At 72.3% G+C, this 57,671-nt stretch carries 47 protein-coding genes; 11 read left to right on the forward strand and 36 right to left on the reverse strand.

Features of this window, described 5'->3' with window-relative positions; all coding sequences use genetic code 11:
• Window positions 1–555 precede the first annotated feature (555 nt).
• The gene (locus tag ACZ4W5_RS25665; protein WP_465657152.1) at window positions 556–1,725 is read left to right on the forward strand and encodes a UDP-N-acetylglucosamine--N-acetylmuramyl-(pentapeptide) pyrophosphoryl-undecaprenol N-acetylglucosamine transferase; all 1,170 of its coding nucleotides are present in this window, start codon (window positions 556–558) and stop codon (window positions 1,723–1,725) included.
• A 71-nt stretch (window positions 1,726–1,796) separates the two neighbouring features.
• On the opposite strand, the gene ACZ4W5_RS25670 is transcribed toward ACZ4W5_RS25665, so the two are convergent.
• The 3 genes from ACZ4W5_RS25670 to rfbB are packed head-to-tail and all read right to left on the reverse strand — an operon-like array spanning window position 1,797 to window position 5,171.
• Window positions 1,797–2,930, reverse strand: a complete 1,134-nt coding sequence (locus ACZ4W5_RS25670) for a DegT/DnrJ/EryC1/StrS family aminotransferase (RefSeq protein WP_465657154.1) — start codon at window positions 2,928–2,930, stop codon at window positions 1,797–1,799.
• Window positions 2,927–4,156 (reverse strand): ATP-grasp domain-containing protein, encoded by a 1,230-nt coding sequence (locus ACZ4W5_RS25675; RefSeq protein WP_465657156.1) that lies wholly within the window; start codon window positions 4,154–4,156, stop codon window positions 2,927–2,929. The genes ACZ4W5_RS25670 and ACZ4W5_RS25675 overlap by 4 nt, the downstream gene beginning before the upstream one ends.
• Window positions 4,146–5,171 (reverse strand): dTDP-glucose 4,6-dehydratase, encoded by a 1,026-nt coding sequence (rfbB, locus tag ACZ4W5_RS25680; protein WP_402482523.1) that lies wholly within the window; start codon window positions 5,169–5,171, stop codon window positions 4,146–4,148. Before rfbB ends, ACZ4W5_RS25675 begins: the two co-directional genes overlap by 11 nt.
• Window positions 5,172–5,368: 197 nt before the next feature.
• Between rfbB and ACZ4W5_RS25685 the strand changes: the two genes are divergently transcribed.
• The 3 genes from ACZ4W5_RS25685 to ybaK all read left to right on the forward strand — a co-directional run bounded on the left by ACZ4W5_RS25685 (window position 5,369) and on the right by ybaK (window position 8,427).
• Window positions 5,369–6,751 carry a sporulation protein gene (locus tag ACZ4W5_RS25685; RefSeq protein WP_465657159.1) on the forward strand — a complete coding sequence of 461 codons (1,383 nt, stop codon included), beginning with the start codon at window positions 5,369–5,371 and terminating at the stop codon, window positions 6,749–6,751.
• A 411-nt stretch (window positions 6,752–7,162) separates the two neighbouring features.
• Window positions 7,163–7,903, forward strand: a complete 741-nt coding sequence (locus tag ACZ4W5_RS25690) for an LON peptidase substrate-binding domain-containing protein (RefSeq protein WP_402483300.1) — start codon at window positions 7,163–7,165, stop codon at window positions 7,901–7,903.
• A 29-nt stretch (window positions 7,904–7,932) separates the two neighbouring features.
• Window positions 7,933–8,427 (forward strand): Cys-tRNA(Pro) deacylase, encoded by a 495-nt coding sequence (gene ybaK / locus ACZ4W5_RS25695; protein ID WP_360244402.1) that lies wholly within the window; start codon window positions 7,933–7,935, stop codon window positions 8,425–8,427.
• Between the two features lie 113 nt (window positions 8,428–8,540).
• On the opposite strand, the gene ACZ4W5_RS25700 is transcribed toward ybaK, so the two are convergent.
• From ACZ4W5_RS25700 to ACZ4W5_RS25725, 6 genes are all read right to left on the reverse strand, one after another.
• Complete coding sequence (locus ACZ4W5_RS25700) at window positions 8,541–9,320, reverse strand: hypothetical protein (RefSeq protein WP_465657160.1); 780 nt, start codon at window positions 9,318–9,320, stop codon at window positions 8,541–8,543.
• A 107-nt stretch (window positions 9,321–9,427) separates the two neighbouring features.
• Window positions 9,428–10,237, reverse strand: a complete 810-nt coding sequence (locus ACZ4W5_RS25705) for an ABC transporter permease (protein ID WP_402482514.1) — start codon at window positions 10,235–10,237, stop codon at window positions 9,428–9,430.
• Entirely contained in the window at window positions 10,234–11,235 is a 1,002-nt protein-coding gene (locus tag ACZ4W5_RS25710; protein WP_402482512.1) for an ABC transporter ATP-binding protein, read from the reverse strand. The genes ACZ4W5_RS25705 and ACZ4W5_RS25710 overlap by 4 nt, the downstream gene beginning before the upstream one ends.
• A gap of 73 nt (window positions 11,236–11,308) precedes the next feature.
• Window positions 11,309–12,589 (reverse strand): NYN domain-containing protein, encoded by a 1,281-nt coding sequence (locus tag ACZ4W5_RS25715; RefSeq protein ID WP_360244411.1) that lies wholly within the window; start codon window positions 12,587–12,589, stop codon window positions 11,309–11,311.
• Window positions 12,590–12,838: 249 nt separating this feature from the next.
• Window positions 12,839–13,900, reverse strand: a complete 1,062-nt coding sequence (locus tag ACZ4W5_RS25720; RefSeq protein ID WP_360244414.1) for an aspartate-semialdehyde dehydrogenase — start codon at window positions 13,898–13,900, stop codon at window positions 12,839–12,841.
• A 113-nt stretch (window positions 13,901–14,013) separates the two neighbouring features.
• Window positions 14,014–14,901, reverse strand: a complete 888-nt coding sequence (locus ACZ4W5_RS25725; RefSeq protein WP_465657162.1) for a dihydrodipicolinate synthase family protein — start codon at window positions 14,899–14,901, stop codon at window positions 14,014–14,016.
• A 72-nt stretch (window positions 14,902–14,973) separates the two neighbouring features.
• Between ACZ4W5_RS25725 and ACZ4W5_RS25730 the strand changes: the two genes are divergently transcribed.
• The gene (locus ACZ4W5_RS25730; RefSeq protein ID WP_360244420.1) at window positions 14,974–15,861 is read left to right on the forward strand and encodes a LysR family transcriptional regulator; all 888 of its coding nucleotides are present in this window, start codon (window positions 14,974–14,976) and stop codon (window positions 15,859–15,861) included.
• Between the two features lie 27 nt (window positions 15,862–15,888).
• Here ACZ4W5_RS25730 and dnaE read toward each other — a convergent pair whose 3' ends face one another.
• Complete coding sequence (gene dnaE / locus ACZ4W5_RS25735; protein ID WP_360244423.1) at window positions 15,889–19,422, reverse strand: DNA polymerase III subunit alpha; 3,534 nt, start codon at window positions 19,420–19,422, stop codon at window positions 15,889–15,891.
• A 567-nt stretch (window positions 19,423–19,989) separates the two neighbouring features.
• Between dnaE and ACZ4W5_RS25740 the strand changes: the two genes are divergently transcribed.
• Window positions 19,990–22,101 carry a transglycosylase domain-containing protein gene (locus ACZ4W5_RS25740; RefSeq protein ID WP_465657164.1) on the forward strand — a complete coding sequence of 704 codons (2,112 nt, stop codon included), beginning with the start codon at window positions 19,990–19,992 and terminating at the stop codon, window positions 22,099–22,101.
• An 83-nt stretch (window positions 22,102–22,184) separates the two neighbouring features.
• Here ACZ4W5_RS25740 and ACZ4W5_RS25745 read toward each other — a convergent pair whose 3' ends face one another.
• Together ACZ4W5_RS25745 and ACZ4W5_RS25750 are read right to left on the reverse strand one after the other, a co-directional pair.
• Complete coding sequence (locus ACZ4W5_RS25745; protein ID WP_465657165.1) at window positions 22,185–22,622, reverse strand: nucleoside deaminase; 438 nt, start codon at window positions 22,620–22,622, stop codon at window positions 22,185–22,187.
• Entirely contained in the window at window positions 22,619–23,434 is an 816-nt protein-coding gene (locus ACZ4W5_RS25750; RefSeq protein WP_465657167.1) for an LLM class flavin-dependent oxidoreductase, read from the reverse strand. Before ACZ4W5_RS25750 ends, ACZ4W5_RS25745 begins: the two co-directional genes overlap by 4 nt.
• A 93-nt stretch (window positions 23,435–23,527) precedes the next feature.
• On the opposite strand from ACZ4W5_RS25750, the gene ACZ4W5_RS25755 reads away from it, so the two are divergent.
• Window positions 23,528–23,974 carry an Lrp/AsnC family transcriptional regulator gene (locus ACZ4W5_RS25755; RefSeq protein WP_465657169.1) on the forward strand — a complete coding sequence of 149 codons (447 nt, stop codon included), beginning with the start codon at window positions 23,528–23,530 and terminating at the stop codon, window positions 23,972–23,974.
• A gap of 63 nt (window positions 23,975–24,037) precedes the next feature.
• Here the strand turns inward: ACZ4W5_RS25755 and ACZ4W5_RS25760 are convergent, their stop codons facing one another.
• From ACZ4W5_RS25760 to ACZ4W5_RS25770, 3 genes are all read right to left on the reverse strand, one after another.
• Window positions 24,038–24,796 (reverse strand): HAD family hydrolase, encoded by a 759-nt coding sequence (locus ACZ4W5_RS25760; RefSeq protein WP_360244438.1) that lies wholly within the window; start codon window positions 24,794–24,796, stop codon window positions 24,038–24,040.
• Between the two features lie 109 nt (window positions 24,797–24,905).
• Complete coding sequence (locus tag ACZ4W5_RS25765) at window positions 24,906–25,484, reverse strand: dienelactone hydrolase family protein (RefSeq protein ID WP_465657170.1); 579 nt, start codon at window positions 25,482–25,484, stop codon at window positions 24,906–24,908.
• An 83-nt stretch (window positions 25,485–25,567) separates the two neighbouring features.
• On the reverse strand, window positions 25,568–25,945 hold the full coding sequence (locus ACZ4W5_RS25770) for an ArsR/SmtB family transcription factor (protein ID WP_402483297.1): 378 nt from the start codon (window positions 25,943–25,945) through the stop codon (window positions 25,568–25,570).
• A 158-nt stretch (window positions 25,946–26,103) separates the two neighbouring features.
• On the opposite strand from ACZ4W5_RS25770, the gene ACZ4W5_RS25775 reads away from it, so the two are divergent.
• Complete coding sequence (locus tag ACZ4W5_RS25775; protein WP_465657172.1) at window positions 26,104–27,372, forward strand: MFS transporter; 1,269 nt, start codon at window positions 26,104–26,106, stop codon at window positions 27,370–27,372.
• A gap of 107 nt (window positions 27,373–27,479) precedes the next feature.
• Window positions 27,480–28,091, forward strand: a complete 612-nt coding sequence (locus ACZ4W5_RS25780; protein WP_465657174.1) for a TetR family transcriptional regulator — start codon at window positions 27,480–27,482, stop codon at window positions 28,089–28,091.
• Between the two features lie 60 nt (window positions 28,092–28,151).
• Here ACZ4W5_RS25780 and ACZ4W5_RS25785 read toward each other — a convergent pair whose 3' ends face one another.
• Together ACZ4W5_RS25785 and ACZ4W5_RS25790 are read right to left on the reverse strand one after the other, a co-directional pair.
• A complete protein-coding gene (locus ACZ4W5_RS25785; RefSeq protein ID WP_360244450.1) occupies window positions 28,152–29,042 on the reverse strand; it encodes an ABC transporter permease in 891 nt (296 codons plus the stop codon).
• Entirely contained in the window at window positions 29,039–31,924 is a 2,886-nt protein-coding gene (locus ACZ4W5_RS25790) for an alpha/beta fold hydrolase (protein ID WP_465657175.1), read from the reverse strand. Before ACZ4W5_RS25790 ends, ACZ4W5_RS25785 begins: the two co-directional genes overlap by 4 nt.
• A 127-nt stretch (window positions 31,925–32,051) precedes the next feature.
• Between ACZ4W5_RS25790 and ACZ4W5_RS25795 the strand changes: the two genes are divergently transcribed.
• On the forward strand, window positions 32,052–33,071 hold the full coding sequence (locus ACZ4W5_RS25795; RefSeq protein WP_465657177.1) for a mechanosensitive ion channel family protein: 1,020 nt from the start codon (window positions 32,052–32,054) through the stop codon (window positions 33,069–33,071).
• A 68-nt stretch (window positions 33,072–33,139) separates the two neighbouring features.
• On the opposite strand, the gene ACZ4W5_RS25800 is transcribed toward ACZ4W5_RS25795, so the two are convergent.
• The 4 genes from ACZ4W5_RS25800 to ACZ4W5_RS25815 all read right to left on the reverse strand — a co-directional run bounded on the left by ACZ4W5_RS25800 (window position 33,140) and on the right by ACZ4W5_RS25815 (window position 35,900).
• Window positions 33,140–33,607: a GNAT family N-acetyltransferase gene (locus ACZ4W5_RS25800; RefSeq protein ID WP_360244459.1), complete on the reverse strand. Its 468-nt coding sequence runs from the start codon at window positions 33,605–33,607 to the stop codon at window positions 33,140–33,142.
• A gap of 1 nt (window position 33,608) precedes the next feature.
• Complete coding sequence (locus ACZ4W5_RS25805; protein ID WP_360244462.1) at window positions 33,609–34,547, reverse strand: RluA family pseudouridine synthase; 939 nt, start codon at window positions 34,545–34,547, stop codon at window positions 33,609–33,611.
• A 67-nt stretch (window positions 34,548–34,614) separates the two neighbouring features.
• Window positions 34,615–35,286 carry a signal peptidase II gene (lspA, locus tag ACZ4W5_RS25810; RefSeq protein ID WP_465657199.1) on the reverse strand — a complete coding sequence of 224 codons (672 nt, stop codon included), beginning with the start codon at window positions 35,284–35,286 and terminating at the stop codon, window positions 34,615–34,617.
• Between the two features lie 146 nt (window positions 35,287–35,432).
• Window positions 35,433–35,900: a TraR/DksA family transcriptional regulator gene (locus tag ACZ4W5_RS25815; RefSeq protein ID WP_360244465.1), complete on the reverse strand. Its 468-nt coding sequence runs from the start codon at window positions 35,898–35,900 to the stop codon at window positions 35,433–35,435.
• A gap of 636 nt (window positions 35,901–36,536) precedes the next feature.
• Between ACZ4W5_RS25815 and ileS the strand changes: the two genes are divergently transcribed.
• Window positions 36,537–39,683, forward strand: coding sequence for an isoleucine--tRNA ligase (gene ileS / locus ACZ4W5_RS25820; protein WP_465657180.1), 3,147 nt, complete (start codon window positions 36,537–36,539; stop codon window positions 39,681–39,683).
• A 414-nt stretch (window positions 39,684–40,097) separates the two neighbouring features.
• On the opposite strand, the gene ACZ4W5_RS25825 is transcribed toward ileS, so the two are convergent.
• The 15 genes from ACZ4W5_RS25825 to ftsL form a co-directional block, all read right to left on the reverse strand.
• Entirely contained in the window at window positions 40,098–41,429 is a 1,332-nt protein-coding gene (locus ACZ4W5_RS25825; RefSeq protein ID WP_465657182.1) for a DivIVA domain-containing protein, read from the reverse strand.
• A 59-nt stretch (window positions 41,430–41,488) separates the two neighbouring features.
• Window positions 41,489–41,770: a YggT family protein gene (locus ACZ4W5_RS25830; protein ID WP_030282903.1), complete on the reverse strand. Its 282-nt coding sequence runs from the start codon at window positions 41,768–41,770 to the stop codon at window positions 41,489–41,491.
• A 98-nt stretch (window positions 41,771–41,868) separates the two neighbouring features.
• Window positions 41,869–42,477 (reverse strand): cell division protein SepF, encoded by a 609-nt coding sequence (locus ACZ4W5_RS25835; protein ID WP_030282899.1) that lies wholly within the window; start codon window positions 42,475–42,477, stop codon window positions 41,869–41,871.
• 226 nt (window positions 42,478–42,703) lie between these two features.
• Window positions 42,704–43,492 carry a YggS family pyridoxal phosphate-dependent enzyme gene (locus ACZ4W5_RS25840; protein WP_360227751.1) on the reverse strand — a complete coding sequence of 263 codons (789 nt, stop codon included), beginning with the start codon at window positions 43,490–43,492 and terminating at the stop codon, window positions 42,704–42,706.
• Window positions 43,492–44,223 carry a peptidoglycan editing factor PgeF gene (gene pgeF / locus ACZ4W5_RS25845; RefSeq protein WP_465657184.1) on the reverse strand — a complete coding sequence of 244 codons (732 nt, stop codon included), beginning with the start codon at window positions 44,221–44,223 and terminating at the stop codon, window positions 43,492–43,494. The genes ACZ4W5_RS25840 and pgeF overlap by 1 nt, the downstream gene beginning before the upstream one ends.
• Window positions 44,220–45,452 carry a cell division protein FtsZ gene (ftsZ, locus tag ACZ4W5_RS25850; protein ID WP_360227757.1) on the reverse strand — a complete coding sequence of 411 codons (1,233 nt, stop codon included), beginning with the start codon at window positions 45,450–45,452 and terminating at the stop codon, window positions 44,220–44,222. The genes pgeF and ftsZ overlap by 4 nt, the downstream gene beginning before the upstream one ends.
• A 363-nt stretch (window positions 45,453–45,815) precedes the next feature.
• On the reverse strand, window positions 45,816–46,622 hold the full coding sequence (locus ACZ4W5_RS25855; protein WP_465657186.1) for a cell division protein FtsQ/DivIB: 807 nt from the start codon (window positions 46,620–46,622) through the stop codon (window positions 45,816–45,818).
• The gene (gene murG / locus ACZ4W5_RS25860) at window positions 46,615–47,721 is read right to left on the reverse strand and encodes an undecaprenyldiphospho-muramoylpentapeptide beta-N-acetylglucosaminyltransferase (RefSeq protein WP_360227763.1); all 1,107 of its coding nucleotides are present in this window, start codon (window positions 47,719–47,721) and stop codon (window positions 46,615–46,617) included. Before murG ends, ACZ4W5_RS25855 begins: the two co-directional genes overlap by 8 nt.
• Before the next feature lie 6 nt (window positions 47,722–47,727).
• A complete protein-coding gene (gene ftsW / locus ACZ4W5_RS25865) occupies window positions 47,728–49,098 on the reverse strand; it encodes a putative lipid II flippase FtsW (RefSeq protein ID WP_465657188.1) in 1,371 nt (456 codons plus the stop codon).
• Window positions 49,099–49,256: 158 nt separating this feature from the next.
• Window positions 49,257–50,699, reverse strand: a complete 1,443-nt coding sequence (murD, locus tag ACZ4W5_RS25870) for a UDP-N-acetylmuramoyl-L-alanine--D-glutamate ligase (RefSeq protein WP_465657190.1) — start codon at window positions 50,697–50,699, stop codon at window positions 49,257–49,259.
• Window positions 50,696–51,757, reverse strand: coding sequence for a phospho-N-acetylmuramoyl-pentapeptide-transferase (mraY, locus tag ACZ4W5_RS25875; RefSeq protein ID WP_350504707.1), 1,062 nt, complete (start codon window positions 51,755–51,757; stop codon window positions 50,696–50,698). The genes murD and mraY overlap by 4 nt, the downstream gene beginning before the upstream one ends.
• Entirely contained in the window at window positions 51,757–53,160 is a 1,404-nt protein-coding gene (locus ACZ4W5_RS25880) for a UDP-N-acetylmuramoyl-tripeptide--D-alanyl-D-alanine ligase (protein ID WP_360227769.1), read from the reverse strand. Before ACZ4W5_RS25880 ends, mraY begins: the two co-directional genes overlap by 1 nt.
• A complete protein-coding gene (locus ACZ4W5_RS25885; protein ID WP_465657191.1) occupies window positions 53,157–54,809 on the reverse strand; it encodes a UDP-N-acetylmuramoyl-L-alanyl-D-glutamate--2,6-diaminopimelate ligase in 1,653 nt (550 codons plus the stop codon). Before ACZ4W5_RS25885 ends, ACZ4W5_RS25880 begins: the two co-directional genes overlap by 4 nt.
• A 6-nt stretch (window positions 54,810–54,815) precedes the next feature.
• The gene (locus ACZ4W5_RS25890; RefSeq protein WP_465657193.1) at window positions 54,816–57,083 is read right to left on the reverse strand and encodes a peptidoglycan D,D-transpeptidase FtsI family protein; all 2,268 of its coding nucleotides are present in this window, start codon (window positions 57,081–57,083) and stop codon (window positions 54,816–54,818) included.
• The gene (gene ftsL, locus ACZ4W5_RS25895) at window positions 57,080–57,637 is read right to left on the reverse strand and encodes a cell division protein FtsL (RefSeq protein ID WP_360227778.1); all 558 of its coding nucleotides are present in this window, start codon (window positions 57,635–57,637) and stop codon (window positions 57,080–57,082) included. The genes ACZ4W5_RS25890 and ftsL overlap by 4 nt, the downstream gene beginning before the upstream one ends.
• Between the last annotated feature and the right edge of the window lie 34 nt (window positions 57,638–57,671).

The raw sequence follows: 57,671 nt of genomic DNA on the forward strand, positions 1-57,671 counted from the left end.
CGGTCTCACCCACCCACCCACCCACCCACCCACCCAAACAAACAAACAAACAAACAAACAAACAATATTCGGGCGGGCCGGCCGCAGCACGGCCGGCCCGCCCGAAATATAGGAAAGCCCAAGGCTCGCCGAAAATCCCAAATCAAGTTAATTCAGCGACCAGCAAAACTGAGCGAGTCTACACACAAGCAGATAGTCACCCATTTCCCCCTGTCATTTCCGTTGCCGCTTCGACGATGCCGAAGCGGCAACGGAATCTCCGACATTTCTGCTCAGGAAGTCGTCCAGACCGACTTCCTGTGCAGGCGGCGAGAAGGCCTTGAAATCCTGTATCCGGATCAACCATTCACTCCGGGTCGGCAGTCCCGCTCGACGCCTCGATGGCCACCCATGCCGATGGTCGGCTCCGGCCATGCACGACCAAGAAGCGCGGCCCGGACGGCAACCGCGCACGCGCACCGGGACGTCTCCCCCTCAGGTGTGACGGTCCAACTGGGCTCTCCAGGCAGGCGCTAGCGTGGACCGGACAACGTCCGCGAACAGAGGAAGCGCCCCGTGACGCAGCGCAGCAGCGAGCCGTTCCGGCTGATCGTGACCGGAGGCGGCACCGGCGGTCACACGTATCCGGCCCTGACCGCGGTCCGCACCCTCCAGGCTCGGCTCGCTGCGGCCGGCCGCGCGCTGGAGGTGCTGTGGGTCGGCGTCGACGGTGGCCTGGAGAACCGCGTCGCCGCCAGCGAGGGCATCCCCTTCCGCGCGGTCGCGACGGGCAAGGTCCGGCGCTCGTCCAACCCCCTCAAGCTCGTGTCGCCCGCGAACGTGCGCGACATGAGCCGCGTCCCGCTCGGCGTGGCCCAGGCCCGCGCGATCGTCGCCGAATTCAGGCCGGACGTCGTCCTCGCCACCGGCGGGTACGTGGCGGTGCCGGTCGGTCTGGCGGCGAAGATGTGCCGCAGGCCGCTGGTCGTTCACGAGCAGACCGTGCGGCTCGGGCTGGCGAACCGGTCGCTCGCGCGCGCGGCCACCAGGTTCGCGGTCTCCTCGGAGGCCACCCTCGAACTTCTGCCGGAGTCGGTGCGCGGCACCACGGTGGTGACGGGCAACCCGGTTCGGCCCGAGGTGCTGGCCGGCCACGCCCGGAAGGCGGTCGACGCGCTCGGCCTGCACTCCTTCGCCTCCGGGCTGCCGACCGTGTACGTGACCGGCGGCGCCCAGGGCTCGCAGCAGATCAACGAACTGGCGCGGGACACCCTTCCGTGGCTCCTCTCGCGGGCGAACGTGATCCATCAGTGCGGGCCCGCGAACCTCGACGCCCTCAGCGCGACGGTGCACACCCTGCGGCCGGACCTGGCCGCCCGCTACCACCTGACCGGCTACGTCGGCCCCGAGCTCCCCGACGTACTGGCGCTGGCCGACGTCGTCCTGTCCCGCAGCGGCGCCGGAACGATCGCCGAGCTCACCGCCCTGGGCAAGGCCGCCGTGCTCGTGCCGCTCGCGACGTCGGCCGGCAACGAGCAGGCCCAGAACGCGATGCACCTGCAGCGCCAGCGCGCAGCAGTGGCGCTGACCGGAGAGGTCGACGCCACCATGCTGCAAGGCGCGATCGGGCCGCTCCTCGCCGACCCCGGGCTGCGGGGACAGATCGCCGACCAGGCCCGGCAGCTGGGCCGCCCCGATGCTGCCGAGCGCCTGGTCGACGTGCTGCTGTCCGCCGCCTCCGCCTGATCAGCAGGCCTGGGGCGTCAGCGTCCGGTGTGCAGGGCTGTTGCCGAGGCACACGGTCAAGGTCTTGCGCATCACGGTCCTCCCGCCGATGTGAGGGCCTGTTCGAGTGAGTCCACCACCCGGTCGATGTCGGTCTCGGTGAGGTGCTGGTGGAACGGCAGGCTCAGGATCTCCTCGCTGACCTTCTCGGTGACCGGCAGCGGCCGGCGCCAGGGCTTGAAGGCTGTCTGCAGGTGGTTGGGCGGGTAGTGGACGCCCACCGCGATGCCCCGGGACTTCATCATCCGGAACACGTCCTCGCGGTGCGGCACCCGGACCACGCACAGGTGCGGCACCGTGCGGGTCACGTCCACGTCCACCAGCTCCACCCCCGGGATGCCGCGCAGCGCGTCGCCGTAGGCGACCCACAGCTCCCGCCGGGTCTTCTCCGTCTCGGCGAAGCGGCGCAGCTGCGCGAGGCCGATGGCGGCGTTGATGGCGGACATCTGGTACCGCAGGCCGAAACCCTCCACGCTGTAGCCGGTGATGGCCTGGCGTTCGACCTGGGACTGCACCACACCGAGCATCCGCACACCACGTAGGAAGTCGGCCTCGCCGGGGTTGCGCGGGATGACCATGCCGCCCTGACCGCAGGTGAGGTTCTTGATGGGCCCGAACGAGAAGCACGTCAGGGCTCCGGTCGCACCGACGCGCCGGTGGTTCAGGTGCGAGCCGAAGGCGTGCGCCGCGTCCTCGATCACCGCGATGCCGCGTTCGTGGAGGGTGCCGTAGGCCGCGCCCAGATCCACGGCCCGGCCGCCGTACAGCACCGGCAGCACTGCATGAGTGCGGTCGGTCACGGCGGCCATGACCGTGGCGGCCTCCACGCACAGGGTGTCGGGGTTGACCTCAACGAAGCGGGGGACCGCGTCCACGGCGCGGATCGCCTGGACAGTGGCGCAGAACGTCATGGACGGCACGATCACCTCATCCCCCGCGCCGACCCCGGCGGCCATCAGGGCGCAGTGCAGCGCGGCCGTGCCGGAGGCGGTGGCCACGGCGTCCGGGACACCGAGGAACCGGGCGACCTCCTGCTCGAACTGCTCGGTGACGGCGGTGTGCCCGTACTGGCCGTCAGCCAGGACGCGCCCCACGGCCTCCAGTTCCGTCCCGTACAGGTACGGGCTGGCGTTGCGTGCGGCGTCAGGCCGCGACGGGGTGATCACGACAACTCCCGGGTCGGTCGGATGATCGGTCGGAGCAGTGAGCTGGCCTTGTCCAGGGCCACGGACACGTCTGCGGGCGACGGTCCGGCGGCGGTGATCATGCCGATCTTGTGGCCGGACTGGTCATGCGGGTGCACAGGGTCTCCTCGCTTGGCGTACAGCTCGATACCGGTGACACCCGGGACGTTGCGGGCCTCGGCGACCCCCTCCCAAGTGGCGAGTTCGCCTTCCACGTCAAGGGGGGAGCCGAGCAGTTCCACGCCTGCGTGCGCGTTGCGCGTCGGCCTCAGATAGGCGTCGAACGGCTCACCGAGCGCGAGTGCGACGAGCGCGCCCACGACGTTGACGCCGTAGGCCGCCTCGTGCAGGCGCGGGATGCTGTCCCCGCTCAGGCGCGGGTTGGCTTCGACGACGCGGCCCTGGCCGTCCTCGCCAAGGACGAGGTCGAAGTTCGCGGGCCCGTTGACGATGCCCAGCGCACGGCACAGCCGCTCGGCGACTCCTTCAAGGTGGCGGTGTTCCGCCGGGGAGAGTTGCGCCGTGCTGATCCGCCTGACGACGCTTCTCCCGGGCACAAGGTGTTGATCCTTGATGCAGGTCATGAGCGACTTGCCGTCGCGGAGGAAGAGATCGATGGTCAACTGTCGCCCGTGGATGAATTCCTCGGCGATCACGGTCCGAGAAGCGGAGTAGGCGCGCGCACGGGCGATGGCGGCAGGGAGGCCGTCAGGGTGAGTGACACGGGTGACACCCTTGCTGCCCGATCCGTCCACCGGCTTGACCATGAGGGGGAAACGCAACTCTGCCGCCTTCGCGGCGACCTCCCCCGGGTCGTCTGACGCGGCCCACCCGTACCCGGCGACACCGCAGGACGCGACGACCCTGTGAAAGGCGGCCTTGTCGAGGCCCGCCAAGGCCGCCTCCGGGTACACGTAGGTCATGCCGTAGCGCAGGCCCAGGACTCGCCAGGTGAGCAGCGCAGCGTCGCTCGCACCGGCCACGATCCCTACGGGCCGCGTGTCGCCCAGCGCTTCGGTGATGGCACCCGCGTCCCGGGTGGAGACCTTCATGGCCGCATCGGCGAAGGGGAACGCGGGGGCGTCCGAGCGCATATCGACAGCGATGGTCGGGATTCCTCGGCGTCCCGCCTCCTGGTAGAGAGGGATGTGCTCCTCCGATGCGCCGAGCACGAGCAGCGCGTTCTGGGGCAACTGGTCATCGGACACGGTCACGCTCCGGGCTCGGGGCCGTGACGTGGACGGCGGGCACCGGGGGCTGCGGGCTGCGGGCCTGCGGGGCCCAGCGGTCCGGGTGGTGCTGGTACCAGGCGACGGTCTCGGCGAGACCGTCATCGAGAGAGCGGCGCGGCCGGTAGCCGAGCTGTTCGGCCTTGGCGCAGTCCATCGCGTACCGCAGGTCGTTCGCGGTCCGATCCGGGACGTACACCACGCGGCTCCAGTCCGCTTCGCAGGCCCGCAGAAGCCGCGCCGTCAGCTCCCGGTTCGTCAGATCCGTCCCGAGGCCGAGGTTGTAGGCCTCGCCGGGCATGCCGTCGCGCAGCACGAGCTCGACGCCGGCGCAGTTGTCCTCGACGTGCAGCCAGTTCCGCACGTGCTGACCCTGCCCGTGAACAGTGACCTTGTCGCCCCGCATCAGGGCAGAGATGAACCGGGGGATGACCTTCTCCGGGTGCTGGCCGGGCCCGTAGTTGTTCGAGGAGCGGGTGACGCACACCGGCAGCCCGAACGTGACCGCGTACGACAGGGCGACCAGGTCCGACGCGGCCTTGCTTGCGGCGTAGGGGACCGTCGGGCGCAGCGGCGCGTCCTCGGTCGCGGCACCGTCCAGGAGCGGCCCGTAGACCTCGTCGGTGGACACGTGGACGAACTTGGACACCTCGGCCTTGGCCGCGGCCTCCAGGAGCCGCTGGGTGCCCAGCACGTTCGTCGCCGCGAACGCCCCGGCGTCGGCGAAGCTGTGGTCGACGTGGGACTCGGCAGCGAAGTGCACGACCGCAGTGTGCTGGGCCATCAGGTCGGTGACGAGCGTGGTGTCGAGGATGTCACCGTGGACGAACGTGAGCTTCGGCGAGTCGAGCGCCGAACCCAGGTTGTCCAGGTTGCCCGCGTACGTGAGGGCGTCGAGGACGGTGATTCGCTCGACATCGTCGGCGGCAAGCATCCGCTTGACGAAGTGGGATCCGATGAAACCGGCGCCGCCGGTGACAAGCAGCTGGCGCATGCGCTCCTCCATTCCGGGGGGGGGACGGCCGCCCTGCCCTGTCGCGAGGAGCGGTCCGACCGGCTTCCAGAACACTCCCGGAAGGGTGGTGCCCGGCAGGCACACAGAGGGGGCCCACAAAGCGCAGAAGCGGTAACGATGTTGCTGCCTGCGGGCCTACCCTCGAAGCCCGGCCACCGGCAGGCAGGAGACCCCTCATGGCGCCGGCACCACGCAGGACCCGCGAACCGAACCACCGTCTCGGCGCGCTCCTGGCCGCGAGCGGCCGCAGCCGCAAGGGCCTCGCGCAGCGGGTGAACGAGCTCTCCGCGCAGCGCGGTCAGCCGCGCGCATACACCCACACGAGTGTCGGCAACTGGGTGGACAAGGGCATGATCCCCGACGCCCCGGCGCCCGAACTCATCGCCGTTGCGCTGGGAGAACGCCTCGGACGGCCTGTCACCCTTACGGAGATGGGTATGGCTGGCCTCCCTGCTAACCCGGCCGCGATGGGGTTGGATTTCCCCAGAGACGCCGGCGACGCCGTGCGCAACGCCGCGAACTTCTGGAGCACCGTGCACCGACGCGACTTCATCGGCGGTGCGTTCGCCGTCGCTGCCTACACCACCCCGGTCACCCGCTGGCTGGTCCGGCCTTCCGCGCCGCTCCCTGGGCACCGTGGCAGCCTCCAGGTCGGCCGCGCGGACCTGGAGGAACTGTGGCAGGCCGCGAGCGAGGCCCGCTCCTGGGACTCGAAGTACGGCGGCGGCAGCTGGCGCTCCAGCAGCGTCGCGGACTGCCTCCGGCACCGCGCGAGCCCGCTGCTGGTCGGCACCTACCCGGAGAAGATCGGCGCCGAGCTGTACTGCGTGACCGCCGAGCTCGCCCGGGTCGTCGGCTGGGCCGCGCTGGACATGGGCCAGCACGACGCCGCGCAGCGGCACTTCATCCAGGCCCTCGCGCTCGCCCGCGCGGCCGGCGACACCGAGGTCGGCAGCCACGTGATGTCCACGATGGCGCTGCAGGCCGTCCTGCGCGGCTACCCGAGCGAGGCCATCGACATGGTCCAGGGTGGCTACGAGCGCGCAACGGGGTCGGCGAGCCCGCGGGTGCTGGCGTTCGCAAAGATGGTCGAGGCCCGGGCGCACGGCCGGTCACGGGACCCGCGGGCGGCGTCGCGCGCCCTGTCGGAGGCGGAGACGCTCCTCGGCCGTGCCCGGCCCGACGACGATCCGGAGTGGATCAGCTACATGACCCACACCCGGCTCGCATCGGATGCGGTCGAGGTGTGGCGGGACCTCGGCAACCCGAAGGCGGCGTTCACGTGGAACCGGCACGCCGACGCGATGCCCGAGGGCTCTTTCGCCCGCTCGGTCGGGCTACGCCTCACGGTGCTCGGAACGGTGCACCTGCAGGGCGGCAGCCTCGAGGAAGGCGTAGCGATGGGGCACCGGGCGGTCGACATCCTCGCGCGGGTGCAGTCGACGCGGGCGCGGGACTACGTGCGGGACTACACGACGGAGTTGCGGCGCTGGCCGAAGGAGCCGGCGGTTCGGGACCTGCTGCAGCGGGCACGCACGGAGCTGGCCATGGCCAGCTGAGCGGCCATGCACGCCGGCCTGGGGTCAGCCGGTCCAGATGGTGTCGCCAGCCGGACTCCACCAGCTGTCGCGAACGATGTGCACCAAGTGCCACGATCCGGTGCCCCCCGGCATCTGCCGCCGCTGCGCAGGCCTCGGCGGCGCCAGGACCCCGCGCTCGGCAGTGGCGTCAGTGCCACGCCCGGCGGCGCCGCCCGTGCCCGCGCCGCCCGTGCCCGCGCAGCCCTGCGCGGGCACAGCCTTCGCTGTCGCTTGGATACGACTCGCAGCCAAGGAGCCGACTCCTCGGCGGTCGGGTGTGCATGATCGCTCTCCGGCGCGGCTGAACCCGTCGGCCGGGGCCTCCGCGGTGCCCGGCGATCGGGGCCGAGGGGTTGACCGCGCGACACGGTGGGGGCCCGGGGAACTACGCTGTCCGCCGTGACAGAACGGCTGCCGCTCTTCCCGCTGAACACCGTGCTCTACCCGGGCCTCGTGCTGCCCCTGAACGTCTTCGAGGAGCGCTACCGCCGTCTCGTCGCCGACCTGCTCGAACAGCCCGAGGACGAGCCGCGCCGCTTCGGCGTGCTCGCCATCAAGGACGGCCGCGAGGTCGCCCCGGTCCGCCCCGCCGAGGACGGCCCGGCCGGGCCGCTCGACGGCCTGGGCACCGTCACCGGGGACCCGCTGGAGGCGGTCTACCACATCGGCTGCGTCGCCGACGTCTCCTCCGTCCAGCCCCAGCCCGACGGCCGCTACGAGCTGCTGGTCACCGGCACCACCCGGTTCCGGCTCAGCTCGGTCGACGTCGGCGGCCCGTACCTGACGGGTGAGATCGAGCCGGTCGAGGAGCGCCCCGGCGAGGGCTCCGGCGCCCTCGCCGCCGAGGTCGAGCGGGCCTTCCGGGTCTACCAGAAGCGCCTGGCGGGCGCCCGCGAGGCCAGCACCCACGGCCGCCAGCAGCTGCCCGACGACCCCCAGGTGCTCTCCTACCTGGTCGCCGCCGCCTCGGTCTTCGAGACCCCGGTCAAGCAGCGGCTGCTCGCCTGCCCCGACACCGCCCAGCGGCTGCGCATCGAACTCGACCTGCTGCGCCGCGAGAGCGCGGTGCTCAGCTGGCTGCCCTCGCTGCCCGCGGTCGACCTCACCCGCCAGTCGTTCAGCCCCAACTGACCGCCCCCACCGACCCGAGGCACCCGCGCATGGCCAAGAAGCCGAAGAAGGGCGGCCAGGGCACGCCCGCCACCGTCGCCCTGGAGACCGCCGCCGTCCCGTACACCGTCCACGCCTACGAGCACGACCCGGCCGCGGCCTCCTACGGCGGCGAGGCCGCCGAGGCCCTGGGCGTGGCCGCCGAGCGGGTCTTCAAGACCCTGGTCGCCGACGTGGACGGCACCCTCACCGTCGGCGTCGTCCCGGTCGCCGGCCAGCTCGACCTCAAGGCCCTGGCCACGGCCGTCGGCGGCAAGCGCGCCGCGATGGCCGACCCGGCCGCCGCCGAGCGCAGCAGCGGCTACGTCCTCGGCGGCATCTCCCCGCTCGGCCAGCGCCGCCCGCTGCGCACCGTGGTCGACGCCAGCGCCCTGACCCACCCCACCGTCTACGTGTCGGCGGGCCGCCGCGGCCTCGAAGTGGAACTGGCCCCCGCCGACCTCATCGCCCTCACCAACGCCCGCACCGCCCCGATCGCCCGCTGAGAAGCAGAGACCCCTGGAAACCCGCCAAGGGGCGCGGGGAACGGCGCGGGGCGGGGAGGCCGCGACCGGTACCCGGCCCGTCGCCCCTGCGCCCCTCCGCCCCGCTCAAGGGCTCAGCCCTGCCGCCGGTCCTCCGGCGCCGGAGCGGCGTCCACCGGGGCGACCGGCCCGGCGTCCACCGGAGCGACCTCCGCAGGAGGCCCCGCCGGGTCCCCGTACGACCCGGCCGGCACCCCCCAGTACGGCGGCGGGTCCTCCTCCCGCTTCCCGAACGCCGCCGACAGCGCCAGCAGCACCACCATCGCCACCATCGGCCACACCAGCAGCGCCCCCATCGCCCCCAGGTCGATGCTCGCGTCGAAGTGCCCGCCGTTGCCGACCCGCCGGGCCTCGCCGATCAGGTTGTCGCTCGGCCCGAGCCAGCGGCCGAGCTTCCAGGCCCCGTACGAGCCGAGCAGTCCGCCGATCGCCAGCCCCAGCGCGACCGAGATCCCGCCGCCGCGCTTGCGGGTCACCAGGAAGGCCCCGAGCGCGGTGAGGATGCCGGCGCCCAGCCCGATCAGCACGAACACCGCGTCGGCGCCGGCCCGCTGCTCGCCCTCGGGGTCGACGTAAAGGATCCGGTCGCCGTCGACGACCAGCGGCACCTTGGGCGCCAGCCAGGCCCACAGCCCGGCCATCACCAGTCCGGCCAGCAGGCACACCAGCACCACCCCGGCGCCGATCCGCAGCTCGTCCGGCACCCGGCGCCCGCCCGCGGGCGGCGCCGCGGGCAGGCCGGCGGGCGGCTCCTGGTCGGAGGCCGGCGGCGGTGCGAACGGGTCGGGTACGGCTCCCGGCTCGGCCGGCACATCGGCGCGGGCGGGTTCCGGAGGTGTGTTCGGTACGGTCACGGGTCCCATCGTTTCACGACGCCCGTCCGAACGGCCGCACCGCCCACCGCACCGCAGACCGCACCGCAGCCCCGGCAAGATCCGCCGAACCCACCCGCGGCAACGCCCTACCGCGCGACAGCCCGCCGGTACGCCCAGGTGGCCAGGGCCAGCGACACCACGCCCACCCCCGCGCACACCCCGAGGTCGGCCAGCACCATGCCCCAGTCCGGATCCGGCGCGAAGGTCCGCGCGAACGCCTCCACCCCGTACGTCGACGGCAGCAGGTCGCGCAGCCACAGCACCGGCTGCGGCAGGTGGTCGACCGGCAGCACGCCGAGCAGCAGCGCCGCCGACATGCCGAGCTGCCCCAGCATCGTCGCGATCTCCTGCCGCGGCGCCAGCAGCCCGCAGGCCGCGCCCAGCCCGGACAGCGCCGCCCCGGCGAGCGGCACCACGGCGAGCAGCACCCACAGCTGCCCGAGCGGCAGCCCGAACATCACCGCGCCGATGCCGGCCGTGACGAGCGTGCCGGGCAGCGTGAACGAGGCGTACGCGGCGGCCGCGCCGAGCACCACCGAGGCGGCCGGGACGGGCAGCGTCGCGTAGTGGTCGAGGCCGCCGGTGGCACGGAGCTTCCCGAAGTACTGGGCCAGCAGGTTGAGCGCGACGAACGCCACCACCAGCACGCTCGACCCGGCGACCACCGACCGCGCCGCCGAGGTCTGCCCGCCGTCCACGACGCCCCGCATCATCACCAGGATGCCGACGGACTGGAAGGTGGCCACGAACAGCAGCGGAATCCGCGCGACCTTCGCCCGGGTGAGCTGCGCCCGGTACACCGCGGCCAGGGCGGGCAGCAGCCGGGCGGCGGGGGCGAGCGGGGCGGCGCCGGCCGTGGCCCGGCCGGTCCGCGGGGGCACCGAGAGCAGCGTCACTTGGCCAGTCCTCCGTGGCGGCCGCCCAGCTTGAGGTAGGCGTCCTCAAGGCTCGGGGTGGCGAGGGTGAAGTCGTCGAGGGCGGCGAAGGCCGGGCCGGTGGTGACGGCGGCGACCAGTTCGCGGGCCTGCTCGGGGGTGGTGCGGACGGTCCAGCGGCGCCCGGTGCGTTCGGCGCGCGCGGCCAGTTCGGCGACGGCGGGGACGCCGATCGGCGCCTCGTCCCGCCAGACCAGGTCGAGCCGGACGTCGCCGTCCACCAGGGCCTTGAGCCCGCCGGGCGTGTCGCAGGCGATCACCCGGCCCTCGTCGATCACGGCGACCCGGTCGAGCACGGTCTCCGCCTCGATCACGTTGTGGGTGACCAGCAGCACCGTCGTCCCGTGCTCGGCCCGCCGCCGGTCGACGGCCGACCAGACGGCCCGCCGGGCGACCGGGTCCATGCCGGTGGTGGGTTCGTCCAGGACGAGCAGCGGCCGCTCCCCCACCAGGGTGGCCGCGAAGCAGGCGAGCCGCCGCTGCCCGCCGGACAGCTTGGCCAGCGGCCGGCCGGCGATCGGCTCCAGCCCGAGTTCGGTGAGGACCTCCGCGGCCGCGCCGCGGGCGGCCGTGCGCGAGAGCCCGCGCAACCGTCCGGTGGTCTCGGCGGCCAGTGCGACGGTCAGCTCGTCCAGCGCGGTGGATTCCTGCCCGAGGTAGCCGAGCAGCCGGGCGGCCCGCTCCGGGTGCCGCACGATGTCGTGCCCGAGCAGTTCGACGGTGCCGGAGTCCGGCCGCAGCAGGCCGGTGAGCTGGCGGACGAGCGTGGACTTCCCGGCGCCGTTGGGCCCGAGCAGCCCGAAGACCTCGCCCTCGCGGACGGTCAGGCTGATCCCGTCGTTGGCCCGGATCTCGGTGGCGGCGGCGCCGCGCCCGGTGCGGTAGGTCCGGACCAGATCGCGTACGGCCACGCACGGCGCGGGGGTGTCCTGGGGTGCTCGCCCGGCCGTCTCTTCCACGACCGGAGACTTTACGCGCTCACACGGGCGAACCGGACAACGGGGGCCGGTCGCCGGAGGCCGCCGGGACGCGTCAGTCGTCCACCACCATCGACCCGCCCGGGACCCGGGCCGCCAGTTCCTTCCAGAACCCCGCCCGGATGGCGTAGCGGTCGTGCTCGTCGATCTGGTCGTCCTTGTGGGCGAGCAGTCCGAAGCGGGCCGCGTAGCGCAGCAGCTCGCCGTCGACCCGGTGCGGGATGCGCGGGTAGTCGGGCCAGAGCAGGGTGAGCCGTTCGAGGTCGCCGAGGCGGTCGCTCCAGCGGCGGGCGAAGACCTGCCCGACCTCGTGGGCGTCGCCGCCGATGGTGGTGATGTCCTCCTCGCGGTCGGCCCAGCGCTGTTCGGCGGTGGTGAGCTGGGCCAGCGTGGGCAGGCCGTCCCCGGCGGTGACGGACGGCTCGGGGGCGGGCCGGTCGACCCAGCCCCGGTCGGAGGACCAGCGCAGCACCGGTCCGCCGGTCGGCTGCCCGTTGGCGGCCTGTCCGGCCGCGGCGTGTCCGTTGGCGTGCCCGTTCGCCGCCGCGGTGATCGGGGTGACGGCCGAGACCCGCCCGGCGAGGTCCTTCGGGGTGGGCACCACCCGCAGGGCGGCGGCCGGCTGGGGCCGCCCGTTCGCGGCGGGCGCCTCGGGCACCGCCTCGGCGGCGGCCGGCCGGACGCCGGGGGGCACCACGCTGGGCAGCGGGGCCGGCGGGGCGGCGAGGATCTTGGCGATCTCCTGCCGGGCGCCGCCCGTCCCGGGCGCCGGGAAGACGGTGGAGTGGTCGCGCAGCGAGAAGGACCCCTCGATCCACTCGCGGTCCAGGACCCGCCGCTCGTCGGCCTCGCCGACCAGGTCCTCGGACTGGTTGAAGTCCCCGTCGGCGGCCTGCAACGCCCACAGGTGCACGGCCACGCCGTGCTCCTTGGCGGTCATCATGCCGGGCAGCAGGTCCCCGTCGCCGGTGATCAGGACGACGTCCGCGCAGGCCCGGTTACGGGCGAGTTCGGAGAGTTCGGCGTGCATCGCGGCGTCGACGCCCTTCTGCACCCAGCGCCCCTCGGCCCGGGTGAGGGCGCCCAGCCGCACGGTCACGCGGGGCAGCACCCGCAGCCGCCGGTGCTCGGGCATCGGGCGGCGGTCGGGGGCCGCGTCGAACCAGTAGATCCGCAGCAGCGGCAGCCCGGTCTCGGCCTCGGCGCGTTCGCGCAGGGCGCTGATCAGCGCGGTGTGGTCGACGGTGACCTTGGAGCGGGAGGGGTCTCCGGCGAGCAGGCTGGCGGCGGCACCCAACAGGTATCCGGCATCCACCAGGACGACACAGCGGTCCATCCGCGCACCTCTTTCCGCTCGCCCTCGAAGGTCGGTCTGGGTGGGCGGTCCGCCCGTCGACCCGGCGTGCGGGGTGAGGGGGCCCCTGACCGCCCGATCGTTGGGTCACCTTTTCCCCCAGGTTCGCGGCCCGAACCTCGGCGGATGTCCCGGTCACGCAACAGCCGCCCCAATGAGTCGCAAAGAAACACGAAGGCGGGCCCCGTTCAACGACGGGGCCCGCCAAACGTCACGCGGGGTTGACCCGGATCAGCCCTTGAGCTCGGCGGCGAGCAGCTCGGCGGCGACCAGCTCGGCGAGCTGGACGGCGTTGAGCGCGGCGCCCTTGCGCAGGTTGTCGTTGGAGACGAACAGCGACAGGCCGTGCTCCACCGTCTCGTCGACCCGGATGCGGCCGACGTAGCTCGGGTCCTGACCGGCGGCCTGGAGCGGGGTGGGGATCTCGGACAGCTCGACGCCGGGGGCGGCGGCGAGCAGCTCGGCGGCCCGCTCGGGGCTGATCGGGCGCTCGAAGCGGGCGTTGATCTGGAGCGAGTGGCCGGAGAAGACCGGGACGCGCACGCAGGTGCCGGCGACCTTGAGCTCGGGGATGCCGAGGATCTTGCGGCTCTCGTGGCGGAGCTTCTGCTCCTCGTCGGTCTCGTTGGAGCCGTCCTCGACGATGGAGCCGGCCAGCGGCACCACGTTGAAGGCGATCGGCCGCCGGTAGACCTTGGGCTCGGGGAACTCGACGGCGGAGCCGTCGTGGGCGAGCGCGGAGGCGCCGTCCACGACCTTGGCGGCCTGGTCCTGCAGCTCGGCGACACCGGCGACGCCGCTGCCGGAGACGGCCTGGTAGGTGGAGACGACCAGGGCGGCGAGCCCCGCCTCCTCGTGCAGCGGGCGCAGCACGGGCATGGCGGCCATGGTGGTGCAGTTGGGGTTGGCGATGATGCCCTTGGGCCGGTCGGCGATGGCCTCCGGGTTGACCTCGGAGACGACCAGCGGGACCTCGGGGTCACGGCGCCAGGCGGAGGAGTTGTCGATGACGACGGCGCCGGAGGCGGCGACCTTGGGGGCCAGGGCCTTGGAGGTGGAGCCTCCGGCCGAGAAGATCACGATGTCCAGGCCGGTGTAGTCGGCCGTGGCCGCGTCCTCGACGGTGACCTCGGTGCCCTGCCAGGGCAGCGTGCGCCCGGCCGAACGGGCCGAGGCGAACAACCGCAGCTGCTCCACCGGGCCCAGTCCACCTTCACGACCAGCCCGCTCCGCCAGGATCTCGCGGACCACGCCGCCGACCTGGCCGGTGGCACCGACAATGCCGATCTTCATTCCGACTACTCCTCTGAATGGTGCTGTCTACAGCCGCACTCTGCCCATCATGCCTTGTCACGCGGGTGGGGCGACCTGGTATTCCACGGTGTGAGAGCGGGCCCGGACGGCCCTCAGTGGTCCAGACCATTGGCGAGGGCCAGCGCGGCCGCGACCTCCGCCTCCCCGGCCGGCAGCAGCGGCAGCCGTACGTCCGGGGTCGGGATCCGGCCCTGGGCGTGCAGCACGCCCTTGGTCACCGTCGGGTTCGGGGCCGTGAAGGCGGACAGCGCCAGCCCGGTCAGCCGGTGCCCCAGCTCCCGGGCCCGCTCGACGTCCCCGGCCCGCCAGGCCTCGTACAGCTCGACGAAGCGGGCGGTCGCCAGGTGCGCGGAGGCGAGGATGCCGCCCGCCGCGCCCAGCGCCAGCATCGGCGACAGGAAGGCGTCCTCCCCGGTGAGGAAGGCGAACCCGGCCGGGGCGTCGGCAAGCAGCTCGGCCGCCGTCTGATCCAGCCCGCCGGTCGCGTACTTGACGCCCACCACCCCGTCGATCGCGGCCAGTTCGCGCAGCGCGGCGGTGGAGAGCTGCTGCCCGGTGCGGTACGGGATGTGGTAGACGACCAGCGGCAGCGGGCTGCCCGCGGCCAGCGCCCGGAAGTGCGCGACCGTCCCGGCCTCGCCGGCCCGGACGAAGGCGGGCGTGGTGACCAGCGCCGCCGCCCCCGGCACCCGCGCGCCGAGCACGGCCAGCGCCTCGCCGACGGCCCGGGTGTCGCCGCCGGAGGCGCCGACGGTCAGCTGCGCCCCGCGCTCCGCGCAGGCGGCCGCGGCGACGCCGACCACCGCGTCCCGCTCCTCGGCGGTGAGCGCGGCGGGCTCGCCGGTGGTGCCGAGCGCGACCAGGCCGGCCGCCCCGGCGTCCAGCACCTCGTACGCGAGCTTCTCCAGCGCGTCGAGGGCGACGGAGCCGTCGGCGGCGAAGGGGGTGACCAGGGGGACGTGGATGCCCTTGAGTTCCATACCGACGATCCTGCGGCCCGTCGATCGCCCGGGTCCAGTTCACATGTGTGACGCTTCTCGTAAGCTGAGCCGATGCTCGACGTCCGACGACTGCGCCTGCTGCGCGAACTCGCCCACCTCGGCACCATCGCGGCCGTCGCCGAGGCCCTGTCGTTCAGCGCCTCCGCGGTGTCCCAGCAGCTGTCCGTCCTGGAGAAGGAGGCCGGCGTCCCGCTGCTGGAGCGCACCGGGCGGCGGGTCACCCTCACCCCGGCCGGCCGGGGCCTGGTCCGCCACGCCGAGTCCGTACTGGCCCTGCTGGAACAGGCGGACGCCGAACTCGCCCACGCCAAGCGGGGGTTGGCCGGTCCGCTGCGGATCGGCACCTACCCCTCGGCGGCCCGCGCGATCATCCCGGCGGTGCTCGCCGGGCTGGCCTCCTGGCACCCGGACCTGGAGCCGATGGTCACCGAGGTGGACCCTGCGGCCGTCGGCGCGGCGCTGCGCGCGGGCGAGCTGGACGTGGCGCTGGTGCACGAGTACGACCTCGTCCCGGCCGACCCGGAACCGGGCCTGGCCGTGACCCGCCCGGTCTTCACCGAGCCGATGTACCTGGCCGCCCGCACCCCGGCGGTGCTCGCCGAGCAGCGCGGTGCGCCGTGGATCACCTCCCCGCCGGGCACGCTCTGCCACACCATGGCCGTCCGCGCCTGCGAGGCGGCGGGCTTCGCACCCCGGATCCGGCACCAGATCGACGACTTCACCACGGTGCTCTCGCTGGTCGCCGCGGGCCAGGGGGTGGCCCTGGTCCCCCACCTGGGCACCGCCGGGGCCCCGCCCGGCGTGGTCCTCACCAGGCTGGCGATGTACCGCCGCACCCGCGCCGCCTTCCGGGCCGGCGCGGGCTCCCACCCGGCCATCTCGGCCTTCGTCTCGGCCCTCCACACGGCCGTCCCGCCGGGGCTGGGCAGCGGGGGCTGACGAACACCCCGCCGCCCAGCCTCCCCGCTAGACCGCCAGGCAGCTCGGCCCGAGCAGCTGCTTCAAGTCCCCGTACAGCGCCGGGTCGGACTTCACCCGGTGCCGGTCCAGCCGCAGCACCGTGGTCTTGGTGGGCCCCTCCAGCCGCACCCGCACCTCGGTCGTGCCCTTGTGGTGGGTCAGCACCTCGCTGAGCCGGGCGACCAGCGGCGGGGTGACCTTCCCGGTCGGGATGTTGATGGTGATCGGCGCCTCGGCGTGGGCGTTCGACAGGTCCGGGACGGACAGCTCCATGCCCATCAGTCGCGGCACGTCCTCCCGCTTGTCCAGCTTGCCGCGCACGAACACCACGGCGTCCTCGACGAGTTGGGAGGAGACCAGTTGGTAGCTGGCCGGGAAGAACATGCAGTCGATCGAGCCCGCCAGGTCCTCGACGGTGGCGATCGCCCAGGCGTTGCCCTGCTTGGTCATCTTCCGCTGGAGGCCCGAGATGATGCCGCCGATGGTGACGATCGTCCCGTCCGGCCGCTCCGCGAGGTCCGCGATCGCGCAGTCCGCCTTGTCGGCGAGCACGTGCTCGATGCCGTGCAGCGGGTGCGAGGAGACGTACAGGCCGAGCATCTCCCGCTCCTGGGTGAGCAGGAAGGACTTCTCCCACTCCTCCTCGGAGAACACCACGTCCAGCCCGAAGCTCGGCTCGTCCGAGGCGGTGTCGCCGCCGAAGAGGTCGAACTGGCCCTCGGCCTCCTTGCGCTTCACCCCGACGACGTTGTCGATCATCGGCTCGAACTGCGCGCTCAGGCCCTTGCGGGTGTGCCCGAGGGAGTCGAACGCCCCGGCCTTGATGAGGGATTCGACGGTCCGCTTGTTGCAGACCACCGACTCCACCTTCTCCAGGAAGTCCGGGAAGGAGCTGAACTTCCCCTTCGCCTTCCGGGTGCGGATCATCGACTCGACCACCGGCCCGCCGACGTTGCGGATGGCGGTCAGGCCGAACCGGACGGTGTCGCTGCCGTGCGGCGTGAAGTCCGAGTCCGACTCGTTGACGTCCGGCGGCAGCACCTGGATGCCCATCTTGCGGCACTCGTTGAGGTAGACCGCCGACTTGTCCTTGTCGTCCTTGACGGAGGTGAGCAGCCCGGACATGTACTCGGCCGGGTAGTTGGCCTTGAGGTACGCCGTCCAGTACGAGACCAGCCCGTACCCGGCGGTGTGCGCTTTGTTGAACGCGTAGCCGGAGAAGGGGACGAGGACGTCCCACACCGCCTGGATGGCCGCGTCGGAGTAGCCGCGCTCGCGGCAGCCCTTCTGGAAGGGGACGAACTCCGCCTCCAGGATCTCCTTCTTCTTCTTGCCCATCGCGCGGCGCAGCAGGTCGGCCTGGCCGAGTGAGTAGCCGGCCAGGATCTGCGCGGCCTTCTGCACCTGCTCCTGGTACACGATCAGGCCGTAGGTGGGCCGGAGCACCTCCTCCAGGGGCTTCTCCAGCTCCGGGTGGATCGGGGTGATCTCCTGCTGCCCGTTCTTGCGCAGCGCGTAGTTGGTGTGGGAGTTGACGCCCATCGGGCCCGGTCGGTACAGCGCGAGGACGGCGGAGATGTCCTCGAAGTTGTCGGGCTTCATCAGGCGCAGCAGCGAGCGCATCGGCCCGCCGTCGAGCTGGAAGACGCCGAGCGTGTCGCCGCGGGCGAGGAGTTCGTAGGTCGGCTTGTCGTCGAGGGGCAGCTCAAGAAGGTTGATCTTGATGCCCTTGTTCTTCTCGATCGCCTTGACGGCGTCGTCCATGATCGTCAGGTTGCGCAGGCCGAGGAAGTCCATCTTGAGGAGGCCGAGGCCCTCGCAAGTGGGGTAGTCGAACTGCGTGATGGTGACGCCGTCGGTGTGCCGGGTCCAGACCGGGATGTGGTCGGTCAGCGGCTCGGCGGACATGATGACGCCGGCCGCGTGCACGCCGGGCTGGCGGATCAGGCCCTCGATGCCGCGCGCGGTGTCGATGACCTTCCGGACGTCCGGGTCGTTCTCGTACAGCGCGCGGATCTCGCCCGCCTCGCTGTAGCGGGGGTGGCTGCTGTCCGTGATGCCGGAGAGCGGGATGCCCTTGCCCATGACGTCCGGCGGCATCGCCTTGGTGATCCGGTCGCCCATCGCGTACGGGTAGCCGAGGACCCGGGAGGAGTCCTTGATGGCGGCCTTCGCCTTGATGGTGCCGTAGGTGACGATCATGGCGACCTTGTCGGACCCCCATTTCTCCGTCACGTACCGGATCACGTCACCGCGCCGGCGCTCGTCGAAGTCGATGTCGACATCGGGCATGGAGATGCGCTCGGGGTTGAGGAAGCGCTCGAAGATCAGGCCGTGCGGGATCGGGTCGAGGTCGGTGATGCCCATCGCGTAGGCGACCAGCGAACCGGCCGCCGAACCGCGGCCCGGGCCCACCGCGATGCCCTGGCTCTTCGCCCACATGATGAAGTCGGCGACCACGAGGAAGTACGCCGGGAACCCCATCTGGATGATGGTGTCCATCTCGTACTCGGCGAGCTTCTTGTGCTCCTCGTCGTACCCGTTCGGGAAGCGCCAGTCCATGCCCTCCCAGACCTTGGACTTGAAGAAGTCCGCCTCGGACTCGAAGCCCTCCGGGATCGGGAACCGGGGCATCAGGTTCTTGAACTTGAACATGCCCTCGGTGTCGACCCGGGAGGCGACCAGCAGCTGGCTGTTGCGGCAGCCCTCCTGCCAGGCGTCCGAGGAGTCCAGCGCGTACATCTCGGCGGCGGACTTGATGTAGTAGCCGGTGCCGTCGAAGCGGAAGCGGTCCGGGTCCGAGAGGTTCTTGCCGGTCTGCACGCAGAGCAGCAGGTCGTGGGCGCCGGCGTCGGCCTCGGTGGTGTAGTGCGAGTCGTTGGTGACCACCGGCGGGATGTCCAGCTTCCGGCTGATCTCCAGCAGCCCGTCGCGGACCCGCTTCTCGATCTCCAGGCCGTGGTCCATCAGCTCCAGGAAGTAGTTCTCCTTGCCGAAGATGTCCTGGTAGTCGGCCGCGGACTTGAGTGCCTCCTCGAACTGCCCCAGCCGCAGCCGGGTCTGCACCTCGCCGGACGGGCAGCCGGTGGTGGCCATCAGGCCGCCGGACAGCTCGGAGATCAGCTCCTTGTCCATCCGGGGCCACTTCACCAGCCAGCCCTCGGAGTAGGAGCGCGAGGTCAGCTTGAAGAGGTTGTGCAGGCCCTCCTTGTTCCGGGCCCAGATGGTCTTGTGGGTGTACGCGCCGGACGCGGAGACGTCGTCCCGCTTCTGGTGCGGCTGGCCCCACAGGATGCGCTTGGTGTTGGAGCGGGACTCGGGGGCGACGTACGCCTCGATCCCGATCACCGGGGTGATCCCGGCCTCGGTCGCCTGCTTGTGGAACTCGGCGGCGCCGTACATGTTCCCGTGGTCGGTCATCGCGACGTGGGTCTGCCCCAGCCGCTCGACCTCCTTGAACATCTGCTTCAGCCGGGCGGCACCGTCCAGCATCGAGTACTCGGTGTGAACGTGCAGATGCGCGAACGGCTGATCGCTCAAGGCGGGGCCTCCGGAGGCTCTGGTGCTGATCTGGCGGGCCGGCGAACGCGCAGGTCACAGGGGGAGAAAGCCCTGGAAATGGAGGTGGCCCGGAACGCCTCTCGGGGTCCGGACCGTCACTCACGCGTTCACCCGTCCACTCTAGCCCGCCCGCCCCTGGAGAGGGCCACCCCGGCGCCTGCGCGGAGCGCCGTTTCCTCCCCCGGATCGTCCTGCGGCGCAACGTTTCGCCGCTGCCACCGCATCAGGGTGGTGGGAGGGGTCACGGGGAGGGGAGGGCCGCACCGCCGGGTGCGTCGATTCGAGTACGTAGCGAATAATTCCCCCGAATTCATTGAGTTCGTATGCGATTCTCCTTCTCGAAGGCCCGGCGACCATCTGTTGCAAGGCCGTGACAGTCCCGGCCGAAAAGTCGTTCGCCCAGCGAGGACCGACGGTTAGCATTCCGGAATGGAATCGAAACTCCCGCCGATACGAAATTCCTCCGACCGTGCCGATACCGCCGATACCCGGCCGGCCCGCAGGTCGCCGCTCCGGCTGGCCCGTCTCGGTGCGACCTTCGTGGGTGTGAGCGTCGTGTCCGGCGTGCTGCTGGCGGGCCTGGTGCTGCCGGTCGCCGGAGGCGTCGGGCTGACCGCCAAGAGCACCGCGGAAGGCTTCGACGACATTCCCGACGACTTCAAGACCCCGCCGCTCACCCAGGCCACCCAGATCTTCGACGCCAAGGGCGGCCTGATCGCCAAGGTCTACGAGCGCGACCGCACCGTCCTCACCGCCGACCAGATGTCGCCGTACATGCGGCACGCCCAGGTGGACATCGAGGACGCCCGCTTCTACGAGCACGGCGCCGTCGACCTCAAGGGCGTCCTGCGCGCGCTCGGCAAGAACGCGGAGAAGGGCACCGCCGCCGAGGGCGCCTCCACCCTCACCCAGCAGTACGTCAAGAACGTCAACGTGGAGAACGCCGGCGAGAACAAGGACGCCGTCAAGGAGGCGCAGCGCAAGACCCTGGGCCGCAAGATCCAGGAACTCAAGATCGCGATCAAGCTGGACGAGGAACTGCCGAAGGAGCAGATCCTCACCAACTACCTCAACATCACCTTCTACGGGAACGGCGCCTACGGCGTGGAGGCCGCCTCCCAGCGCTACTTCTCCAAGAGCAACAAGGACCTGACCGTCGCCGAGGCCGCCACCCTCGCCGGCCTGGTGCAGAACCCCTCCCAGTACGACCCGAAGCTGCACCCGGTGGCCGCGCAGAAGCGCCGGGACACCGTCATCGACAAGATGCTGGAGAACAAGCACATCACCGCCGACCAGGCGGCCGAGGCGAAGGCCGCCCCGCTGGGCCTCAAGTACAAGGACCCGCAGAACGGCTGCATCACCGCCAAGGCCGGCATGGGCTTCTTCTGCGACTACGTGCGCCATGTGGTCAAGCAGGACCCGGTGTTCGGCAAGACCGCCGAGGACCGGAAGAAGTTCTGGGACAAGGGCGGCCTGAACATCTACACCACGATGGACCCGGACAAGCAGGCCGCGGCCCAGAACGCGGTGAGCGGCAACGTGAAGGTCACCGACACCGTCTCCGCCGCCGCCACCATGGTCGAGCCCGGGACGGGCAAGATCGTCGCCATGGCCCAGACCCGCCCGTACGGCCTGGACACGACCAAGAACCAGACCGTCGTCAACCTCAACGTCGACCAGGCGATGGGCGGCGGCGCCGGCTTCCAGCCCGGCTCCACGTTCAAGCCGATCGTCGCGGCCGCGGCCCTGGAGGCCGGCCTGCCGCCGACCCAGGAGTACTCGGCGCCGAACAAGCTCGAGTACCCGACGATGAAGACCTGCGAGGGGACCTGGCGCAACGACGGCCACCCCAGGACGGTGGTGCCCAACGAGTCCGTGAACGAGAAGGGCCCGTACCAGCTCAAGATGGCGATGGCCCTCTCGGTCAACACCTACTTCGTGCAGATGGAGCAGGACATCGGCCTCTGCGCGGTCAAGCAGATGGCCAACAAGTTCGGCATTACCACCAAGGCCAGCGGCAAGCCGCTGGAGGAGGTCCCGGCGATGGCGCTGGGCGTCGAGGAGATGAGCCCGCTCACCATGGCGAACGTCTACGCGACCTTCGCCGCCGAGGGCACCCACTGCGACCCGGTCGCCATCACCAGGATCACCACGGTGGAGGGCAAGGACGTCCCCGCCCCGCCCGGCCACTGCGAGAAGGTGTTCTCCGACTCGACGGCCCGGGCGATGAACACCGTCCTGAACGGGGTGACCGAGAACAAGGGCACCGGTGCCGCGCTCAACCTGAAGGACGGTCGGCAGATCGCGGGCAAGACCGGCACCTCGGACCACAAGAAGGCCGCCTGGTTCAACGGTTACACCCCGCAGCTGGCCACCGCGGTCTGGCTGGGCGGCCCGGCCGGCGGTGTCGAGATGCGCAACATCACCATCAACGGCGACTTCCACACCGAGGTGTTCGGCGCCGACGGCCCGGGTCCGATCTGGCGGGACGCCATGAACGACGCCCTGCGCGGCACGCCCAAGCAGTCCCTCCCGATGGCCGACATCCCCGACCCGGCCCCGCCGAAGCCCGACCCGAGCAGCACCGGGACGGGCACGACCCCGCCGTCCGGCCCCCCGTCCGGCTCCCGGACCGGCGCCCCGTCCGACGACAACTGACCGCTGCCGGCCGACCGCACCCCCACCCCGGCGGCCCCTCACTCCCCGAGGGGCCGCCGGCTCGACCGGCCGGCGGCCCGCCCTCAGTCCCCCCGGTAGTACAGCTCGATCGGCACCCGCGCCTCCTCGAACAGCGCCGGCCCCTCCTGCGCCACCACCGGCCAGGCCCCGGACGCCGGATTGAGCTCCACCAACTGCTCGGTCGCGAGCGCGTACACGACCCGCCCGATCCCCGACCGGACCAGCGCCCCCGTGCACATCCCGCAGGGCTGGCAGCTGGTGTACATGGTGGTACGGGCGGCCGCCTCCTCGTCCAGCTCCCGGGCCGCCCACCGGGCGAGCTTCAACTCCGGGTGCGCCGTGATGTCGTCGTCCCGCCGGACGGTGTTGTGCGCCTCGGCGAGCACCGTCCCGTCCGCCCCGGCGAGCAGCGAGCCGTACGGTGCGTCGCCCGACTCCACGGCCCGGGCCGCGATTCCGATCGCGCGCCGCAGCAGCGCCTCGTCGGCAGTCGTGATCACGCCGTCCTCCTCCATTCCTCGGCCACGGCCGTCAGGGCGCGCCACGCCGTCTCGGGGTGGCGGGTCTCCTCCGGGTCCGCATGGTACGGGTCCAACACCACGGCCTCCGCGCCGAGTCGGCGCAGTTCCCGCAGGTCGTCGACGACCTGGGCCAGGCTGCCGACCCCGGCGGGCCGGTCCGGGTCGTCGTGCGGCCCGTCGGTCAGCCGCAGCGCGATCCGCGGGGCGAAGCCCGGCAGTTCGTGGCGGGTCACCACCGACCGCATCCGGGCCAGCGGCAGCCGCAGCGGGTGCCAGGCGTCGCCGAGCTCGGTCACCCGTCGGATCGCCGCCTCGCTGTGGCCGCCGACCCAGACCGGGGCGGCGGCGCCCTCCCCCTGCTTCGCCCACGCGTCCCGCACCGCCCGCAGGTACTCGTCCGTGAGCCGCCCCCGCGCCCCGAACGGCACCCCGAGGGCCTCGAACTCCTGCCGCGCCCAGCCGACTCCGACGCCGAGCACGAAGCGCCCGCCGCTGAGCCGGTGCAGGCTGGTGGCCATCCGGGCCACCAGCAGCGGGTGCCGGTACGGCATCACCAGGACGGTGGTGCCCAGCCGCATCCGCCCGTCGCTCACCCCCGCCAGCCAGGACAGCGTGGCGAAGGGGTCGTAGAAGGGCTCCGGGTAGCGTTCGGCCACGTCCGCCGTCACGGCGACGTGGTCCGACACCATCAGCAGGTCGAACCCGAGGCTCTCCACCACCCGCGCCCAGTCGCGCAGCATGCCGGGGTCGGTCCCCGGCCCGAAGTTCGGTACGTTGACGCCTAGTTGCATGCCATGAGGCTATTCCCGGCCGCATCCGGCAGGGAACCCGATGATCACGGCAGAACCAGCCCCCGGCCGTGAATCCCCCGGTAAAATCGCGGAATGGCCGTGAACCTCGACGACACCGACTGGGCGATCATCGACCAGCTCCAGCAGGAGGCCCGGATCTCGCTCAGCGAGCTGGGCCGCCGGGTCAACCTCAGCCCGTCCGCCACCACCGAGCGGGTGCGGAACCTGGAGTCGCTGGGCGTGATCACCGGCTACCACGCCAGCGTCGACCTCTCCAAGGTCGGCTACCCGGTGCTCGCCGTGGTCCGCCTCAAGTACCCGGGCAACCGCCACCAGCCGCTGCACCACCTGCTCTCGGAGCGCCGCGAGATCCTGGAGTGCCTGCGCACCACCGGCGACGACTGCTACACCCTCAAGGTGGCCGCGACCTCCATGGAACACCTGGAGACCCTGATCGACTCGCTGGCCGGCTTCGGCTCCACCACCACCAGCGTCGTCTACAGCCAGACCCTCCCCCGCCGCGGCCCGGCCCGCCCCTGACCGCACCCGCCCGCCACGGCACCCGCCCGTAACAGCAACCGCAACAGAAACCGTGGCGAACGGTCAGCCGACCGCCACCCGGCCGATCTCCGCCGCCACCGCCGCCGGCTCGGCGGGGACCGTCACCTGCGCGACCCCGTCCAGCCCGGCGTGCGCACCGACCCGTACGGACCGCTCCGCGTTCCGCAGCAGGTCGAGGTCGTTGATGTCGTTGCCGAAGGCGACGTACTCCGCGATCCCCAGCGACCGCAGCGCCTCCCACTTGTTCGTCGCCCCCGGCGCGAAGTCGATGATCGCCTCGTCCAGGTGGTGGTTGACGGTCAGTCCGAGCCCCCGGCCGACCTCGGCCAGCCCGGCCGGGTCGGCGCCGCCGACGACCAGGAACTTGACCACCTCGGGCAGTTCGGCCAGCTCGACCCGCCGGGCCAGCCCGCCCTGGTCCACCCGGCCGCGGATCGGGTGGTCCGCCGGCCCGGTGTACGCGTAGTCCCAGGGCCCGTCCGCGAGATACGTCGCCCCGTGCCGCCCGACCGCCTCCATCAGCGCCCCGAACCCGGCGGCCCGGAACGCGGCCCGGGCCTCCACCCGCCCGTCGACGGACACCAGGCTGCCGTTCCCGCCGATCAGCACCGCACCGGGGAACGCCCCGCCGAGCACCGGCAGCAGGTCCCGCACCGGTCGCGCGGAGGCGAACACCAGCCGGAACCCGGCCCGCTCGCACTCCCCGATCGCGTCCAGGATGCGCCGGTCGATCGTCCGCCCGTCGAAGCAGAGCGTGCCGTCTATGTCGAAAACCACCGTGCGGGAGCGAAGTTCAGCCATTACCGGATGATATCCACCGGACGGATCGTGGCCGCACCGCCACCGGAGCCCGGGCGCCCCCGGCCGTCCGCGACCGTCCGTCCGCGACCGGCCGTCTCCGTCCCCGGCGCTACGCCTCCAGGTCCGCCAGGAAGTCCAGCGCCGCCACCCAGGCCCGCTCGGCGGCCTCCGCGTCGTAGTCGTCCAGGTCCGGGTCGGTGAACTGGTGCCCGGCGCCCTGGTAGCGGTGCACCTCGACCTCCGCGCCCGCCCGCAGCATCCGCAGGTACCAGGCGTTCAGCCAGTCCTCCGGCTCGAACGGGTCCGGCTCCGCCATGTGCAGCTGGACGGGGACGGAGGTCACCGCGTCCTCGCGCAGGTCCGAGGTGCCGTGCAGGAGTAGCAGCCCGCGCGCCTTCTCGTCGGCCAGCGCCAGGTTCTGCGCGATCGCGCCGCCGAGCGAGAACCCGGCGTACACCAGCCCGCCCTCGGAGAGCGGGGCGGAGGCCGCGACCGCGCGCCGGAGCAGTTCGTCGCCGCCGCCGATCTCCTCCTGGTACGCCTGGGAGGCCTCGTTGTCGTCGAAGGTGCGCCCTTCGAACAGGTCCGGCGTGTGCACGGTGTGCCCGGCGGCGCGCAGCCGGTCGGCGGCGGCCCGTACGGCCGGGCTCAGGCCGTGGGCGGAGTGGAAGAGGACGATCTGGGCCACGGTTCGGGTCCTTCGACGAACGAGTTCAGGGATACCCACCCATGATCCCGCACCCGGCGGCGAACCCCTCACCACGAGGCCCGTCAGCCCTGCGGGCTCCAGGCCGCCACCAGCGCGAGTAGCCCCGGGAAGCGGGCGTCGAGGTCCTCGACCCGCACATGGCTGCGGCGCTCCAGCCCGTACTGCCGTTGGCGCGTGACCCCCGCCTCGCGCAGCGCCTTGAAGTGGTGGGTGAGCGAGGACTTGGGCCGGTCGAGGCCGAACCAGCCGCAGGAGTGGTCGTAGTCCTCGGACTCCAGCAGGAGCTTGCGCACGATCGTCAGCCGCAGCGGGTCGCTGAGCGCGCCCAGCACGGTCTCCAGCCGCAGCTCGTCGCGGCCCGGCTCGGGCAGCGGTTCGGGCAGGCCGGACGGCTCGGGGAGCACCTTGACGGCGGGTGCGGCAGCGGCGCTCGTCGGCATCGGCACGGTCCTCAACTCCTCAACTCCTCGACTCCACCGGCCCGACGGCCCGCGAGGCGATCCCGGATTTCAGTACGACTCCAATCGTACTGGATGCTAAGTTCGACTCAACTCGTACAGCTGCGGAGCCCCGCAGCCCGCCTCGGGAGGGACCCGTCATGCCCGCAACCAGGACCACCCCGGCCGCCACCACCCCGACCCCGGAGGCCATCGCCCCCAACCCACCCGCCGCCACCCCGACCCCACCCGCCCCCCGATGGTGGATCTGGCTCGCCGCCTGGCCGGTCACCGCCGTCTTCGTCCTGTCCAACGCCGCCACCCCGCTGTACGGGCTGTGGCAGCACGACATCGGCTTCTCCAAGGGCACCCTCACCGTGGTGTTCGCGTGCTACATCGCCGGCCTGATCGGCTCGCTGCTGGTCTCCGGCGTGCTCTCCGACCGGATCGGCCGCAAGCCCGTCCTGCTGCCCGCCCTGGCGCTCGCCCTCGCCGCCTGCCTGGTCTTCGGTACCGCCACCAGCGTCGCCGCACTGATCGTGGCGCGGCTGTTCACCGGCATCGCGGTCGGCGCCGTCGTCTCGGCCGGAATGGCCGCGGTGACCGACGTCGCCGGGCCGGAGCGCAGGCGGACCGCCGCCCTGCTCGCCTCCTGCGCGATGGTCTTCGGCGCCGGACTCGGCCCGCTGCTCGCCGGCCTGCTCTCCGAGCTGGCCCCCGCGCCGACCGGTACCGTCTTCGCGGTCGAGGCCGTGCTGCTGGCCGCCGCGGTGCTGGTCGTACTGCGGATGCCGGTGCCCCGCCCGGAGTCCCGCGGCCGCGGCCCCTGGATCCGGGTGCCCGGGGTCCCGCGCGGCAACGGCCGCCGACTCGCCCTCGGCATCGCGGTGTTCGCGCCGGGCATCACCGCGACCTCGTTCGTGCTCTCGCTGGGCCCCTCCCTGCTGTCCGGCCTGCTCGGCAGCACCAACCGGATCGTCGCCGGGGCGATGGCCTTCGTGATGTTCCTCGTCGCGACCGGGGTGCAGTTCGCCGTCCAGCGGCTGCGCCGTCGCGGCATCCTGACGGCCGGTGCGGCGGCGACCGCACTGAGCATGGCCGCCCTGGTCACCGCCGTGCACACCGGGAGCCCGGCGGCGCTGGTCCTCGCCGCCCTGCTGGCCGGCGCCGGCCAGGGCGCGGGCCAGCTCGGCGGCCTGTCACTGCTGAACAGCGGGGTTGCGCCGCAGCGCCTCGCCGAGGCCAACGCCGCGCTCAACGTGGGCGGTTACCTCCCGGCCGGCCTGCTGCCCGTCTCGGCCGGCTTCCTCAGCGACGCGGTGGGCCTGACCACCGGCGCCACGGTCTTCGGCGCCGTCCTGCTGGGCCTGGCCGTCCTCGGCGGCCTGCTGGTCCTCACCACCGGGCGCGGGGTGACCGACCCGGCCTGACGGTCCGGGAGGCACTCCCGGAGCACCCCCTCCCATGGAGGAAGCTTTGCAACAACATTCCATCCCGATGGTATGTATGGGCTGTCGCGACGAGGGAGGGCAGTGGCATGGCACAGCAGGAACGGGCGCGCCGCACAAGGGAGAAGGTCCTGACGGCGGCGGCCGAGATCTTCGCCGCCCAGGGCTACGAGAGCACCACGCTGAACACCGTGGCCGACCGCATCGGCATGACCAAGGGCGCGCTCTACGGCCACTTCCCCTCGAAGGCCTCGCTGGCCCGGGCCCTGATCCAGGAGTCCCGGAGCACCTGGGCGAGCCTGCGGACCGAGTACGACACCCCGGGCGCCGACCCCGCCGGGGCCCTCGAAGGCATCATGGTCGCCCTCGCCGACCGGCTGCGCTCCGACCTCCGGCTGCGCGCCGCGCTCCGGCTCGCCGCGGACTGCCCCGACCTGGCGAACTCCCCCGACGACGTCCTCGCCGAGATGCACGTCTCGCTGACCGACCTGGTCCGCCGGGCCCAGCGCGACAGCGGCTTCCCCGCCCACAGTGCTTCCCTGGTGGCCGAGTTGCTGCTGACCGTGATCCGCGGACTGCTGAACACCCGTACGGAGGGCGCCGAAGGGGACGTGACCGGCACCCGCACCCCCGGCGGGGAGCCGCTGTGGCGCCTCCTCTTCGACGCCCTGTCCGGCACCCCGGCCCCCGCGCTCCCCTGACCCTGACGCCCCTGACCCCGACACCCGGCTGAACCGAACGCCCCACCGGCCGAGCCCCCGCTACGACACCACGTCCTTGCGGGCGAACCCCCGGAACGCCAGCGCCAACAGCACCACCGCGTACGACAGCGACAACGACACCCCCTGCACCATGCCGCCCCACTCCAACTGCGGCTGCAGGGCGTCCGCCCAGGCGTACTGCCAGTGCGCCGGCAGCCACTCCCGCAGGTCGCCCAGGGCCGTGACGGCGTCCAGCACCCCGGTGATGATCGACAGGAACACCGCCCCGCCGACCGCCCCCAGCGGCGCGTCCGTCGCCGTCGACAGCCAGAACGCCAGCGCCGCGATCACCAGCTCGCTCAGGAACACGAACGCCACCGCGATCGCGATCCGGGGCAGTGCCTCCCCGGCCGGCAGGCTGGCCCCGGCGGGCAGCTTGAGGTCCCCCCACCCGTACGCCACCGTGCCCACGACCAGTCCGATCGCGGGCAGCATGACGATCGCGACCGCCGAGAACGCCAGCCCGACCGCGAACTTGCGCACCAGCAGCCGCGCCCGCGGCACCGGCGCGGCCAGCAGGTAGCGCAGCGAGGACCAGCTGGCCTCGGAGGCCACGGTGTCCCCGCAGAACAGCGCGACGGGGATCACCAGCATGAAGCCGGTGCCGACGAACAGCATGGTGACGGCGAAGTTGGCGCCCGAGGCGGTGGCCAGGTCGATGAAGGTGGTCCGGTCGGGGCGCCCGGGGGTGCCGCCGATCTGGAACGCCGCCAGGATGACGAACGGCATCGCGGCCAGCACCCCGCCGATCACCATCGTGCGGCGACGGCGCAGCTGCCGCATCGCCTCGACCCGCAGCGGCAGGGTCCGGCTCGCCCGGTACCCCTGCGCATGGTCCGTCGGGACGGGCCCGGCCCCGGCCGGGACCCGATCCGTAGTACCGGCGCTCACGCCGCACCTCCGATCAACGACAGGAACGCGTCCTCCAGGCGCCGCTGCGGTCCGGCACTCTCCACCGGCACCCCCAGCCGCACCAGCTCCGCCAGCAGCTCGCTCGCGGCGAGCCCGTCCAGCCGGACCAGCAGCCCGCCCGCGACGGCCTCCGCCGAGCCGACCCCGGCCAGGGCTCCCACCTTCTCGACCACCGACTCCGGGTCGCAGCCCGCGGCCACGCCGATCATCAGCAGCTCACCCGCGCCGATGATCTCGCCGACCGGCCCGGCCGTGACCAGCCGCCCGCGGTCCATCACCACCAGGTCGGTGCAGCTCTGCTCGACCTCGGCCAGCAGGTGGCTGGACACGATGACGGTCCGGCCGGCGGCCGCGTACCGGATCATCACCTCGCGCATCTCGCGGATCTGCGGCGGGTCCAGCCCGTTGGTCGGCTCGTCCAGGATCAGCAGGTCCGGCATCCCGAGCATCGCCTGCGCGATGGCGAGCCGCTGGCGCATGCCCTGGGAGTACGTCCGCACCGCGCGGTCCAGCGCCTCGCCGAGCCCGGCGATCGCCAGCGCCTCGTCGAAGCGGGCGTCGGCCTCCGGGCGCCCGGTGGCCTGCCAGTACAGCCGCAGGTTGGCCCGCCCGGTGAGGTGCGGCAGGAAGCCCGCGCCCTCCACGAAGGCGCCGACCCGCGAGAGCACCGGCGCCCCGGGGCGGATCAGGTGCCCGAAGACCCGGACCTCCCCGGCGTCGGGCCGGATCAGTCCCATCAGCATGCGCAGCGTGGTGGTCTTGCCCGCCCCGTTCGGACCGAGCAGGCCGAGCACCTGGCCCTGCTCCACCCGGAAGCCCAACTCCCGTACCGCGTAACGGTCCTGGGAGCCCTTGTAGCGCTTGCTCAGGCCGCTGATGCGCAGCGGCACCCCGGCCAGCTCCGGATCGAACTCCGGCCCCGACGGCCCCGACGGCCGCGACGACCCCGACGGCCCAGACGACCCCGACAGCCGACCGGCCGCCAGGCGCCGCCGCAGCAACGGCACCAGCACCAGCCCGGCGGCCACCACCACGGCGACCACCGGCAGCAGCCAGGTCCGCGCGGGCAGCGGCGCCGCCTCGGTGACCAGCTCCTCGACGGTCGGCGCGGCGAGCGCCCCGGCCACCGCCACCCGGTAGGTCGCCGGTTCGACCGGCGAGGCGTACGCCAGGTCGGTGGCCGCCAGCACCAGCCGCAGCCGGTGCCCGGCCGGGAAGTCGTGGTCCACCGCGGGCAGTTGGACGGTCACCGTCCTCCCGCCGTCCGCGTCCGCGCCGGTCACCCGCAGCGGGGCCGCCAACTGCTGCGGCAGCACCGCCTTGCCGTCCGGCCCGACGTCGTACAGCTTGGCGAACAGCACCGCGTCCGGCCGGTCGGCCTTCACCCGCACCGCTACGGTCGGCTGCCCGGTCAGGTGCAGCGACTTCTCCAGCGGCGCGGATTCGAAGGTGGCGTTCTGCCCGGGGAAGTCCAGTGAGAGCCCGGCCCCGAGCGAGGCCGCCTGGCTCAGCGCGCCGATCCCCGGCAGCGTCGAGATTCCCGGCGGCGCCCCGCCGGGCGGGTTGGCGACGGGCTTCTCCCCGCCGGTCAGCTCGACGGAGCGGGTGCCCGTCCCGCCGAGCCCCGGGTACCGGTCGGCGTCGGCGCCGCGCAGCACGGCCTGGAAGCCGGTCGAGTCGACCCCGCCGGTCCGGGTCACCCGGAACTGCGGCCCGGTGTCGTTGCCGCGCCCCTTGAGGTAGTGGTCGAACCAGGCGGTGACCCGGTCGTCCACCCGGGCGCTGGTGTCCGTCCCGCCGTCGTGCCCGCCCGCGAACCAGTCCACCGAGACGGGCGCGCCGTTGGCGGCGACGGCCCGGGCGATCCGGTCGCCCTGGTCGAGCGGGAACAGCGAGTCCTGCTGCCCCTGCACCACCAGGGTGGGGGCCTTGAGCTGCGCCGCCACCGAGGACGGGCTGGACCTGTCCAGCAGCGCGACGGCCTCCGGATCGGCGTGCCCGGCGGTCGCCACCCGGTCGTACATCTGGCAGAGCGAGTCCAGGAACCGCCCGCAGCCCACCTGCCCGTCGGCCGGGGCCGCACCCGGGGCGGCACCCGGCCCGGCCCCGTCCCCGCTCCCACTCCCACTCCCGGTGGTGGCCCCACTGCGCGGCGCACCGCCCGAGGGCCCGAGGTCCCCGGCCGAGCCGGTGGTGAAGAAGATCCCGGCCCACAGCTTCTTGAACACGCCGTCCGCCGCGCCCGAGCCCTGCACCCCCTGGGGGAACAGCGCGTCTGCCAGGTTCCACCAGGTGATCTGGGTGGCCACCGCGTCGATCCGGTGGTCGTAGGCCGAGGCCAGCAGCGAGATCGCCCCGCCGTACGAGGCCCCGGTGATCCCGACCCTGGGGTCGCCGGGCCCGTCCAGCTTCACCTCGGGCCGCTGGGCGAGCCAGTCCACCAGGTGCTTGACGTCCTCGACCTCCCGGTCGGGCGCGTTCAGCCCGATCTTCCCGCCGGAGTGCCCGAAACCGCGCGCGGACCAGGTCAGCACCGCGTAGCCCTGCCGGGCCAACTGCTGGGCGCGGTCCCGTTCGCCCTCCTTGGAGCCGCCGAAGCCGTGCGCGAGCAGGACGGCGGGTCGCGGGGCGCTGCCGGTGGTGAAGAAGGAGGTGTCCAACTGGACCTGCTGGGTGCTGCCGGGCGTCTCCGGCATGCTGAGGAAACGATCCTCCTCACGGACCGACTGCTCGCCGTCGGACGCCACCGCCACCGTGCCCACCCCGGCGACCGCCACCAGGGCCACCGCCCCGGCGAGCAGCCTGCGCCGCACCGACGTTCCCCGTCCGCGCCATCGACGCCATGCCCCACCGAGCTCCATGGGGGCTGATCGTATCCGCCGCCGGGGTAGGCGCCCGATAAAGCCACCACCCCTTTTCGTCCGGTTCCACCCGCTAAACGCCGGTATCGTACGGCTCACCCGCCTCTCCCCCATCGAGAAGGTCCCCGTGCTCTGGCCGCTGATCACCCTGCTCGCCACCGTCGCCGCCACCCTCGCGGTCGGCTGGACCGTCGACCAGGCCCTCCAGCGGATCAGCGCCGGCCACCCGGAGGCCCCGGTCTGGGCACTGCTCCGCCGCTGCCGGATCCCGCTCCAACTCGCCGTCGTCTCAGCCCTGTTGCTCGCCGCCAACCCACTGAGACGGATCTTCCACCGGACCGCGGACGAGGGCTCCCGCCACCTGCTCCTGCTGCTCCTGATCGCCTCCCTCGGCTGGCTCACCGTCCGGGTGGCGGCCGCCGCCCTGGAGGCGCTGCTCCGCCGGTACGAGACGGTCTCCGACGACCCGGCCCGGGTGCAGCGGGTGCGCACCCAGATCGGCATGCTGCGCCGGGTGATCAGCGCGGTGATCGTCGTGGTCACCCTCGCCGTGATGCTGCTGACCTTCTCCGCGATGCGCACCGTCGGCGCCAGCCTGCTCGCCTCGGCCGGCCTGATCGGCATCGTGGCCGGCATCGCCGCCCAGAGCACCCTGGGCAACTTCTTCGCCGGCCTGCAGATCGCCTTCGGCGACACCGTCCGGATCGGCGACACCGTGGTGGTGGACGGCCAGCAGGGCACCGTCGAGGAGATCACCCTCTCCTACCTGGTGGTCCGGCTCTGGGACTACCGCCGGCTGGTCGTCCCGGTCTCCTACTTCGTCAACAAGCCCTTCGAGAACTGGACCCGCCGCGACCCCGGCCTGCTCGCCGCCGTCCTGCTCCACCTCGACCACACCACCCGGGTCGACGAGCTCCGCGCCACCCTGCACACCCTGCTGGAGCGGCACCCCCGCTGGGACGGCGAGGAGTGGGCCCTCGTCGTCACCGACACCACCCCCAGCACCATCCTCGTCCGCGCCACCATGACCGCCCGCACCCCCGACGACGCCGCCCAACTCCGCTTCGACATCCGCGAACAGCTCATCGCCCACCTGCGAGACGGGCACCCCCACGCCCTCCCCCGCCTCCGCACCACCCCCGACTGACCCCGCGCGCCCTCCAAACACGAATCCCCGCGCCCCTCTCGGGACACGGGGATTCGCACGATCCGCCCTCAGATCGCCTTCGTCATCGTCCGGTGCGGAATCCCGGCGTCCTCGTACACCGGCCCCTCCGCCGCGTACCCCAGCCGCTCGTAGAACCCGAGCGCCTGCACCTGCGCGTGCAGCTCGACCTCGACGGCCCCGCGCTCACGCCCGGCCGCCTCGATCGCCCGGACGAGGTCCGCCCCGAGCCCCGTCCCCCGCGCCGCCGCCACCACCGCGAGCCGCCCGAGCAGCACCCGGCCCTCGACACCCCCGGTCAGCTCCAGCGCCTCGGCGCCGAAGATCAGCCGCCCGGTCCCGAGCCCGGCCCCGTCCGCGCCCACGGCCAGCACGTGCACCGAGGTCGCGTCGTACGCGTCGTACTCCAGCTCCTCCGGCACGTTCTGCTCGACCACGAACACCTCGCGCCGGATCGCCCGGACCAGCTCCAGGTCCGCCTCGCCCTCGGCGACCCGGACCCGTACCGAGACGGTCATCTCAGCTCTCCGCCGCGATGATGTCCAGCGCCTTCTGCAGGTCGGCCGGGTACTCGCTGCTGAACTCGACCCACTGCCCGTCCGACGGGTGCTCGAAGCCGAGCGAGACGGCGTGCAGCCACTGCCGGGTCAGCCCCAGCCGCTTGGCCAGCGTCGGGTCGGCGCCGTACGTCAGGTCGCCGACGCAGGGGTGGCGCAGCGCCGACATGTGGACGCGGATCTGGTGGGTGCGGCCGGTCTCCAGCTTGATCGCCATCAGGGAGGCCGCCCGGTACGCCTCGATCAGGTCGTAGTGGGTGACGGACGGCTTGCCGTCGCGGGTCACCGCCCACTTCCAGTCCGAGCTGGGGTGGCGCCCGATCGGCGCGTCGACGGTGCCGCTCAGCGGGTCCGGGTGGCCCTGGACCAGCGTGTGGTAGCGCTTGTCGGTGATCCGGTCGTGGAACTGCCGCTTGAGGTCGGTGTAGGCCCGCTCGGACTTGGCGACGACCATCAGGCCCGAGGTGCCGACGTCCAGCCGGTGCACGATGCCCTGGCGCTCGGCGGCGCCGGAGGTGGAGATCCGGTAGCCGGCCGCGGCGAGTCCGCCAATGACGGTGGGGCCGGTCCAGCCGGGGCTCGGGTGCGCGGCGACGCCGACCGGCTTGTCGATCAGCACGATGTCGTCGTCGTCGTGGACGATCCGCATGCCCTCGACCGGCTCGGCCACGATCTGCACCGGGGCGGCGGGGGCGGGGATCTCGACCTCCAGCCAGGAACCGGCGGTCACCCGGTCCGACTTGCCGGCCACGGCGCCGTCGAGCGTCACCTTGCCGTCGGCGGCCAGCTCCGCGGCCTTGGTCCGGGAGAAGCCGAACATCCGGGCGAGGGCGGCGTCGAGACGCTCGCCCTCCAGGCCGTCGGGAACGGGGAGGCTGCGGATCTGCGCTGCGGTACTCACCCGTACGAGTATGCCGGAAACCCGCCGCGCCCCTTCCCGCTCGCTGCTCCGGGCAGCGGCCGGAGGGCTACTTCCCGTTCTTCTCCGCCTGCTGGTGGACGGTCCCGTCCGGGTTGCTGCCGCGGAAGGAGAGCAGCACCACGAGGATGCCGCCGCAGACGATCGCCGAGTCGGCGAGGTTGAAGACCGCGAAGTGCTGGACCGAGATGAAGTCCACGACGTGGCCGCGGAAGACGCCCGGCGCGCGGAACAGCCGGTCGGTGAGGTTGCCGAGGGCGCCGCCGAGCAGCAGCCCGAGCGCGATCGCCCACGGGAGGCTGTACAGCCGGCGGGCGATCCGCCAGATCACCACGATGACGGCGGAGGCGATCATGGTGAAGACCACGGTCAGCGCCTGGCCCATGCCGAAGGCGGCGCCGGAGTTGCGGATCACCTGGAGGGTGACGACGTCACCGACCACCTTGATCGCCGCGTGGTTCTCCAGCTTGGCGACGACCAGCAGCTTGCTGGCCAGGTCGATCAGGAACGCGAGGACGGCGACGACCAGCAGCACCCCGATCCGGCGCGGGCCCTTGGGCTTCTCCACCGCCGTGGCACCACCGGCGACCGTAGTGTCACCGGCGGGAGCCGACTCGCCGCCCGCGGGCCCGCTGGACTCGGCCACGGCCACCTCCACGCCATCGGCGGGGTTCGGGACGGCCTCGTCCCGGGTCTGGGGGGAACCTTGCGTACTGATGATCCGCTCCGCTGCCGATGTGAGCCGATGAGGGCCTGAACGCGTCCGTACCGACGGGTCAGGCGAGGTTACGGGGTCGAGCGTACGGCAAGCCCGACCCCCCGCGTCGCCCCGGTCGCCCGGCCCGCCGGTCCGGTCGGCGGACTTCCTCAGCGGCGTTCCTGCTTGGCCTTGCACTGCACGCAGAGCGTGGCCCGGGGGAAGGCCTGCATCCGGGCCTTGCCGATGGCCTGCCCGCAGGACTCGCAGGTGCCGAAGCCGACGCCCTCCAGCCGCTCCAGCGCGCGCTCGGTCTGGGCGAGGCTGTCCCGCGCGTTGTTGGCGAGCGCCAGCTCGCTCTCCCGCGAGATGTTCTTCGTACCGGCGTCCACCTGGTCGTCGCCCGCTCCGTCGTTGGAGTCGCGCATCAGGCCGGCGATGGCGGCGTCGGCGGCGTCGATCTCGCCGCGCAGCCGCTCCAGGTCGTTGATCAGCTCGTCGTGCAGTTCGTGGACCTCCTCCGAGGTCCAGGGGTCCTCGCCGGGCCGGACGGGCAGCGTGGCCGGGTCGACCGCCTCCGCGCCGCGCGGCACGGTGACGGTGTCGGTGCTGGTGTTCTGAGGTGCGGTAGTGGTCACGGTCCCCTCCCCTGGATCGGCCGCCACGGCCTTGCGTGCCCGCTTGGTGGCGGTACCCGCGCCGGTTGCTTTCTCAGCCATGGCTTCGACCCCATCTACGAACGAATCGAGCCGCCGGTTCCCGGCGGCTTCCAGTGCCGGAACGATAATCCCGATCAAAACCGGTCACAACATGACATACCGGCGCCTCAGGATGATCCCACCCAGGCAGCCGCCCCAGCCGCCACGCCCCGCGCGCTGACAGACTTGTGCCCACCTCACCCCCGCCTAACCGCCCCCGCCGACCAGCCCGGATGGGGCCCTCGGTACCCGCTCCCCCGAATTCCTTTGGACAAACCGTCTCGCCCGGCCGATACACTGGCCCTGCAAGGCGCAGATGGGACGAGTACCGACGTACGCAGCCACCAGCGACCCGGGGACGGTGCGAGCCCGGGGGTGTGCACGGCGGGAAGATCACCCCGGAGCCGCCGGAAGAACGGCCGCCACCCAGCGGCCCACTAGACCCGGCAGCAACCCCAAACAAGAGGGCCGCACCGCACCACCGCGGCCAAGGAGGGTGGTACCGCGGGTCGGCGAAGGCCGTCTCGTCCCTCCGGAGGATTCAGTCCCAGCATCCGCCGGAGGTAGACACCCGCGATGAGCTCCTACAACCCCGTCCCCGCACAGGTCGATCTCCCCGCCCTCGAACACCAGATCCTCTCGTTCTGGCAGGACAACAAGGTCTTCCAGCGCAGCCTGGAGCAGTCCGAGGGGCGCCCCGAGTGGGTGTTCTACGAGGGTCCGCCGACCGCCAACGGCATGCCCGGGGCCCACCACATCGAGGCCCGCGTCTTCAAGGACGTCTTCCCCCGGTACCGGACCATGAAGGGCTACCACGTCGCCCGCAAGGCCGGCTGGGACTGCCACGGCCTCCCGGTCGAGCTGGCCGTCGAGAAGGAGCTCGGCTTCTCCGGCAAGCAGGACATCGAGGCCTACGGCATCGCCGAGTTCAACGCCAAGTGCCGCGACTCGGTGACCCGCCACACCGACGCCTTCGCCGAGCTGACCACCCGCATGGGGTACTGGGTCGACCTCGACGAGGCCTACCGGACGATGGACCCCTCCTACGTCCAGTCCGTCTGGTGGTCGCTCAAGCAGATCTTCGACAAGGGCCTGCTCGTCCAGGACCACCGCGTCGCCCCCTGGTGCCCCCGCTGCGGCACCGGCCTGTCCGACCACGAACTGGCCCAGGGCTACGAGACCGTCGTCGACCCCTCGGTGTTCGTCCGCTTCCCGCTGACCAGCGGCCCGCTGGCCGGCCGGGCCGCCCTGCTGGTCTGGACCACCACCCCGTGGACCCTGGTCTCCAACACCGCCGCCGCCGTGCACCCGGAGGTCACCTACGTGGTGGCCACCGACGGCACCGAGCAGCTGGTCGTCGCCGAGCCGCTGCTCGCCAAGGCCCTCGGCGAGGGCTGGGAGACCACCGGCGAGTCCTTCACCGGTGCCGAGATGGAGCGCTGGGCCTACCGCCGCCCCTTCGACCTGGTCGAGATCGAGGACGCCCACTACGTCCTCAACGCCGACTACGTCACCACCGAGGACGGCACCGGCATCGTCCACCAGTCCCCCGCCTTCGGCGCGGACGACCTCGCGACCTGCCGCAAGTACGGCCTCCCGGTGGTCAACCCGGTGCTGGCCGACGGCACCTTCGCCCCCGAGGTCCCGCTGGTCGGCGGCCAGTTCTTCAAGAAGGCCGACGAGGCCCTGGTCGCGGACCTCAAGGAGCGCGGCCTGCTCTTCCGCCACCTGCCGTACGAGCACAGCTACCCGCACTGCTGGCGCTGCCACACCGCGCTGCTCTACTACGCGCAGCCGTCCTGGTACATCCGGACCACCGCGGTCAAGGACGCGCTGATCCGCGAGAACGAGGCCACCAACTGGTTCCCGGAGACGGTCAAGCACGGCCGTTTCGGCGACTGGCTGAACAACAACATCGACTGGGCGCTCAGCCGCAACCGCTACTGGGGCACCCCGCTGCCGATCTGGCGCTGCGAGGAGGGTCACCTCACCTGCGTCGGCTCGCTGGCCGAACTGTCCGAGCTCACCGGCACCGACCAGAGCGGCCTCGACCCGCACCGCCCGTACATCGACGCGGTCACCTTCGCCTGCCGCGACTGCGGCGGCACCGCGACCCGCGTGCCCGAGGTCATCGACGCCTGGTACGACTCGGGCTCGATGCCCTTCGCCCAGTACGGCTACCCGTACCAGAACAAGGAGCTGTTCGAGAAGCGCTACCCGGCGCAGTTCATCTCCGAGGCGATCGACCAGACCCGTGGCTGGTTCTACACGCTGATGGCGGTCGGCACCCTGGTGTTCGACAAGAACAGCTACGAGAACGTCGTCTGCCTGGGCCACATCCTGGCCGAGGACGGCCGCAAGATGTCCAAGCACCTGGGCAACATCCTGCAGCCGATCCCGCTGATGGACCAGCACGGCGCCGACGCCGTCCGCTGGTTCATGGCGGCCGGCGGCTCGCCCTGGTCGGCCCGCCGGGTCGGCCACGGCACCATCCAGGAGGTGGTCCGCAAGACCCTCCTCACCTACTGGAACACCGTCGCCTTCCAGGCCCTGTACGCCCGCACCTCCAACTGGGCGCCCTCCGCGGCCGACCCGGCCCCGGCCGACCGCCCGCAGCTGGACCGCTGGGTGCTCTCCGAGCTGAACACCCTGGTCCGCGAGGTCGACGCGGCCTTCGAGGCCTACGACACCCAGCGCGCCGGCAAGCTGCTCTCCGGCTTCGTCGACGACCTCTCCAACTGGTACGTCCGCCGCGGCCGCCGCCGCTTCTGGCAGGGCGACGCCGCCGCGCTCGCCACCCTGCACGAGGCGCTGGAGACCGTCACCCGCCTGATGGCCCCGCTCACCCCGTTCATCACCGAACGGGTCTGGCAGGACCTCGTCGTCCCCACCGACCCCCAGGCCCCGTCCTCCGTCCACCTGGCCACCTGGCCCGAGGCCGACGAGACCCTGATCGACGCCGACCTCTCCCGCCACATGGCCCTGGTCCGCCGCCTGGTCGAGCTCGGCCGGGCCACCCGCGCCGAGTCCGGCGTGAAGACCCGTCAGCCGCTCTCCCGCGCGCTGGTCGCCGCCCAGGGCTGGGAGGAGCTGCCCGCCGACCTGCGCGCGCAGATCGCCGAGGAGCTCAACGTCGCCACCCTCGAATCCCTCACTGGGTTGTCCCCGTCCGGGGCGGGCGGCGTCTCACTCGTCGACACCACCGCCAAGGCCAACTTCCGCGCCCTGGGCAAGCGTTTCGGCAAGGGCGTGCAGGACGTCGCCAAGGCGGTCGCCGCCACCGACGCCGCCCGCCTCGCCGCCGAACTGCGCGCCACCGGCGAGACCAGCGTCGACCTCAACGGTGAGCCGATCACCCTCTCCCCCGACGAGGTCATCATCACCGAGACCCCCCGCGAGGGCTGGGCCGTAGCCAACGAGTCCGGCGCCACCGTCGCCCTCGACCTGGCCATCACCCCCGAACTCAAGCGCCTCGGCATCGCCCGCGACGCCATCCGCCAGATCCAGGAGGCCCGCAAGAACTCCGGCCTGGACGTCGCCGACCGCATCATCCTCCGCTGGCGCGCCACCTCCGAAGAAACCGCCGAAGCCATCGCCGAACACGGCCCCCTCGTCGCCGACGAGGTCCTCGCCACCGACTTCGCCGCCGGCGCAGCCGACTGGACCTCCGACACCTTCACCGACGACTCCCTCGGCCTCGCCTTCCAACTCCGCAAGGCCTGACCCCCACCCCTACGGCCCCCGGCGCCCCGCCGGGGGCCGTAGGCATCCCCCCACCCACCCCCAACCCGCACCAACCCACCCACAGCACCCACCCACCTCCCCCTCACCCGACCCAGGCGAGAGGGACGCGCTGCGGGAGGGGGCGGTGGAGGGGGTGGGTGCGGAGAGGGGCGTGACGGGTGATTTTCAGACCGCCAACGGCGAGCACCCCCCACCATGAGGGTCGGCGGTCCGAAAATCATCCAGCCCCCGGAGCGCCCACCCCCGGAACCGCCCCCGGACCAACCCACCCTCCCGAAAGCCCACCCCCCACCCCAGCCCCGCGCAGCGGCCCCCGCCCCCGAACACAAAAAAGACGCCCCCTCCCCAGCCCAAAGGCCAGAAAGGGGACGCCCCAAAACCCCAGCTACAACCTCAGTTGTCGCCGTCCTCGTCAATCAGAAAGCCCCGCATCGGCGCCGGAGCCTGCTGCATCGGCTGCGGCGGCTGCGGCCGCACGGCCGCCATCGGCTGGGTCATCCCGGCCGGCTGCATCTGCGGCGCACCGTTCCCACCCTGCTGCCCACCGAAGCTCGGCGCCGGCGGATTCCCACCGAAGGAACTCTGCCCCCCGAACGACGGCGAGTTGCCACCGAACGAAGGCTGGTTCCCACCGAACGACGGCGCAGAGCCCATCGACCCCCCACCGGCCGGAGCCATCGACGACGCCGCCGGCGGCAGCGACGCGGTGGCGGGGATCCGCGGCGGCGCGAGCGAGTCGTCGGCCTGCGACTCCAGCTGACGCAGCTGGGTCTCCAGGTACGACTTCAGGCGCGTGCGGTACTCACGCTCGAACGCCCGCAGGTCCTCGACCTTGCGCTCCAGCGTGGCCCGCGCGGACTCCAGCGACCCCATCGCAACGCGGTGCTTCTCCTGCGCGTCCCGCTCCAGGGCGTCGGCCTTGGCCCGGGCGTCCCGCTCCAGACCCTCGGCCCGGCTGCGCGCCTCGCCGACGATCTTGTTGGCCTCGGAACGGGCCTCGGAGATCGCCTGGTCGGCGGTCTGCTGGGCGAGCGCCAGCACGCGGGCGGCACTGTCGCCGCCGGGGCCCTGCTGCTGCATCGGGCCGCCGAGCGGGCCGCCCATCTGCTGCGGGCCGCCCATGGGGCCACCCATCGGCTGCATCTGCTGCTGCTGGCCCATGCCCTGGCCCATCGGGTTGCCCATCTGCTGCGGGCCACCGGGACCGCCCATGGGCTGGAGCATCTGACCGCCCATCGGCTGGACCAGCTGCTGCTGGCCGCCCATGGTCTGGCCCATCTGCTGGGGACCGCCGGGGCCCATCGGACCACCCGGGCCGGCCGGGAGCTGCGGCGCACCGGACGGCAGGCCGAGGGGCTGGTTGCCCATCTGCTGCTGCTGCGGACCACCCGGACCCATCTGCTGCGGGCCGCCGGGGCCCATCTGCTGCGGGCCACCCGGACCCTGCTGGCCGGGGACCGGCGGGCCGGATATGGCGGCCGGGACGGGAGCGGCCGGACGCTGGGCGTCCTGCGGCGGCTCCTTCCGCATGTTGGCCTGGTTCTGCGCGGCGGCGCGAGTCGCGGCGGCCAGCTTGGCCCGCAGGTCCTCGTTCTCCCGGAGGAGGCGGGTCAGCTCCGCCTCGACCTCGTCGAGGAAGGCATCGACCTCGTCCTCGTCATAGCCTTCACGCAGGCGGACGGTCGTGAACTGCTTGTTCCGAACGTCCTCGGGGGTCAATGGCATCTCTTCACCTCAACGTGATCGTCGGCACACCGGCATCCTGTCGCATCGCTCACCTACGACTAGGGGTGCACAAGCGAGATCAGGACATACACAATGATCATCAGTACGAAGAAGGACAGGTCGAGCGCCACGCCCCCGAAACGCAACGGCGGGATGAACCGCCGAAGAAGCTTGAGCGGCGGATCCGTGACAGTGTACGTGGCCTCCAGGACCAGGACCATGGCCTTGCCCGGCCGCCACGAACGCGCGAACTGGAAGACCCAGTCCATGACCAGTCGCACGAGCAGGAACACCAGGAAGACGGTCAGGGCGTAGTAGAGCACCGCCCACACGATGTCCATCGCGTTTCCCTCTCCCCGGTCCCGGGCCCTGGGGCCCGCCGCTCGTCACCTGTCGCCAACCACTGTTGATCAGATCCACACGTAAAGTCGTGGCCGGGTCAGCTCTGGTTGAAGAACCCACCCTCGGCGATCCGAGCCTTGTCCTCCGCCGTGACATCGACGTTAGCAGGCGACAGCAGGAACACCTTCTGTGTCACGCGCTCGATACTGCCGTGCAGACCGAAGACGAGTCCAGCGGCGAAGTCTACGAGCCGCTTGGCGTCCGTGTCGTCCATCTCGGTCAGATTCATGATCACGGGGGTCCCGCCGCGGAACTGTTCCCCGATGGTACGGGCCTCGTTGTAGGTCCGGGGGTGCAGCGTGGTGATGCGGTAGGGCTCTCGTTCGTTCACGACCTTGGGCATGATCACCGGGGCGCTCTTCTCCAGGTTGTGGCGGCGTTCGGGTGTGATGGACGACACGGGGGCCATCCTCGGGGTCTCCTGCCGGATCGGCACCGCGGCCGGCACCGGCTGCGGGGTGATCGAGGAGACCGGGGCGGGCGCGGGGGCGGCTGCCGGCCGGGGAATGTCCTCGGTCCGCTGCCCCGTGCGGATCGGCTCGGGGTCCGCGTCGTAGTCGTCGTCGGGGTCGTACCCCTGGCCGTCGTACGTCTCGTCCTCCACGAGGCCGAGGTAGACCGCCATCTTGCGCATCGCGCCGGCCATGCTCCTGTCTCCTCCGCTTGTGGTGGACCGGCTCCGTCCCAGCGGGCGGGCCGCGGCCCTGCCTGCGGATTCCGCGGTCCGCCCACGACGGCCCGTCAAGGCGACGCGCCGTCAGAGTTCGTGGGATTGGGGCCGCGGAGCTGCGATCCACGGTTGGCTAGCACTTCGGAAAGCTGCTAGCTTCTGTCCTATTTTGTCCTGCAGTCTGATCTACTACCCGGTGACGTTACCCGAGGGGTGACCTCACTCCGAGTACCGCCGTTCCGACGCGTACATGTGTCGCTCCGGCGGCAATCGCCTGCTCAAGGTCGCCGCTCATGCCTGCGGAGACCATGGTGGCAGCCGGATGGGCCGCCCGTACGGCGGTTGCGATTTCCGCCAGCCGCTCGAAGGCCCGGACCGGGTCTCCGGCCAGCGGGCCGGCCAGCGGAGCGACCGTCATCACACCGTCCAGGCGCAGCCCGGGCGCGTCGGCGATCGCGTCGGTGAGTTCGGCGACGTCCTCGGGGGCGACCCCGGCCCGGTGCGCGCCCTCCCCGTGCTCCTTGTCCAGTGCCACCTGCACCAGGCAGCCCAGTTCCGGGCGCTCGGACTTGAGCACGGCCGCCGAGAGCGACTCGACGAGCCGCAGCCGGTCCACCGAGTGCACGTGGTTCGCGTAGCGGACCACCGAGCGGACCTTGTTGGTCTGGAGCTGGCCGACGAAGTGCCAACTAAGAGGAAGGTTTCTGCACTGTTCCGCCTTGGGAGCGGCGTCCTGGTCGCGGTTCTCCGCGACGTCCGTCACACCCAGCCCGGCCAGCAGCGCGGTGTCCTCGGCCGGGTAGGTCTTGGTGACGACGATCAGGCTGACGTCCTCGCGCGGGCGTCCGGCCGCCGCACAGGCGTCCGCGATCCGGCGCTCGACCACTTCGAGGTTGGTCCCGAGCTGCTCGTACCGGGCCCGCTGGCCGTTCGTCAGGGCCTCCGAGAACTGCCTGCTCCCCGGGAACGGCCCGTAGATGTCGTTCGTCATCAGTGATCAGAGTCCAACCAGACGTAGCTCGCGAGCCGACCCGTGCGCTGCTCGCGACGATAGGAGAAGTGATCGGCGGATTCGAGGGTGCAGACCGGTGAGCGCACCAGTTCGGTGACCCCCGCCGCGGCCAGTTGGGCGGCGACCCCCGCCGGCACGTCCAGCGCCGGGGTTCCCCACGAGGTCTCGGCGAAGGCCGACGGGACGACCTCGGCCACCTCGGCGCGCAGCCCGGCCGGCACCTCGTAGCAGCGGCCGCAGACCGCGGGGCCGGTGGCGGCGGTGATCCGCGCCGGCTCGGCCCCCAGTTCGACCATCGCCCGCACCACCGCGGGCACCACTCCGGCCGCCAGCCCGGGCCGGCCCGCGTGGGCCGCGCCCACCACGCCCGCCACCGGGTCGGCCAGCAGCACCGGGGTGCAGTCCGCGGTCAGCACTGCGAGCGCGAGCGGGCGGTCGGTGACCACCGCGTCCACCGTCGGGGCCTGCCCGAGCGGCTGGCGCTGCGTCACCACGGCGACCTCGGCGCCGTGCACCTGGTTCATCCAGACCACGTCGGCCGGGTCGATCCCCAGCTCCCGGGCCGCGACGGCCCGGTTCTCCCGGACCGCCTCCGGGTCGTCGCCCACCGCACCGCCGAGGTTGAGCTCCCCGTACGGCGAAGTGCTCACCCCGCCCCACCGATCGGTGAAGGCGAAGTGAGCACCGGCGCGAACCGCGTGATCGATCACTTAAGGAAGTCCGGCACGTCGAGCTCCTCGGCCGGGCTCTCCACGAACGGCTGCCGGGCCGGCTGCACCTGCGGCGGCACCGGGGCGGCGGCGGTCGTGGTGGCCGAGGTCTCGGCCGAACGTGCCGGGGCGGCCGGGGCCTCCCCCTCCGAACGGGACGTCACCGAGCCGATGCTCCCGTAGGACGGCCGGCCGGCCGGGCGCTCCGGGGCGGCCGGCGGGGTCGCCGGGGCGGCGGGGGTGGTGGACTTCACCACCGGGTCGCGGACGATCGCCGGCGGCTGGCCGCCGTCGAAGCCGGCGGCGATGACGGTGACCCGCACCTCGTCGCCGAGCGCGTCGTCGATGACCGCACCGAAGATGATGTTGGCCTCGGGGTGGGCGGCCTCGCTGACCAGCTGGGCCGACTCGTTGATCTCGAACAGGCCGAGGTCGGAGCCGCCCGAGATGGACAGCAGCACGCCGCGGGCGCCGTCGATCGAGGCCTCCAGCAGCGGCGAGGAGATCGCCATCACGGCGGCGGCCTTGGCGCGGTCCTCACCGCGGGCCGAGCCGATGCCCATGAGCGCCGAACCGGCGTCCGACATGACGGACTTGACGTCGGCGAAGTCGAGGTTGATCAGGCCCGGGGTGGTGATCAGGTCGGTGATGCCCTGGACACCGGAGAGCAGGACCTGGTCGGCCGAGCGGAACGCGTCGAGCACGCTGACCTGGCGGTCCGAGATGGACAGCAGCCGGTCGTTGGGGATCACGATGAGGGTGTCGACCTCTTCGCGCAGGGCGGCGATGCCGTCCTCGGCCTGGTTGGCCCGGCGGCGGCCCTCGAAGGTGAAGGGGCGGGTGACCACGCCGATGGTCAGGGCGCCCAGCGAGCGGGCGATGTTGGCGACGACGGGCGCGCCGCCCGTGCCCGTGCCACCGCCCTCGCCGGCGGTCACGAAGACCATGTCGGCCCCCTTGAGGACCTCCTCGATCTCCTCGCGGTGGTCCTCGGCGGCCTTGCGGCCGACCTCGGGGTTGGCGCCGGCGCCGAGGCCCCGGGTGAGTTCACGGCCCACATCGAGCTTGACGTCGGCGTCGCTCATGAGGAGGGCCTGCGCATCGGTGTTGATCGCGATGAACTCGACGCCCTTGAGACCGACCTCGATCATCCGGTTGATGGCGTTGACACCACCGCCGCCGATTCCGACGACCTTGATGACTGCGAGGTAGTTCTGCGGTGCTGCCACGTCGAAGGCCTCTCGCCTCGAATTTCCGGGTCGACCCGCCCCAGCGGGGGGCCGTGTCGACGGATGTCGATGGGTAGGGAGCCTGGTTTCTGACTGAATGTCCGAAATGCCGACCGCCGACCCCAACCCTAAACTTGACCTTTAGGGTTAGTCCTGTGTCTCCGTCACATCACCAATGGACACAGTCTGGTGACACAGGACACTAGGTGGCTCCGGGCACGCGTTTCAACGAACACGCCGAGCTTCCCTTTTTCTTTTGAGCCTATGTGATCATCGGCCGGCAATGGAAACCGGGGTGACCACCAAGGGTCGGGCCGACACTCCGAAGCGTCAACCCCTCCCTCGGGCAGAGAATCTAGCGGATCAGCCGGACACCGCCGGCGCCTCCGGCGCCGTCACGTCGAAGTTGGTGCCCTTCTGCTTCATCAGTGCGAGCAGCACCCGGGCCTTTCGGTCGGTCTGGTCCGGACTCCCCCAGCGCACCGTCGCACCCCCGCTGAGCTGCAGTTCGATGTCGTCGTAGGAGTGCACCAGGACCGATCCGGCCCGCTTGGCGATCTCCGGCGGGAGGCCGGCGGCCACCGTCACCGCGCCCTGCACCAACTGTCCCCGGGAGATCACCCCGTCCACGTCCTTCGCGGACTGACTGAGCCGCAGCTCCACCACCGGCACGCCGGCCGGCGGGGCCGCCTCGGTGGCGAAGCTCACGCCTGCGGCGTCCACCTGGGTGAACTGACCGTCATCCCCCTTGACGGCGGCGGCCGCCGTCCGCTGCACCACCTTGACCTGCAGGGTGTGCGGCCAGCCCCGCCAGACCTCGGCCTTCGCCACCCGGGGGATCGCCTCGACCCGCTGGCGGACGCCGTCCAGGTCGACCCGGGCCAGCGGGCCGTCGGCGAGCCCGCCGACGGCCGCGCGCACCTGGTCCGAGGTCAGCTTCTCGTCCGCGGCGCCCTGGACGGCGACGTCGCGCACGTCCAGCAGCGAGGAGAAGAACACCACCCAGGCCAGCGCGCCCAGCACCGCGGCGCCGAGCGCGCTCAGCACCACGATGCCTCGCCGGGAGAGCCGGAGGCGGGGAGCGGACTCCTCGTCCCCGAACTCGTCCTCCTCGTGGGAGTACCCCCGGCCGGCGGCCGGGGGTGAGCCGGCGGGCCGGCCGTCAGCCACGACGGCGACCGCCCCGGTGTGCCTGGATCGCCTCGTACACCATGCCGACCAGCAGGTCGTCCGCGTCCCGGCGGCCGAACTCGGCGGCGGCCCGGCTCATGTCCCACAGCCGCTGCGGGTCGGTGAGCACCGGCAGCACGTTCTGCAGCACCCAGTCCGAGGTCAGCTCGGCGTCGTCCACCAGCAGGCCGCCGCCGGCCTTCACCATCGGCTGGGCGTTCAGCCGCTGCTCGCCGTTGCCGATCGGCAGCGGCACGAAGGCGGCGGGCAGGCCGACCGCGGCCAGCTCGGCGACGGTCATCGCGCCGGCCCGGCAGAGCATCAGGTCGGCGGCCGCGTAGGCGAGGTCCATCCGGTCGATGTACGGCACCGGGCGGTACGGCGGCATCCCGGGGACGTCGGCGGTCTGCGGCAGCTCGTTCTTCGGGCCGACCGCGTGCAGGATCTGCACGCCGTACTGCTGCAGCCGCGGGGCGATCGCGGTGATCGTCTCGTTGAGCCGGCGCGCGCCCTGGGAGCCGCCGGAGACCAGCAGGGTGGGCAGCCGCTGGTCGAGGCCGAAGTACTGGCGGGCCTCCGGCCGGGTGGCGTTGCGGTCCAGGGTGGCGATGGTCCGGCGCAGCGGGATGCCGATGTACCGGGAGTCGCGCAGCTTGCTGTCCGGGGTGGAGACCGCGACGAAGTCGGAGTAACGGGCGCCGATCTTGTTGGCCAGGCCGGGGCGGGCGTTGGCCTCGTGCACCACGATCGGCACGCCGGCTCGCTTGGCGGCCAGGTAGGCGGGCATCGCGACGTAGCCGCCGAAGCCGACCACGCAGTCGGCGTTGACCCGCTCGATGATCTCCTGGGCGGCCCGGACGGTGCCGCGCAGCCGGCCGGGGACGGTGATCAGTTCGGGGGTGGGCTTGCGGGGCAGCGGCACGGCCGGGATGAGCTCCAGCTGGTAGCCGCGCTCGGGTACCAGTCGGGTCTCCAGCCCCTTCTCGGTGCCCAGGGCGGTGATCCCGATGGACGGGTCGTGCCTGCGGAGTGCGTCCGCGAGGGCCATGGCCGGCTCGATGTGACCGGCGGTCCCCCCGCCGGCGAGTACGACATGCACCGAAATTCACCGCTCCCTGCGTGCCGGTCCGGGGACCGCGCGCGCTGTGGTTCGTCGTCGTGGCAGCACCCGGGCCAGTCGCTTCCTGATCCGGGAGTTCTTGTTCCGGGCGGCCAGGGCCGCCTTCGCGCCCGAGGAGCTGCGTGCCAGGCACAGCAGCACTCCGATCGCGGACATGGCCGACAGCATGGCGGAACCGCCGTAGGAGAACAGCGGGAGCGGGACGCCCGCGATGGGCAGCAGTCCCAGCGCCGACCCCAGGTTGATCATGGCCTGCGCCATGATCCAGGTGGTGGCGGCTCCCGCGGCGTACCTGACGAAGGGGTCCTTCGTACCGATGGCCACACGGATACCCGCGTAGCCTAGTGCCGCGAAGAGGCCGATCACCGACAGCGTCCCCACCAGACCGAGTTCCTCGCCGGTCGCGGCGAAGATGAAGTCGGTGTGCGCCTCCGGCAGCTGGCCCCACTTCTCCACGCCGGCGCCGAGGCCGGTGCCGAAACCGCCGCCGAGGGCGAAGGAGTAGACGCCGTGCAGGGCCTGGAAGCAGGCGCCGTCCGGGTCGAGCTTGGTGACGCCGATGCAGCCCAGGCGCTCGGCCCGGTGGGGGACGGTGATCACCAGGGCGGTGCAGACCACGACCGCCACCCCGACGGTGGCCACGAACAGCCGCAGCGGTGCGCCGACCATCCAGAGCAGCGCGAACACCATGGCCACCAGGATCATCGAGGTGCCCATGTCACCGCCGATCATGATCAGCGCGAGCAGCAGCAGGGCCCCGGGCACCAGCGGGACCAGCAGGTGCTTCCAGGTGGTGAGGGTGCCGGCCTTCTGCTTTCGGGCGAGCAGGTCGGCGCCCCAGAGGACCAGCGCGAGCTTGGCGAACTCGGAGGGCTGGAACTGGAAGAACCCGAAGTCCAGCCAGTTCTGGTTGCCGTTGATCCGCACCCCGATGCCGGGCACCGCGACCAGCGCGAGGGCGCCGATCACCCCGAACATCACCGGGTAGACGATCACCCGCAGCACCGCCACCGGGACGGAGGCGAAGCCGGCCAGCAGGACCAGCCCGAGGATGGCCGCGATCAGCTGCTTGAGGAAGTAGTACTGCGCGGTGTGGTGCTGGTTCAGCGCCAGGATCTGCGAGGCCGAGAAGACCATCATCAGACCGAGCACGACCAGCAGCAGGGTCGTGCCGACGATCAGCAGGTACGGCGTGAGCGGCCGGTCCAGCCAGTAGCGGACGCGGGCCCGGAAGGCCTGCAACCGCCCCAGCGGACCGGCCGACTTGTACTTGGTCGTGGTGGCGGAGATCACTCGCCACGGCTCGGCGGTGTCCTGCCCGGTCGTACCGGAATCCGCCCTGCCCTGCCCCGCCACCGCTCCCCGCTCTCCCTCTTCTGCGGCTCGTTCGCCTCCGGGCCGCTCCGGCCCGACGCCGACGGTCGTCGCTCCGATGCCCCTCGTTCCTCGGGGCCTCCTCGCTTCTCCCTTTCGGCGTCGGCGCGGCCCTTCGGCTCACTCGCCGGAGCCCAGCCTCACTCGCCGGAGTCCGCCAGCTCCCGGACGGCCGCCGCGAACAGGTCGCCGCGCTCGCCGTAGTTGGTGAACATGTCCATCGAGGCGCAGGCCGGGGCCAGCAGCACCGTGTCACCCGATCGGGCGAGCGACGCGGCCGTTCGAACGACCTCGGTCATCGCCACCGCGCCAGTCTGGCCCTCGGCCGCCTCGATCACCGGCACATCCGGAGCGTGTCGCTCCAGCGCCGCGCGGATCAGCGCCCGGTCCTGCCCGATCAGCACGACCGCGCGCAGCCGCTCGGCCGCGCCCTGGACCAGGTCGTCGAAGGTCGCGCCCTTGGCCAGTCCCCCGGCGATCCAGACGATCGGCCGGTAGGCGGCCAGCGAGGCCGCCGCGGCGTGGGTGTTGGTGGCCTTGGAGTCGTCGATGTACGTGACCTCGCCGACGGTACCGACCTCGGCGATCCGGTGGGCGTCCGGGCGGAAGGCCCGCAGACCCTCCCGGACGGCCTTCGGGTCGACCCCGTACGCCCGGGCCAGCGCCGCCGCGGCGAGCGCGTTGGCGATGTTGTGCGGGGCCGGCGGGTTGACGTCCTCGACGGCGCCCAGCTCGGCCGCGTTCCTGGTCCGGTCCTCGACGAAGGCGCGGTCCACCAGCAGGCCGTCCACCACGCCGAAGTTCGACGGGCTCGGCGCGCCGAGGCCGAAGCCGATCGCCCGGCAGCCCTCCTCGACGTCGGCCGCCATGACCAGCGCCTCGGTGGCCGGGTCGGCCAGGTTGTACACGCAGGCCACCACGTTGCCCTCGTAGATCCGGCCCTTGTCGGCGGCGTACGCCTCCATCGAGCCGTGCCAGTCGAGGTGGTCCGGGGCCAGGTTGAGCACGGCCGCCGAGTACGGGCGCAGCGAGGGCGCCCAGTGCAGCTGGTAGCTGGAGAGCTCGACGGCGAGCACGTCGTACGGCTCCTCGGCGAGCACCGCGTCCAGCACCGAGACCCCGACGTTGCCGACGGCGGCGGTGCGCTTGCCGGCCGCGGCGAGGATCGAGGCGAGCATCTGGACGGTGGTGGTCTTGCCGTTGGTGCCGGTCACGGCCAGCCAGGGGGCGGGCTCGCCGGTGCCCGGCAGCGGCCTGCGCAGCCGCCAGGCCAGCTCGACGTCGCCCCAGACCGGCACGCCGGCCGCCGCGGCGGCGGCGAACAGCGGGCTGCCGGGGGCCCAGCCGGGCGAGGTGACGATCAGTGCGGTGCCCTCGGGCAGGCTCGCGCCGTCGCCCAGGCGCACCGCGACGCCCAGGGCCTCCAGCTCGGCGGCGCGGGCCCGCAGGCCCTCGCCGCTGCCGCCGTCGACCACGGTGACGCTCGCGCCGAGCCCGTTCAGGACGCGCGCGGCGCTGATGCCCGAGACGCCGAGTCCGGCGACCACCACGGGCAGGTTCGAGAAGTCAGGATTCGTCGTCATCCGGTCCGGTATCCCGCGTAGAAGAGGCCGAGGCCGACGGCCACGCACAGGCCCTGGATGATCCAGAACCGGACCACGACCAGGACCTCGCTCCAGCCCTTGAGTTCGAAGTGGTGTTGCAGTGGTGCCATCTTGAAGACGCGCTTGCCGGTCATCCGGAAGGAGCCGACCTGGATGATCACCGACAGGGTGATGATCATGAAGAGGCCGCCGAGCAGGATCAGCAGCAGCTCGGTGCGCGAGCAGATCGCCAGACCGGCCAGGGCGCCGCCGAGGGCGAGCGAGCCGGTGTCACCCATGAAGATCTTGGCGGGCGAGGTGTTCCACCAGAGGAAGCCGAAGCAGGAGCCCATCAGGGCGGAGGCCACCACCGCGAGGTCCAGGGGGTCCCGGACGTCGTAGCAGGCGCCGGTGGCGGAGATGAAGTAGGCGCAGCTCTGGGTGTACTCCCAGACGCCGATGAAGGTGTAGGCGCCGAAGGCCATCACCGAGGCACCGGTGGCCAGACCGTCCAGGCCGTCCGTCAGGTTCACGCCGTTGGAGGTCGCCGCGATCATGAAGTACGCGAAGATGACGAACAGCACCGGGCCGATCGACCACTTGAAGTCGCGCACGAAGGACAGCGACTGGGAGGCCGGGCTGAGCCCGCGGTCGTCGTGGAACTGCAGCGCCAGGACGGCGAACACCAGACCGACGATGGACTGGCCGGCCAGCTTCGCCTTCGCCCGCAGGCCGAGCGAACGGCGCTTGACGACCTTGATGTAGTCGTCCAGGAAGCCGACCAGGCCGAGGCCCGCGGTCAGGAAGAGCACCAGCAGCCCGGAGGCGGTCGGGCTGTCGCCCGTTATCGCCTTCGTGGCGAAGTACGCGATCAGGGTCGCCAGGATGAAGGCGATGCCGCCCATGGTGGGCGTGCCCTTCTTGCTGTGGTGCGCCTTGGGGCCGTCGTCACGGATGTACTGGCCGTAGCCCCCTCGCGCGAGCAGCTTGATCAGGGCGGGCGTGCCGACCAGCGAGAGGATCAGACCGATCATCCCGGAGAAGAGGATCTGCTTCATCATCGGGCAGCACCGTCCGCCAGGAGGGCCTCGGCCACCTTCTCCAGCCCCACCGAACGGGACGCCTTCACCAGGACCACATCCCCCGGCCGAAGCTGACTGCGCAGCAGTTCGACCGCCGCGTCCGCGTCGGACACCAGCACCGACTCCTCACCCCACGAACCTTCGTTCCTCGCACCGAGTTCCATGCAGGCCGCCTCGCGTCCACCCACCGCCACCAGCTTGGTGACGTCGAGTCGGACGGCGAGCCGCCCGATGGCGTCGTGCTCGGCCAGGCTCTCCTCGCCGAGCTCCCGCATCTCGCCGAGCACCGCCCAGGTGCGGCGGCGCTCCGGACCGCGGCCGCCCATCGAGACCAGCGCCCGCAGCGCGGCCCGCATCGAGTCGGGGTTCGCGTTGTAGGCGTCGTTGACGACGGTGACACCATCGGCCCGGTCGACGACCTCCATGCGCCAGCGGGACAGCGCACCCGCTTCGCCCAGGGCTGCCGCGGTGTCGTCGACGGTCATCCCGAGCTCCGTCGCCACCGCGGCGGCGGCGAGGGCGTTCGAGACGTGGTGCTCACCGTACAGGCGCAGTTGCACGGGTGCGGAACCGGCCGGGGTGGTGAGCGTGAACGATGGCCGTCCGGTGGCGTCCAGGCGAACGTCGGTGGCCCGGACGTGGGCGTCCGGGGACTCCCCGAACAGGACCACCTTCGCCTTGGTACGGGAGGCCATGGCGCGCACCAGCCGGTCGTCCGCGTTCAGGATCGCGGCGCCGTCGGCGGGCAGCGCCTCGACGAGCTCGCCCTTGGCCTCGGCGATCGCCTCCTGGGAGCCGAACTCGCCGAGGTGGGCGGTGCCGACGTTGAGCACCAGGCCGATCCGCGGCGGTGTGATCGAGGTGAGGTACTCGATGTCGCCCTTGTGCCGGGCGCCCATCTCCATGACCAGGTGCCGGGTGCTGTCCTCGACCCGGAGCGCGGTCATCGGGTGGCCGATCTCGTTGTTCAGCGAGCCGGGCGGGAAGACCGTTTCGCCGTGGCGCTGGAGCAGCTGGGCGATCAGGTCCTTGGTGCTGGTCTTGCCGGCCGAGCCGGTCAGCGCGACCACCGCGGTGCCCGCGGCGCGGGCGACCACGGTGCGGGCCAGCCTGCCGAGGGCCTCCACCACACTGTCGACCAGGACGGCGGGCACGCCGACCGGGCGGGAGGCCAGCACCGCGACGGCGCCGGCCTCGACCGCGACGGCCGCGTAGTCGTGGCCGTCCACGTGCTCGCCGACGAAGGCCGCGAACAGGCCGCCGGGGCTCACCTTCCGCGAGTCGACCTCGACCGGGCCGGTGACCAGGGTGTCCGGGGCGGCGCCGTCCAGGGTGCCGCCGACGGCGGCGGCCACCTCGGCGAGGGTCAGTGCGATCACTGCTGCTCTACTCCTCGGTCGCCCCGGTCGGCCGTGGTCCGCGCGATGGATTCGCGCAGCACCTCCCGGTCGTCGAAGGGGCGGATCTCGTCTCGAACGTACTGGCCGAGCTCGTGGCCCTTGCCGGCCACCAGCACGGTGTCCCCGGCCCGGGCGCGGGTGACCGCGAGCCGGATCGCCTCCGCCCGGTCGGGGACGACCAGGACGTCCCCGCGCTCGGCCTCGGGCACCGCGGCGGCGCCGGTCAGCATGCTGGCGAGGATCGCCAGCGGGTCCTCGCTGCGCGGGTTGTCGCTGGTCAGCAGGGCGGTGTCGGCGAGCCGGGCGGCGATCGCGCCCATCGGACCGCGCTTGTGCGGGTCGCGGTCGCCGCCGCAGCCGACCACCACGTGCAGCCGGCCCTTGGTGACCTCGCGCAGCGAGGCGAGGACGGCCTGCAGGGCGTCCGGCTTGTGGGCGTAGTCCACCACGGCGACGAACGGCTGCCCGCCGTCCACCCGCTCCAGCCGGCCCGGCACGCCGGGGACGGCGGCGATCCCGGCCACCGCCCGCTCCAGCGGCAGCCCGGCGGCGACCAGCACGGTGATCGCGGCCAGCGCGTTGGCGACGTTGAACGGGCCGGGCAGCGGGACGGAGGCGTCGGCCCCGGCGCCGTCCGGACCGACCACCCGGAAGGTGGAGCCGATCGGGCCGAGCTGCACGTCCACGGCCCGCCAGTCCGCCCCGGCGTCGCCGGTCGCGGAGAAGGTGGTCACCGGGATCTTGGCCTCGGCGGCGAGCCGGCGGCCGTACTCGTCGTCCAGGTTGACCACGCCGTGGCGGGACTTGCCGGGCTGGAAGAGCCGGGCCTTCGCCTGGAAGTAGTCCTCCATGTCCGGGTGGAAGTCGAGGTGTTCGGGGGTGAGGTTGTTGAACAGCGCGACGTCGTACGCCACCCCGTCGGTGCGGCCGAAGACCAGGGCGTGGCTGGAGACCTCCATGGTCACCGCGTCCGCGCCGCGCTCGGCCATCACGCCGAGGATCGCGTGCAGGTCGGTTGCCTCGGGGGTGGTGCGCTCGCTCTTGATCCGCTCCTCGCCGACCCGCATCTCGACGGTGCCGATCACACCCGGGACCCGCCCGGCGCCGCGCAGACCGCCCTCGACCAGGTACGAGGTGGTGGTCTTGCCGTTGGTGCCGGTCAGCCCGAGCATCAGCAGCCGCTCGGACGGGTGGCCGTAGACGATCGCGGCCAGCTCGCCCATCCGGGCCCGCGGCCGGTCGACGACCAGCAGCGGCAGGCCCGCGGGCGCCGCCAGCTCGGCGCCGGCCGGGTCGGTCAGCACGGCCACCGCACCGGCCGCCGCGGCCTGGCCGGCGAAGGCCGCGCCGTGGTGGTTGGCGCCCGGGAAGGCCACGTACACGTCGCCCGGGCGCACCGCACGGGAGTCGTGGGTGACACCGGTGACGGCGGCGCCCTCGACGGGCGGCAGACCCAGCCGGGAGGCCAGCTCGGCGAGCGGCAGAGCGGCGGTCCCGGTCGGGCGGGGCGGACTCACGGTGGTTTGATCGGGTTTCGGCACGGCGGGAAGGCTATCCGCCGAAGGGTGCCCAGGGCCAAACCGGGCCCTCGCCGCGCCGCCGTCCGCACCGGCCCGCTGGTTGCTCATCCTCGTTCACGGCTTCCACTCGACGGGCAGGTTCGGTGCCTGGCTCCCGCTCGGCGGGACCTGCATGGTCTTCAGGGTGAACTCCATCACCTGCTTGAACACCGGCCCGCACAGCTGGCCGCCGAAGTGCCCGTTGACCGGGCCCTGGAGGGTGCAGGAGACGGTGTAGCGGGGGGCGTCGGCGGGCGCGAAGCCGATGAACGAGGCGGTGTAGCCGTCGTAGCCCTTGCCGTCGGCGGCCCCCCGGTTGGCGGTGCCGGTCTTCCCGGCGACCCGGTAGCCGGGGATCGCGGCCTTGCCGCCGGTCCCCTGCTCGTCGTCGACGACCGACTCCAGCATCGAGGTGAGGGTCTTGGCGGTCTGCTCGCTGACCACCCGGGTCTGCTCGCCGGCCGGGGTCGGGACGTACTTGCCGTCCGGCCCGGTGATCCCCTGGACGATGCTGGGCGCGACCCGCACCCCGCCGTTGGCGATGGTCGAGTACACCGAGGTGGCCTGGAGCGCGTTCATCTGCATCGGGCCCTGGCCGAAGGAGATGTTGTACTTCTCCGAGGCGACCAGGTCCTCCGGCTTCTTGAGCTTGCCCGCGGTCTCCCCCGGGAAGTTCAGCCCGGTCGGCTGGGCCACCCCGAACTTGCGCAGGTACCCGTCCAGGATCTGGTTGGCCTTGAGCTGGTCGCCGTCGCCGAGGGTCTCGACCGCCTCGATGGTGCCGATGTTGGAGGACTTGGCGAGCACCCCGGCCAGGGTCAGGTACCAGGTGCCGTGCACGACGTCGTCCTTGAACTCCTGCCCGGCCCGGATCAGCGGGTAGGGCACCGTCACCTTGGTGTCCCAGTTGGCCTTGCCGGTGTCCAGGACGGCGGCCAGGCTCATCAGCTTGGCGGTGCTGCCCGGCTCGTACGCGTCCACCAGGGCCGGGTTGCCCATCTGGGACTGCTTGGCGAGGCTCAGGTCGTTGGGGTTGAAGCCGGGCGCGGAGGCCATCGCGATGACCTGGCCGGTCTTCACGTCCTGGACCACCACGTAGCCCTTCTCCGCGCCGGAGTTGGCCACCTGGTCGGTGATCGCCCGCTGGGCGGCCCACTGGATGTCCCGGTTGATGGTCAGCTTGATGTCGCTGCCGGGCACGGCCGGGTCCATCGAGCCGCCGGCGGTGGGCACCAGCCGCCCGCCCGCCTGGGCGTAGCTGCTGTGGCCGTCCTTGCCGGCCAGCTGCTTCTGGTACTGCAGCTCCAGCCCGCCGGCGCCCTCGCCCTCGCCGTTGACGAAGCCGACCAGGTTGGCGGCCAGCCCCTCGGCCGGGTAGATCCGCTTCTGGGTCTCCCGGTTGAACACCCCGGCCAGCGGGTTGGCGCACTCGTTGTCCACCCGGGTGCGCCCGCCCTGGTCGGCCGGCTTGCCGAGCAGCTTCCGCTGGGCCTGGCAGGCGCGCGAGCCGGCCTTCTTCTCCAGGCCGGTCTTGAGGTCGCTGATCTGGCTCTTGGCGGCCGGGGTCTGCTGCGCGGCGAGCCGCTTGTAGCGGGTCTTCGGGGTGTGCAGGTCAGCGGCGATCCTCTCCTTGGCCACGCCGAGGATCGGCGACAGCAGCGCGGCCGCCTGCTCGGGCGCGTCCGGGATGCCGGTCGCCTCGGGGGTGAACATCGCCGGGTCGGCGGTGATGTCGTACGCGTCCACGGTGGCCGCGAGGGCGACGCCGTCGGAGGACGTTATCGAGCCGCGCTCGGCGGTGATCGGGATGTTCTGGTAGCGGTTGGTGTTCGCGTCGGCCGCCAGCGCGTCGGCGTCCACCAGCTGGAGCTGCACCAGGCGCCCGGCGAAGACCGAGAACACCAGCGACAGCACCACGGTGATCACCCGCAGCCGGCGCTTCGGTTCGGCCAGCCGCAGCGCCTTGGGGCGGTGCGGCAGCCTGGACTTCGGGCGCGGCCGCACGGCCGCCTGGCTGCGGGCCGGCGGACGGCCCTCCGGGCGGCGCTGCTGCGGCGCCCGCGGGGTGCGGCCGACGGAGCCGGACCTGGCGGGCTGCGCCTTGGCCGACTGGCCGCGCGCGGGCTGGCCCTTGGCGGGCTGGGCCTTCGGGCTCTGCGCCTTCGGCGGCTGGGCCTTCGCGGGCTGGGCCTTGCCGGACTGGCCACGGGCGGCCTGCCCCTTGGCCGGCTGCCCCTTCGCGGGCTGGCCGCGCCCGGCCACCGGCCGGGCCGGACCGCTGCGCGGCGGCTGACGGCGGCCGGAACCGGACCCCGAGCCGGACGGCTGACGAGGCGTCGTCATCGGGTACCACCCCCGTGCTGGGCCGGCGCGGTCGTCACCGGGTTGAGCTGGATCACCGAGTCACCGGCCGAGGCCGCCGGGGTCGGCGGCGCCGAGGGGCTCGGCTGGGCCGGGGGCTGGGCGCTCGGCGAGCCGGACGGCTGCCCGGAGGGCTGCGCCGGGGCCGGGCTCTGCGCCGGGGCCGGGCTCTGCGCGGCCGGCGCGGGCTTCGTCGGCCATGGATCGACCGTCGACTTCTTCACCGGCGGGCTGTCCTGCGCCGGGCCGGGCGTGCCGAGCACCTTGCCGCCGTTCGGCACGTCCAGGAAGGCCATCCCGCCGGCCGGAACCATGCCCAGTTCGCCGGCCCGCTTGGCCAGCGCGTCCGGGGCCGAGCTCTGGTCGATCTCGTGCTGGAGGCTCTGCTGCTCGTCGGTCGCCTTGGTGGTCTGCTTCTGCAGCCGGGACAGTTCGAAGGAGCCCTCGTTGAGCGCCGTGTTCAGCGCCAGCAGCCCGAGCAGCCCCGCCGCCAGCAGCACCACCACGAGCACCGCGAACGGCGTGCGCCCGCGCACGGGCCGCCGCCCCGGCCGGACCGTGATCCGCGCC

This window comes from Kitasatospora sp. NPDC029367, from assembly GCF_055569135.1.

Excerpts from the sequence above, each read along its gene's own strand:
- ACZ4W5_RS25760 (WP_360244438.1), bottom strand. The coding sequence starts at position 24,796 with ATGGCTGAACTTCGCTCCCGCACGGTGGTTTTCGACATAGACGGCACG.
- ACZ4W5_RS25770 (WP_402483297.1), bottom strand. The coding sequence starts at position 25,945 with ATGCCGACGAGCGCCGCTGCCGCACCCGCCGTCAAGGTGCTCCCCGAG.
- ACZ4W5_RS25715 (WP_360244411.1), bottom strand. The coding sequence starts at position 12,589 with ATGGACCGCTGTGTCGTCCTGGTGGATGCCGGATACCTGTTGGGTGCC.
- ACZ4W5_RS25755 (WP_465657169.1), top strand. The coding sequence starts at position 23,528 with ATGGCCGTGAACCTCGACGACACCGACTGGGCGATCATCGACCAGCTC.
- rfbB (WP_402482523.1), bottom strand. The coding sequence starts at position 5,171 with ATGCGCCAGCTGCTTGTCACCGGCGGCGCCGGTTTCATCGGATCCCAC.
- ACZ4W5_RS25790 (WP_465657175.1), bottom strand. The coding sequence starts at position 31,924 with ATGGAGCTCGGTGGGGCATGGCGTCGATGGCGCGGACGGGGAACGTCG.
- ACZ4W5_RS25780 (WP_465657174.1), top strand. The coding sequence starts at position 27,480 with ATGGCACAGCAGGAACGGGCGCGCCGCACAAGGGAGAAGGTCCTGACG.
- ACZ4W5_RS25825 (WP_465657182.1), bottom strand. The coding sequence starts at position 41,429 with ATGCCATTGACCCCCGAGGACGTTCGGAACAAGCAGTTCACGACCGTC.
- ACZ4W5_RS25885 (WP_465657191.1), bottom strand. The coding sequence starts at position 54,809 with ATGAGCAACCAGCGGGCCGGTGCGGACGGCGGCGCGGCGAGGGCCCGG.
- ACZ4W5_RS25725 (WP_465657162.1), bottom strand. The coding sequence starts at position 14,901 with ATGGAACTCAAGGGCATCCACGTCCCCCTGGTCACCCCCTTCGCCGCC.
- ACZ4W5_RS25720 (WP_360244414.1), bottom strand. The coding sequence starts at position 13,900 with ATGAAGATCGGCATTGTCGGTGCCACCGGCCAGGTCGGCGGCGTGGTC.
- ACZ4W5_RS25890 (WP_465657193.1), bottom strand. The coding sequence starts at position 57,083 with ATGACGACGCCTCGTCAGCCGTCCGGCTCGGGGTCCGGTTCCGGCCGC.
- ACZ4W5_RS25830 (WP_030282903.1), bottom strand. The coding sequence starts at position 41,770 with ATGGACATCGTGTGGGCGGTGCTCTACTACGCCCTGACCGTCTTCCTG.
- ACZ4W5_RS25800 (WP_360244459.1), bottom strand. The coding sequence starts at position 33,607 with ATGACCGTCTCGGTACGGGTCCGGGTCGCCGAGGGCGAGGCGGACCTG.
- ACZ4W5_RS25775 (WP_465657172.1), top strand. The coding sequence starts at position 26,104 with ATGCCCGCAACCAGGACCACCCCGGCCGCCACCACCCCGACCCCGGAG.
- ybaK (WP_360244402.1), top strand. The coding sequence starts at position 7,933 with ATGGCCAAGAAGCCGAAGAAGGGCGGCCAGGGCACGCCCGCCACCGTC.
- ACZ4W5_RS25730 (WP_360244420.1), top strand. The coding sequence starts at position 14,974 with ATGCTCGACGTCCGACGACTGCGCCTGCTGCGCGAACTCGCCCACCTC.
- murD (WP_465657190.1), bottom strand. The coding sequence starts at position 50,699 with ATGACGACGAATCCTGACTTCTCGAACCTGCCCGTGGTGGTCGCCGGA.
- ACZ4W5_RS25835 (WP_030282899.1), bottom strand. The coding sequence starts at position 42,477 with ATGGCCGGCGCGATGCGCAAGATGGCGGTCTACCTCGGCCTCGTGGAG.
- ileS (WP_465657180.1), top strand. The coding sequence starts at position 36,537 with ATGAGCTCCTACAACCCCGTCCCCGCACAGGTCGATCTCCCCGCCCTC.
- ACZ4W5_RS25840 (WP_360227751.1), bottom strand. The coding sequence starts at position 43,492 with ATGACGAACGACATCTACGGGCCGTTCCCGGGGAGCAGGCAGTTCTCG.
- ACZ4W5_RS25685 (WP_465657159.1), top strand. The coding sequence starts at position 5,369 with ATGGCGCCGGCACCACGCAGGACCCGCGAACCGAACCACCGTCTCGGC.
- ACZ4W5_RS25750 (WP_465657167.1), bottom strand. The coding sequence starts at position 23,434 with ATGCAACTAGGCGTCAACGTACCGAACTTCGGGCCGGGGACCGACCCC.
- mraY (WP_350504707.1), bottom strand. The coding sequence starts at position 51,757 with ATGAAGCAGATCCTCTTCTCCGGGATGATCGGTCTGATCCTCTCGCTG.